At 70.3% G+C, this 57164-nt stretch carries 52 protein-coding genes, 2 tRNA genes and 4 pseudogenes (1 of these 58 running past the window's edge); 40 read left to right on the top strand and 18 right to left on the bottom strand.

Annotation, left to right across the window (positions count from 1 at the left end):
• Positions 1-66: the final stretch of an N-6 DNA methylase gene (locus tag GEV28_RS04465; protein ID WP_291408843.1), read on the top strand. It extends 729 nt beyond the left edge of the window; 66 of the gene's 795 nt are visible here — the last part of the coding sequence; the start codon falls outside the window, past its left edge; the stop codon is at positions 64-66.
• Between the two features lie 159 nt (positions 67-225).
• On the opposite strand, the gene GEV28_RS04460 is transcribed toward GEV28_RS04465, so the two are convergent.
• The 3 genes from GEV28_RS04460 to GEV28_RS04450 form a co-directional block, all read right to left on the bottom strand.
• Positions 226-1197: a bifunctional lysozyme/C40 family peptidase gene (locus GEV28_RS04460; protein ID WP_291408841.1), complete on the bottom strand. Its 972-nt coding sequence runs from the start codon at positions 1195-1197 to the stop codon at positions 226-228.
• Between the two features lie 7 nt (positions 1198-1204).
• On the bottom strand, positions 1205-2239 hold the full coding sequence (locus GEV28_RS04455) for a replication-relaxation family protein (protein WP_291408839.1): 1035 nt from the start codon (positions 2237-2239) through the stop codon (positions 1205-1207).
• Positions 2240-2306: 67 nt separating this feature from the next.
• Positions 2307-4820, bottom strand: a complete 2514-nt coding sequence (locus GEV28_RS04450; RefSeq protein ID WP_291408838.1) for a DUF87 domain-containing protein — start codon at positions 4818-4820, stop codon at positions 2307-2309.
• A 154-nt stretch (positions 4821-4974) separates the two neighbouring features.
• Here GEV28_RS04450 and GEV28_RS04445 point away from each other — a divergent pair, with 154 nt between their 5' ends.
• Positions 4975-6093 carry a DUF3644 domain-containing protein gene (locus GEV28_RS04445; RefSeq protein WP_291408835.1) on the top strand — a complete coding sequence of 373 codons (1119 nt, stop codon included), beginning with the start codon at positions 4975-4977 and terminating at the stop codon, positions 6091-6093.
• 50 nt (positions 6094-6143) lie between these two features.
• On the opposite strand, the gene GEV28_RS04440 is transcribed toward GEV28_RS04445, so the two are convergent.
• The 5 genes from GEV28_RS04440 to GEV28_RS04420 form a co-directional block, all read right to left on the bottom strand.
• The gene (locus GEV28_RS04440) at positions 6144-7988 is read right to left on the bottom strand and encodes a conjugal transfer protein TraC (RefSeq protein ID WP_291408833.1); all 1845 of its coding nucleotides are present in this window, start codon (positions 7986-7988) and stop codon (positions 6144-6146) included.
• Positions 7985-9121 carry a PrgI family protein gene (locus tag GEV28_RS04435; protein WP_291408831.1) on the bottom strand — a complete coding sequence of 379 codons (1137 nt, stop codon included), beginning with the start codon at positions 9119-9121 and terminating at the stop codon, positions 7985-7987. Before GEV28_RS04435 ends, GEV28_RS04440 begins: the two co-directional genes overlap by 4 nt.
• A complete protein-coding gene (locus GEV28_RS04430; protein WP_291408829.1) occupies positions 9118-11217 on the bottom strand; it encodes a hypothetical protein in 2100 nt (699 codons plus the stop codon). The genes GEV28_RS04435 and GEV28_RS04430 overlap by 4 nt, the downstream gene beginning before the upstream one ends.
• Before the next feature lie 3 nt (positions 11218-11220).
• Complete coding sequence (locus tag GEV28_RS04425; RefSeq protein WP_367115026.1) at positions 11221-11631, bottom strand: pilin; 411 nt, start codon at positions 11629-11631, stop codon at positions 11221-11223.
• 110 nt (positions 11632-11741) lie between these two features.
• On the bottom strand, positions 11742-12761 hold the full coding sequence (locus GEV28_RS04420; protein WP_291408827.1) for a hypothetical protein: 1020 nt from the start codon (positions 12759-12761) through the stop codon (positions 11742-11744).
• Between the two features lie 542 nt (positions 12762-13303).
• Between GEV28_RS04420 and GEV28_RS04415 the strand changes: the two genes are divergently transcribed.
• From GEV28_RS04415 to xerC, 13 genes and pseudogenes are all read left to right on the top strand, one after another.
• Complete coding sequence (locus GEV28_RS04415) at positions 13304-14296, top strand: hypothetical protein (RefSeq protein ID WP_291408825.1); 993 nt, start codon at positions 13304-13306, stop codon at positions 14294-14296.
• Positions 14289-14531, top strand: a pseudogene (locus GEV28_RS42130) (site-specific DNA-methyltransferase); the annotation flags it as partial. The gene GEV28_RS04415 and the pseudogene GEV28_RS42130, both read left to right, overlap by 8 nt.
• Before the next feature lie 787 nt (positions 14532-15318).
• Positions 15319-16134 carry a recombinase family protein gene (locus GEV28_RS04405; RefSeq protein ID WP_291408823.1) on the top strand — a complete coding sequence of 272 codons (816 nt, stop codon included), beginning with the start codon at positions 15319-15321 and terminating at the stop codon, positions 16132-16134.
• Positions 16131-16637, top strand: a pseudogene (locus GEV28_RS04400) (DNA cytosine methyltransferase); the annotation flags it as partial. The gene GEV28_RS04405 and the pseudogene GEV28_RS04400, both read left to right, overlap by 4 nt.
• Positions 16638-16923: 286 nt before the next feature.
• Complete coding sequence (locus tag GEV28_RS04395) at positions 16924-17289, top strand: hypothetical protein (protein WP_291408821.1); 366 nt, start codon at positions 16924-16926, stop codon at positions 17287-17289.
• Between the two features lie 182 nt (positions 17290-17471).
• The gene (locus GEV28_RS04390) at positions 17472-17654 is read left to right on the top strand and encodes a hypothetical protein (RefSeq protein WP_291408920.1); all 183 of its coding nucleotides are present in this window, start codon (positions 17472-17474) and stop codon (positions 17652-17654) included.
• A gap of 62 nt (positions 17655-17716) precedes the next feature.
• Positions 17717-18574 (top strand): hypothetical protein, encoded by an 858-nt coding sequence (locus tag GEV28_RS04385; protein ID WP_291408819.1) that lies wholly within the window; start codon positions 17717-17719, stop codon positions 18572-18574.
• Complete coding sequence (locus GEV28_RS04380) at positions 18571-19155, top strand: VUT family protein (RefSeq protein ID WP_291408817.1); 585 nt, start codon at positions 18571-18573, stop codon at positions 19153-19155. Before GEV28_RS04385 ends, GEV28_RS04380 begins: the two co-directional genes overlap by 4 nt.
• Positions 19152-19916: a hypothetical protein gene (locus GEV28_RS04375; RefSeq protein WP_291408815.1), complete on the top strand. Its 765-nt coding sequence runs from the start codon at positions 19152-19154 to the stop codon at positions 19914-19916. Before GEV28_RS04380 ends, GEV28_RS04375 begins: the two co-directional genes overlap by 4 nt.
• The gene (locus GEV28_RS04370) at positions 19858-21156 is read left to right on the top strand and encodes a site-specific DNA-methyltransferase (protein WP_367115028.1); all 1299 of its coding nucleotides are present in this window, start codon (positions 19858-19860) and stop codon (positions 21154-21156) included. The genes GEV28_RS04375 and GEV28_RS04370 overlap by 59 nt, the downstream gene beginning before the upstream one ends.
• 143 nt (positions 21157-21299) lie before the next feature.
• Positions 21300-22118: a site-specific DNA-methyltransferase gene (locus GEV28_RS04365; protein ID WP_291408814.1), complete on the top strand. Its 819-nt coding sequence runs from the start codon at positions 21300-21302 to the stop codon at positions 22116-22118.
• Entirely contained in the window at positions 22118-22357 is a 240-nt protein-coding gene (locus GEV28_RS04360; protein ID WP_291408812.1) for a helix-turn-helix domain-containing protein, read from the top strand. Before GEV28_RS04365 ends, GEV28_RS04360 begins: the two co-directional genes overlap by 1 nt.
• Before the next feature lie 81 nt (positions 22358-22438).
• Positions 22439-23767, top strand: a pseudogene (xerC, locus tag GEV28_RS04355) (tyrosine recombinase XerC); the annotation flags it as partial.
• A 239-nt stretch (positions 23768-24006) separates the two neighbouring features.
• On the opposite strand, the gene GEV28_RS04350 reads toward xerC, so the two are convergent.
• A tRNA-Lys gene (locus GEV28_RS04350) sits at positions 24007-24082 on the bottom strand.
• 242 nt (positions 24083-24324) lie between these two features.
• Here GEV28_RS04350 and GEV28_RS04345 point away from each other — a divergent pair.
• Complete coding sequence (locus tag GEV28_RS04345) at positions 24325-25476, top strand: Ig-like domain-containing protein (RefSeq protein ID WP_291408810.1); 1152 nt, start codon at positions 24325-24327, stop codon at positions 25474-25476.
• Between the two features lie 261 nt (positions 25477-25737).
• Here GEV28_RS04345 and GEV28_RS04340 read toward each other — a convergent pair.
• Together GEV28_RS04340 and orn are read right to left on the bottom strand one after the other, a co-directional pair.
• Positions 25738-25810 (bottom strand) — tRNA-His (locus GEV28_RS04340).
• 64 nt (positions 25811-25874) lie between these two features.
• The gene (gene orn, locus GEV28_RS04335; RefSeq protein ID WP_291408808.1) at positions 25875-26492 is read right to left on the bottom strand and encodes an oligoribonuclease; all 618 of its coding nucleotides are present in this window, start codon (positions 26490-26492) and stop codon (positions 25875-25877) included.
• Positions 26493-26584: 92 nt separating this feature from the next.
• On the opposite strand from orn, the gene GEV28_RS04330 reads away from it, so the two are divergent.
• The gene (locus GEV28_RS04330; RefSeq protein ID WP_291408806.1) at positions 26585-28063 is read left to right on the top strand and encodes a glutamate-cysteine ligase family protein; all 1479 of its coding nucleotides are present in this window, start codon (positions 26585-26587) and stop codon (positions 28061-28063) included.
• A gap of 2 nt (positions 28064-28065) precedes the next feature.
• Here the strand turns inward: GEV28_RS04330 and GEV28_RS04325 are convergent, their stop codons facing one another.
• Positions 28066-28263, bottom strand: a complete 198-nt coding sequence (locus GEV28_RS04325; RefSeq protein ID WP_291408804.1) for a hypothetical protein — start codon at positions 28261-28263, stop codon at positions 28066-28068.
• 120 nt (positions 28264-28383) lie between these two features.
• Between GEV28_RS04325 and GEV28_RS04320 the strand changes: the two are divergent.
• From GEV28_RS04320 to GEV28_RS04305, 4 genes and pseudogenes are all read left to right on the top strand, one after another.
• Positions 28384-29158: pseudogene (locus GEV28_RS04320) on the top strand (oxidoreductase C-terminal domain-containing protein).
• A 17-nt stretch (positions 29159-29175) separates the two neighbouring features.
• Positions 29176-30207, top strand: coding sequence for a tetratricopeptide repeat protein (locus GEV28_RS04315; protein ID WP_291408802.1), 1032 nt, complete (start codon positions 29176-29178; stop codon positions 30205-30207).
• 87 nt (positions 30208-30294) lie between these two features.
• A complete protein-coding gene (locus tag GEV28_RS04310; protein WP_291408800.1) occupies positions 30295-30696 on the top strand; it encodes a hypothetical protein in 402 nt (133 codons plus the stop codon).
• Positions 30697-30727: 31 nt separating this feature from the next.
• Complete coding sequence (locus tag GEV28_RS04305; RefSeq protein ID WP_291408798.1) at positions 30728-31888, top strand: lactate 2-monooxygenase; 1161 nt, start codon at positions 30728-30730, stop codon at positions 31886-31888.
• A 24-nt stretch (positions 31889-31912) separates the two neighbouring features.
• Here the strand turns inward: GEV28_RS04305 and GEV28_RS04300 are convergent, their stop codons facing one another.
• On the bottom strand, positions 31913-33589 hold the full coding sequence (locus GEV28_RS04300; protein ID WP_291408914.1) for a bifunctional 3'-5' exonuclease/DNA polymerase: 1677 nt from the start codon (positions 33587-33589) through the stop codon (positions 31913-31915).
• 140 nt (positions 33590-33729) lie between these two features.
• On the opposite strand from GEV28_RS04300, the gene GEV28_RS04295 reads away from it, so the two are divergent.
• The 8 genes from GEV28_RS04295 to GEV28_RS04260 all read left to right on the top strand — a co-directional run bounded on the left by GEV28_RS04295 (position 33730) and on the right by GEV28_RS04260 (position 41953).
• Positions 33730-35316: an acyl-CoA synthetase gene (locus GEV28_RS04295; protein WP_291408912.1), complete on the top strand. Its 1587-nt coding sequence runs from the start codon at positions 33730-33732 to the stop codon at positions 35314-35316.
• Between the two features lie 372 nt (positions 35317-35688).
• Positions 35689-36876 (top strand): S8 family peptidase, encoded by a 1188-nt coding sequence (locus GEV28_RS04290; protein ID WP_291408796.1) that lies wholly within the window; start codon positions 35689-35691, stop codon positions 36874-36876.
• An 80-nt stretch (positions 36877-36956) separates the two neighbouring features.
• Entirely contained in the window at positions 36957-38177 is a 1221-nt protein-coding gene (locus GEV28_RS04285) for an acyl-CoA dehydrogenase family protein (protein ID WP_291408794.1), read from the top strand.
• Positions 38174-38971 carry an SDR family oxidoreductase gene (locus tag GEV28_RS04280; protein ID WP_291408792.1) on the top strand — a complete coding sequence of 266 codons (798 nt, stop codon included), beginning with the start codon at positions 38174-38176 and terminating at the stop codon, positions 38969-38971. Before GEV28_RS04285 ends, GEV28_RS04280 begins: the two co-directional genes overlap by 4 nt.
• On the top strand, positions 38968-40023 hold the full coding sequence (locus tag GEV28_RS04275) for a phosphotransferase family protein (protein ID WP_291408790.1): 1056 nt from the start codon (positions 38968-38970) through the stop codon (positions 40021-40023). The genes GEV28_RS04280 and GEV28_RS04275 overlap by 4 nt, the downstream gene beginning before the upstream one ends.
• A gap of 17 nt (positions 40024-40040) precedes the next feature.
• Positions 40041-40706 carry a histidine phosphatase family protein gene (locus GEV28_RS04270; protein WP_291408788.1) on the top strand — a complete coding sequence of 222 codons (666 nt, stop codon included), beginning with the start codon at positions 40041-40043 and terminating at the stop codon, positions 40704-40706.
• A gap of 22 nt (positions 40707-40728) precedes the next feature.
• Complete coding sequence (locus tag GEV28_RS04265; RefSeq protein ID WP_291408786.1) at positions 40729-40875, top strand: hypothetical protein; 147 nt, start codon at positions 40729-40731, stop codon at positions 40873-40875.
• A 94-nt stretch (positions 40876-40969) separates the two neighbouring features.
• A complete protein-coding gene (locus GEV28_RS04260; protein ID WP_291408784.1) occupies positions 40970-41953 on the top strand; it encodes an SMP-30/gluconolactonase/LRE family protein in 984 nt (327 codons plus the stop codon).
• 70 nt (positions 41954-42023) lie between these two features.
• On the opposite strand, the gene GEV28_RS04255 is transcribed toward GEV28_RS04260, so the two are convergent.
• Positions 42024-42533 carry a hypothetical protein gene (locus tag GEV28_RS04255; RefSeq protein WP_291408782.1) on the bottom strand — a complete coding sequence of 170 codons (510 nt, stop codon included), beginning with the start codon at positions 42531-42533 and terminating at the stop codon, positions 42024-42026.
• Positions 42534-43022: 489 nt separating this feature from the next.
• On the opposite strand from GEV28_RS04255, the gene GEV28_RS04250 reads away from it, so the two are divergent.
• From GEV28_RS04250 to GEV28_RS04230, 5 genes are all read left to right on the top strand, one after another.
• Positions 43023-44336 carry an ABC transporter substrate-binding protein gene (locus GEV28_RS04250; protein WP_291408780.1) on the top strand — a complete coding sequence of 438 codons (1314 nt, stop codon included), beginning with the start codon at positions 43023-43025 and terminating at the stop codon, positions 44334-44336.
• Between the two features lie 76 nt (positions 44337-44412).
• Positions 44413-45402 (top strand): carbohydrate ABC transporter permease, encoded by a 990-nt coding sequence (locus tag GEV28_RS04245; RefSeq protein ID WP_291408778.1) that lies wholly within the window; start codon positions 44413-44415, stop codon positions 45400-45402.
• Complete coding sequence (locus tag GEV28_RS04240) at positions 45399-46244, top strand: carbohydrate ABC transporter permease (RefSeq protein WP_291408776.1); 846 nt, start codon at positions 45399-45401, stop codon at positions 46242-46244. The genes GEV28_RS04245 and GEV28_RS04240 overlap by 4 nt, the downstream gene beginning before the upstream one ends.
• Positions 46241-48829 carry a hypothetical protein gene (locus GEV28_RS04235; protein ID WP_291408774.1) on the top strand — a complete coding sequence of 863 codons (2589 nt, stop codon included), beginning with the start codon at positions 46241-46243 and terminating at the stop codon, positions 48827-48829. The genes GEV28_RS04240 and GEV28_RS04235 overlap by 4 nt, the downstream gene beginning before the upstream one ends.
• A 58-nt stretch (positions 48830-48887) precedes the next feature.
• A complete protein-coding gene (locus GEV28_RS04230) occupies positions 48888-49994 on the top strand; it encodes a hypothetical protein (RefSeq protein ID WP_291408772.1) in 1107 nt (368 codons plus the stop codon).
• 118 nt (positions 49995-50112) lie between these two features.
• On the opposite strand, the gene GEV28_RS04225 is transcribed toward GEV28_RS04230, so the two are convergent.
• Positions 50113-50376, bottom strand: coding sequence for a hypothetical protein (locus GEV28_RS04225; protein ID WP_291408770.1), 264 nt, complete (start codon positions 50374-50376; stop codon positions 50113-50115).
• 47 nt (positions 50377-50423) lie between these two features.
• On the opposite strand from GEV28_RS04225, the gene GEV28_RS04220 reads away from it, so the two are divergent.
• The 3 genes from GEV28_RS04220 to GEV28_RS04210 are packed head-to-tail and all read left to right on the top strand — an operon-like array spanning position 50424 to position 51949.
• Positions 50424-50555, top strand: a complete 132-nt coding sequence (locus tag GEV28_RS04220) for a hypothetical protein (protein ID WP_291408768.1) — start codon at positions 50424-50426, stop codon at positions 50553-50555.
• Complete coding sequence (locus GEV28_RS04215; RefSeq protein WP_291408766.1) at positions 50552-51088, top strand: DUF6879 family protein; 537 nt, start codon at positions 50552-50554, stop codon at positions 51086-51088. Before GEV28_RS04220 ends, GEV28_RS04215 begins: the two co-directional genes overlap by 4 nt.
• A gap of 15 nt (positions 51089-51103) precedes the next feature.
• Positions 51104-51949: a helix-turn-helix transcriptional regulator gene (locus tag GEV28_RS04210; RefSeq protein WP_291408763.1), complete on the top strand. Its 846-nt coding sequence runs from the start codon at positions 51104-51106 to the stop codon at positions 51947-51949.
• Between the two features lie 124 nt (positions 51950-52073).
• Here the strand turns inward: GEV28_RS04210 and GEV28_RS04205 are convergent, their stop codons facing one another.
• From GEV28_RS04205 to GEV28_RS04195, 3 genes are read right to left on the bottom strand one after another with little or no spacing between them, the layout of a single operon-like run.
• Positions 52074-52859, bottom strand: coding sequence for a hypothetical protein (locus GEV28_RS04205; RefSeq protein ID WP_291408761.1), 786 nt, complete (start codon positions 52857-52859; stop codon positions 52074-52076).
• Between the two features lie 57 nt (positions 52860-52916).
• Positions 52917-53696 (bottom strand): ABC transporter permease, encoded by a 780-nt coding sequence (locus GEV28_RS04200; protein ID WP_291408759.1) that lies wholly within the window; start codon positions 53694-53696, stop codon positions 52917-52919.
• Positions 53689-54651: an ATP-binding cassette domain-containing protein gene (locus GEV28_RS04195; protein ID WP_291408757.1), complete on the bottom strand. Its 963-nt coding sequence runs from the start codon at positions 54649-54651 to the stop codon at positions 53689-53691. The genes GEV28_RS04200 and GEV28_RS04195 overlap by 8 nt, the downstream gene beginning before the upstream one ends.
• Positions 54652-54793: 142 nt before the next feature.
• Between GEV28_RS04195 and GEV28_RS04190 the strand changes: the two genes are divergently transcribed.
• Genes GEV28_RS04190 through GEV28_RS04180 form a run of 3 tightly spaced genes read left to right on the top strand, consistent with a single transcriptional unit; the run spans position 54794 to position 56891 of the window.
• Positions 54794-55540, top strand: a complete 747-nt coding sequence (locus GEV28_RS04190) for a TetR/AcrR family transcriptional regulator (protein ID WP_291408755.1) — start codon at positions 54794-54796, stop codon at positions 55538-55540.
• 57 nt (positions 55541-55597) lie between these two features.
• A complete protein-coding gene (locus GEV28_RS04185; protein WP_291408753.1) occupies positions 55598-56257 on the top strand; it encodes a DUF998 domain-containing protein in 660 nt (219 codons plus the stop codon).
• A gap of 10 nt (positions 56258-56267) precedes the next feature.
• Entirely contained in the window at positions 56268-56891 is a 624-nt protein-coding gene (locus GEV28_RS04180; RefSeq protein ID WP_291408751.1) for a LysE family translocator, read from the top strand.
• Positions 56892-57164 lie beyond the last annotated feature (273 nt).

Below are 57164 nucleotides of genomic sequence, written 5' to 3'. Positions count from 1 at the left end.
GATGAACTGCGACGACTGGCAACGGACATCGAGCGCGACAAGCGAATGATCGCCCTACTCATGTAGAGACCATCGGACGCACCAGCCGCCCGGTCGCGTGATCACTGCCTGTCGCTCGATCGCACGGGTACGCTGGAGCGGTGTCGCGCTTGCCAGTGACCTGCAGGCAGACGGAGCGCAACACTGCGGCTGCGCCTAGACGAACCTGCTGACTAAGGTATTTTCTTACGCGGCAACGGATCCAGCCGGGCGCGTAGCCCCGGCATAGGCGTCTCCGGAGTATCGGTACGGGCGGCGGCCCACGGTCTGGCCAAAGTCCGGTGCGTCCACCATCAAACCTCCACCAATGTAGAGACCCACGTGTTGGATCTTGGTGTTGGGGTTGCCATAGAAGACGAGATCTCCGGGCAGCAGGGGTTGGCCGTCCGGAACATGCGGGCCAGCGTGGTATTGCGTGTGTGCGGTGCGGGGCAGGGTGATTCCGGCGGCGCCGTAGGCGGCTTTGGTGAGGCCGGAGCAGTCGAAGCCCGCGTGCCCGGACTCGGGACCGTTGCCGCCCCATACATAGGGCAATCCTCGCTGACCGCAGGCGTAGTTGATCGCGGTCATGGCGGCGGTGTTGGTGGCCTGGATGGCGTTGCAGTCGCCGGTGCCGACGGTAGCGGTGTCGGCGTATTGTTTCGCTTGGGCGAGAACCTCGTTGACGTACCAGTCGGCGTGGTTGTAGGCGAAGATCGCGGCGCGTAGGTCGCCTCGGCGGGCGCCGTTGTCGCAAAGGTTGTAGGCGGCGGCGTGGATGGCGTCGTGCGGGTTGTACCGCGACGGTGGACTCGCGCCGCCGGCTGGGATCGTGTGTCTGGCGATCACGCCGTCAAATGTTGGCTTAAGGAACTGCATGGGACCACCGGCCCCGTACGCGTTTTCGGTGCCGTCGGCCACTCCGACGAGAGTGCTTCGGCCGTGGTTGCTCTCGATCTTTCCGATCGCGGCGAGGATCGACCAGTCCAGGCCGGGGCACACGCCTGCGGCCTCGCTGTAGAAGGCGAGGTAGTCGGCCGGGATGTCAGCCGGCGCGGCGGCGCTGGGCTGGCTGTTGTTGCCGCCGAAGATGGCTTGGACGACGGCCGTGGCGCCGCCACCGACGAGCAGGATGATCACGGTGGCGAACGCTGCTCCGGTGGCGGCGATCTTGCTCATAGAGGAGTCACCTCCTGCGGTAGGCGGGTTCGGGTGGTGGCATCGGGTGCGGCGGTGCCAGGTCGGGCCGTTCGTCGACGGCCTGGCGGGTGCGGTTGACATTGGCTGGGTGGGGTGCCGGTGTGGACAGACCGGGCCACAACGCGGGTAGGTCGGCCAGTCGAGTGCGTCCGGCTGTGTCGGCGTCGCCGACCCGTCGCCATCGCGGCAGGGCCATGTCCAGCGGATCGGCGCTGGTGGTGGCGTTGGTGGTCGCGACGGGGACCCGGCGAGGATGGTCGAGTGCGCGCTGAGCGTCGGCGAGCGCTCGCCGTGCCGTCGCCTCTCGCTCGGTGGTGGGCAGCCACACCAAGACGGGGGTGGTGATGCCGGTGGTGGTGGCGAGTCGTTCGTAGCGGGTGAGTTTCGCGGCGAGCCGGGAGAGTTGCTCGGTGCCGAAGTCGAACTCGACGAACCATTCGACCTCGCGGCCTGCTTCGCGCCAGCGGCCGTAGCCGTCGGGGGTGATGATGTCGCCCCAGTGCCGGCCGCAGCGGGCGGCTGACCACCACGCGGTGAGTTCCCCGGTGGCGCCGGGTTGGCGGGCGCGGCGAATGAGCGCGGTGAGCAGTCCGTTGCAGCCGACGGTGTGTGCGAGTTGGAGTGAGTACGCGCGACCGATTTCGCGGTCACGGTTGTAGTTCAAGGCGCCCGGTTCGATGCCGTCCTCGTGGGCCAGCAGGGTCGCCCCCGCGGTGTCCAGGACGTAGTGCATGGGGTGCGAGCCGCTGTCCCGGTGCGGTTGGAACCGGTGGAGAACACCCCACTTGTGCAGGTTGAGCAGCCGGAGGTTCGCCGCGCGCCGGGTGGGAAACGCGAGGTCGACGATCTGGTGGGTGGTGAACACCTTGTGCTCGAACAGCATGCGTACCAGCCACCGGTCCCGTGGGGTGAGGTGGCCGGCGAGCCAGGCGTGATGCTCGGCCGAGTTGCGCACGCGAGGCGTGTCGCGCTCGGGACGGTGGCCGCGCAGGGCGCGTTGTGGCGTGGGATTGGTGATCATGACGTGACAGCCCCTCCAGTAGCCAGGCACAGCGGGCCGCGGCGGATGAGCGGGTTGGGCGGGCGAGTCAGGCGGCGCGGCGCGGGTCGAGCGCGGTTCGCCGGTCGGCCTCGCCTCGATCGGTGTCGGACGCGGTCCGTGGCTGGGTGTTGACCTTGGCGAGCTGGCGGATCTGCTTGGCGCGCCCTGGGATGGCGGGCGACAGTTTCTGGGTGACGGCGGTGAACGGCGACGCTTCCTCGCTGTCGAGCACCAGGCGTGCCGCGATGTGGAACCGGCCGAGGTTGGCGAGGTCGTGCTCGGAGAGCCGCGGCGCGGTGTGGCGGGACAGGTCCCGCGCGTCCTCGGGCGACGCGGTGAAGATGATCTTTGATCGTGCGTTGGTGGAGATCCCTTCCTCCAGCTCGCGGGGAAGCTGGCGTAGGTACTGGTGTGCGAGGGTCATCGACATCCGGTATCCGCGAGCTTCGGCGAGCATGTCTTCCATCGGGTAGGCCAGGTTCAGGAAGTTGTGGCACTCGTCGATGTAGAGCCCGGCGTCGCGGCGCTTGCGCTGCGGTATCCGGGCACGGCGGGTCGCCGCCTGCCACGTCCGGGCGACCACAATGGACCCCATCAACCGGGCCGTGTCCATCCCGAGTGCGTCTTTCCCGAGACGTACCAAGCAGATCCCACCGTCGAGCACGTCGTCCATCTCGACCGTGGACTCGCCGCCGGCGAGAGCAGCCCGGACGAAAGGGCGTAGCAGCAGCCCGCGGAGCTTGTTCATCAGTGGCGCCACGACCTGGGCTCTGCTGGCTTCGGACAACTCGTCGTACCAGGTCCAAAACCCGAGCAGGATGCTGTCGGAGATCTGGTCGAGAGCGCGGTGCCGGAACGCGGGCACCGTGAGCAGCTTGGGCAGGTCGACCAGTGTTGGTGTGCCGGGCATCTCCCGCAGGGTGAGGAGTCCGGAGCGCAGGATGTCCTCGGTGCGGGGCCCCCAGCTGGACGAGTAGACGTGAGAAAAGATGGATACCAAGTTGTCGACGGTGCGGGCGGTGTCGGCGCCTTCCAACGGGTTGAGCACGGGTGGGCGGGAGCGGCTGTCGGCGTCGAAGAGCACGACCTTCTCGCCGAGCCGGGACGGCAGCCGCATCAGGATGTCGGTGACGAGGTCGCCCTTGGGGTCCACCACGACCAGTCCGCGGCCGGCGTCGGCATCGTCGAGGATCATCCGGGCCATCAACTCGGACTTGCCGGATCCGGTGGCGCCGAGGATGTGCAGGTGGTGGCGGGCGTCGGCCACCCGCAGTCCGACCGGGCGGGGGTGACCGGAATCGGTGATCCCGATCGGCTTGACCCCGGCCCCATCGGTGGCGATACCGGGCGGTGGTGGGACGGCCTTGGCGCCGGCTCGTTGCAGACCGGGGATCGCCTCGTCGGTGGGCACGTGCGCGAGCGCCGCCAACTCGGCGATCGAGAGCAGGTCACCAGCGGCGAGGCGCCGCTGGGCCACCGCCCGCACCGGGTGACGCAGCCGGACACGGCGGTAGTAGTTGTGCTCGCTGAACGCGGCGAACGCCGAGGCGATCGCGTGGCCGCGTCCGCGCAGGTGTTCGCGCACCGGCGCCCTCTCCGAGCCGGTGATGTCGTTGGGAACGAGGGTGGCGACGGCGTAGCGGATGCGTGTCTCGTACTGGGGACCGCGCTGCTTGGCGACGATCACCCGGTCCTGCGCCGAGTTCTCCAATGAGGTCTGGTGATCGGTCACCGGTTTCGCGGTGGTGCTGGGTCGCCGCGAGCCGCTGTGTGGGGTGATGAGATCCAGCAGCCGCCCAGCCATTCGGACCGAGTTGCCCGTACGGACTCGGCGGGCGGCGCGGCGGGCTGTGCGGACACGGGCACCGGTGACCGGGCGGGCCAGGATCTGCACCACGGCTCGCTCGTGGTGGGCGAGCCCGACCGGTGCGCCCAGCAGTGCCCGGATCGGGTCGGTGGGGAAGTCCGAGCGGATGGGCAGGGTCTCGCTGCGGGCGAGCCGCAACTCCCCGCCCGCGGCCTCGACGGACTTGCCCGGCGGAGTGGTGAGCGGGATCGGCGGCTTGGCTGGAGTGGTGCGGGTGTGTGCACCGGGCCAAGCCGCTTCGATCGCTCGCTCGGCCATGCCCGGTGGCACGATTCCCGGTAGCCACAACCGCAGCGCGACCCCGCTGTGGGTGAACACGTATTCCCACACGATGTGCGGCTGCCCGTGTACCCGCCGTTTCCAGCCGGGCCGCAACAGCCCGACCAGGTTGGAGTACAAAGCCGCGGCGCCGTCGGGGTCCACCGTGGGCGGGGCGAGCACAGTCACCATGCGGGCATCGGTGGCCATCCGGTCGTGACAACGCCGCCGCCACCACCGGCGCTCGACGACACCCATTGTCGCCGCGAGGGCGAGCGCGGGACCCAGGGTCGGCCCCCAGGCGACGGCGAACTCGCGCAACGCGACGAGGACCGCGTGCATCGCGCCACCGGGGTCGCGGAGATAGTCCTGTACCGGCGAGGCCAACGCCGGGATGCGGGCGGTGAGGGCTCCGGGAAATGGAGCGGCAACCATCGAGACTCCCTTCGAGTGAAGGTCAGCAATCACCGTCAACCACCCCGGCATCGGCCAGATCGAGTGGAGCATCCGCTGACCCGCGCTCGAAATTTGCTGGACACGCGACTCCGAGAGGCCGATGATCGTGATTTCGCGACCAACGGAGGGCACGGTGAAGCTCAAGCAGGAGAGCCGGGTACTCAAGCAGAAGGCTCTGGACTCCCTGGTCACTTCCATCGAAGCCTTCAATGCCCCTCGCGAGCAAGGTCGCGTTACACGCGTGCTGATGAACCTGCAACACGCCTTCGAGATGCTGCTCAAAGCGGCACTCGTACAGACCGGCGAGAAGAACATCTTCGATAAGCAGACCGGCCGATCGATCGGCTTCGACAGGTGCCTCGGCCTCGCTGCGGCCAACACCATCATCAAGCTCGCCGATGCCGATGCCGATGCCGACGCCGGCACGCTCCGCGCAATCGACGCCATGCGCGACGACGAGCAGCACTGGTTCAACGTCGTGTCCGAGCAAGTGCTCTACCTGCACTCCCGAGCAGGCGTCACCCTCTTCGACGACCTGCTGCAGAGTGTCTTCACCGAAAATCTCGCGACCCACCTGCCCTATCGGGTTCTGCCGTTGTCGGTCGACCCACCCCGAGACCTCGCGCTCATCCTGGACGACGAATACAGCCAGATCGCCTCCCTGCTGCAACCCGGTCGACGTGCCGGCCACGAAGCACGCGCCCGCATCCGCACACTCCTCGCGCTGGAAGCCCACGTCGAGCCGGATACCAGAGTGTCCAATAAGGACGTTCTTCGAGTCGAACGAGGAATTCGAAACGGAGCCCCACGCGAACAGGTATTCCCGCGGCTGGACGAAGTGTCGACTGCCATCCATGGAACCGGAATCACCCTGACCGTTCACTTCACGAAGAAGCAAGGTGCCCCGGTGCAGTTCGTAGCAGACGACTCGGTACCGGCTGCGGCTGTCCGCGAAGTCGATCTGCAGCGCAAGTACCACCGGTCCCCGACGGCGCTCGCCGAGGCGCTCGGTCTGACGCTTCCGCAGAGCAAAGCCTTGCGTGATCATCTCGGGATCGACGCTGACGAGACCTGCAGCCATGAGTTCGTCTTCGGCAAGCAACGGTACTGGCGCTACTCGGACAACGCCTTCAGAACGATGCGGGATGCCCTTGAGGCCCTCGGCGTTCATGCCATTTGGGATGCACACAAACCGTCCGGGAGGTCCGTGGCGAGGCCTCCGTGCCCCCTTCCCGGATGCAAGGCAGGGTGACGCCGCTTCCCGCGTTGTCGGAGTTCGTGAACTTACGGCAGCAGTCATAGTCATGGAAGCTCCACCCACCCGGAGTTGTTTTCGGAATCCGGCAAAGTTGCCAGAAACTTCGGGTCTGTTGTGATGAGCGCGTTTTCTTGTGGGGATGCCAGTGATTGAAAAGCTACCCGCTGGGTTCCCGTGCTTAGGAGGCCTTGTCCCTTGTCGGCGGAGATCAGGAATTGTTTCTCGCCTTCGGACAGGTTGAATGTCGCCACGATTTCGTCGATCGCCTGCGGCGCTTGTCGAAGGAGAATCTGGGTTGCGGCGTTGGCGATGATCGCTTTGCCCAACTCGGTGCCGAGCACGTCCCCGACATCTTGGGTGGCGATGGTCAAACCGGCCCATTGTTTGCGGCTGGCCTTGGCCATCCGGTGGAGGAATTTGGCGCCGGTGGGGTCGGCCATGAGCAGCCACGCTTCGTCGACGGTGATCAGGCGTGGGCGCCGGATCGCTGGGTTGGACACCCGCCGCCACACCGTGTCCAGGGTCAGCAACGTCCCGATGGGTTTCAGCTCATCGGGTAGGTCGCGGAGGCTGAACACCGTCAGGTGCCCTTCCGGGCGGGTGGTGGTCGGCCCGGAGAACATCGTGGAGAACGCGCCCCGGACGTAGGGATGCAGCCGTGCGCCGAGGTCGACGGCGGTCGGGTTGTCGGTGTCAGTGAGGACGGTGGCGAGATCGCCCAGCAGTGGTGCCGGGCGGTTCCAGGTGCGCGGGTCGCTGGTGATGCCCGCTTGCTGGTAGGTCGCCATGATCGCCCGGTCCAGCATGGCCCGCTGTTGCGCGGACAGGTCGGCGCCGAGCAGGACCCCGATTACCGTGTGCAGGAACAAGGCTCGACGAGTCACGGCGTCTTTGGGCGCGGTGCGCCGGCCGTCCGGTCGCAGCGAGATCGGCAGGTCGAACGGGTTGACCCGCACGTCCTCGCCCCCGAGGTGGATGTAGGTTCCGCCGATGGCCTCGCACAGGCGCCGGTACTCGTCCTCGGGGTCGATGATCGCGACTTCGATCCCGCGATACAGCGACCGCAGGGTTTCGAGTTTGACCAGGTAGCTCTTGCCCGCGCCCGAGCGGCCGAGGATCACGCTGTTGTAGTTGTCGGCGGCGAACCTGTCCCAGTGCACGAGCCCCTGGCTGCCGACGTTGAACCCGTAGAGCACCCCGCTGGGCGCGGCCACGCTGGTCGGATCGGCCGGGGGCAGGTCCGGGGAGGTGAACGGAAACGCCGCGGCCAACGCACTGGTGTCGAAGGTGCGGCGCATCCCGATCAGATCGAGCGCCAGCGGCAGGGTGGATACCCAGCCCTGCAGCGACCGGTAGGTGGTCGGCTGGGCGTTGAGCATCAGCGACGCGGCCAGCGACCGCACCGCGGCGACCTCGTTCGCGAGAGCGTCCTCGCTGACTGCGTGCACGGTCAGATACAAGCCCACCCGGTACAACTTGCCTTCGCCGCGAGCCACGCGGGCCGACAGGTCGTAGGCGTCCTCGGTGGCGGCCTCGACCATCGGGTCGAGCAGCCGGCCTTTCTCGCTGGTGTGCCGGCGCCCGGATTCCAGTTTGGACAGCTGGCGTTTGAGCCGGTTCGCTGCGGTGACCGGGTCGATCGGCTCCGCATGCAGGCTGACGTCGACGCGGCCGGGATAGGACAGCAGGGGTTGCAGCCATCCCGGATGGACCTCGCGTGGGTAGCCGGTGATCGCGAACGACGAGACCCACTCGCCGCCGACTTCCAGGTGTCGTGGTGCCACCGAGAGCGAGTCCGGGGTGAACGCGCTGGCCCGTCCCAACGGAGCCGCGCTGGAGGCACGCGGTCGTGTCGTTCCGCGCCGGTTGCGGCTGATCTTGCCGGTCATAGGTCACTCCCGTCCCAGTCGTCGACCTCGCTCGGTGCCGGGCGTGCCGTGGTCATCGGCCCGTCGTCGTTGGTGTCCGGTGCGGCTGTCGTGATGACCTCGTCCGCGCCGGCCAACCCGGCGCTCGGCGGGATCAGCGAGTCGGGGTTACAGGCGGCGGCGAGCACGGCGGTGGCCTGCCCGGCATCCAGCGGGGTGACGGTGAGCCCGGCCGGCGAGAGCAGTTCGGTGGCCTCGCCCACGCGCCGCACCAACCGGGTTTCCGCCGCGCGCCGCGCACTCTCGCTCACTCCGGTCGTGCGGGCCCGCGCCCGCCGGGCGCGGAACGCGGCCAGCGGTGAGCCGCCGCCGAGCCCATCGGTCGGCCCGGCGGCCCGCAGGGGTTCGCGCAGCACCACCAGCACCTGACGGCGCAGAAGGTCGGTCGCTTGGCGGAGCTGGTCGAGGTAGTCGGCGTGCTCGCGGGCCGCCGCCTCCAACATCGGGTGCGGCAGCCCTGGCGCGGCCTCCCGCAGTTCGGCGATCTGCCCGGACAGGTCCAGCCGTTCGGCGCGAATCAGCACCTGCACTGGCGCGGTCAAACTGTGCAGATATCGCCCGAAGCTGGCGACCAGCGCCTGCTGCTCGCCCGGTGTCCGCAGGGCGAAGTTCACCGTCGAGGCGACAGCGACCACCGCGACACCATCAGGGCCGAGATCGACAACACCGGCGTCGGTCACTCCCTCGGCAGGCAGCCGCAGGGCCGCCGGGAAGATCCCGGACTCGCGCTCAGCTGATGTCGCGTCCCGGTCGCTGTTGGCGACCTGGCTGGTCAGCCACTCCGGTGCCGGGCGCACCCCTTCGGGGGCGGCGACGCGGTGGCGGGGTTGCAGCCGCTGTCGGATCGCGGCCAGCAGCAGCCGGTCCAGCGACACGCCGTCGCGTTGGCCCAAGGCCAGCACGGCGGTGGCAACCCCGATAGGCACCGCGACGATGAGAAACACCGGTGTGGGCAGGACGGCGCGGGTGAGTGTCCAGCCGCCGTAGAGCACGATCCCGGTCACCGCCAGGATCGCGAGCTGGCGCGCGGTGAGATTGGCCAGGACGCGATCTTCGCGGTCGACGTCAGCGGGAATCCTTACCGGCTGGCTCATGTCCTCTCGCCCCTTCGGGTGGGTGTGGGTGCGCGGAACGCGACCGGCGGCACGGACGGGGTCCGTGGGCGGGCGTCGCCGACGCGCGGCTCGGGGTGGGTCTGCCGGAACGCTGGTGTAGTGGGAGGCGGCGAAGACGCTGTGGCCGGGCGCGACAGCTGGGCCGGTTCGGATGTGGCCGGCTGGAACCGTAGCGGCGGCGGGACGGAGGCCACCTGGATAGGTCGCGCTGGTGGCTGTGCCGGTGCCTGCGTTGACGCGCGGCGCGGTGCACTGGGCGTCTGGAACCGGGGTGCCGCCGCAGGGTGCCCGCCGCGGCGGGATGCCATGGGCGGCGTGGTCGTGTCGGTCGGCGCGGAGCTGAATTCGGGTACGGCTGGTCCCTGGGTCGCCGGGCTGATGGCGGGGTCGTGGGTGGTGGCCTGCGCTCCGGGTTGCAGGAACCGCGGTGCCTGAGACGGCAACCGTGATCGGCGGGCGGCGCGGACGCGTTCGGCGTCGTACCGCTCCCGCAGCCGCCTGTTGACCGCCTCGGGGGTGGGCGCGATGCGTGGCTGGGCAGGCAGCGGCGGATCGGCTGGTGTTCCGCCTCTGCCGCCACCGGAGCTCGTGGCGGCTGTGGCCGTGCCGGCCTTGCCGAAGGCGCCGGACTTGCCGGCGATCATGCCGAATGTCTTCGCCGCGATGTAGGCGCGGGCCAGGCCGCCGAGCAGGGAGCGGCCGTTGCTGACCTTGACCGCGGACAGCAGCCAGAACGGGATCTTGAACAGGATGAAGAACAATGCGATCGCGGACACCACCGTCCCGAGCGCGGACAGGGTGGAGCCGAACAGGTGGACCCCGCCGGACAGGAACGTGCGTACGGCGGTGATCAGCACCAGCGATTGGGCGACCTGAATCGCCAGTGTCGCGGCCAGCGCTTTCCACCACCAGCGGGCCAGCGGGTCGGTGTGCGGTAGGCAGTGACACATCAGGAACAGTGGGCCGGAGATGATCAGGATCAGGGTGATGACGACCCGGATCACGTAGACGATCAGCAGCCCGATACCGACCACGACGAGCACCAGGCCCATCAGGATGATGAACAGCCCACCCGAGGTTGCCCCCGCGACCGCCTCGCTTAGACCTGACCCGAGCGAGGGAGCGTTCACCCCGTCTCCGAGCACGGCTTGGGACAGCGCGTTGGCGATGCGAATGAACTTGTCGGCGAAGAACAGCGACAGCATCGAGGCCAGGAACCCGATCGGGATCCGCGGCCCGATCTCCTTGATCGAATAGCGGGTCTGGATGCTCTCGTGGGTCATCACCACGATGCCGCCGACCAGGATCAGCAGCCCGTAGGAGGCGAGCACGAGCTGCCATGAGTTGTTCCACAACTCGCCGATCCCGGGCAGTTGATCGAGCGTGGGTGTGGACAGCGCGGTGTGGCTGAGCAGTTCGAGGATCGGTGAGAGCGCGGCGTCGACCAGGCTCTTGAACAACGCGTTGATCGCGTTGGTGATACATCCGCCGATGTCGGTGAACCCGCAATCAGCCTCGCCGGAGTCACCTTCTGGCTGTCCCGGTTCCTCGCCCGTGTCCGGTGAGGGCGTGGTCGGCTGCGGGATGCAGTCCTCACCGGTACACGGCGTGGTGGGAGTCGGCGCGCCTGAGGGCTGGCAGGGCTGCATCGGCAGGGTTGGGTCACACGGCGGCAGTGGCTCCGGCTGCTCTGTCGGCAGCGGTGGCAGCGTCGTCGGGACGGGCTCGGTCGTGGTGACTGGCGTGCAGATCGTCCCCGGAATGCAGTCGTTGTCCACCGGGGGAAACGGCGGTAGCGGTGGAGTCGGGGCGGGCTGGGCGGCAGCCGATCCGGCACCGGGAGATGCGACGCTGGGGGACGCGGCGGCGCTGATCGAGAGTGCGGCGCCGAGGAGCACCGTCAGGCCCAGCGCCAGCATCCAGCCCATGCGCCAACGCCGTCGCCCCGTCGACGGCCGGCCGTCTCCGGCATCCGTGACCGGGGAGAGCATCACCCGATCCGCGGTGGCGGCGGTCTCGACCGAGCCGCTGGATCGGCGATGCGGGCGGACCGTGGGCGGGGTGCTGGTGGCCATCGCTCAGGCCCCGACAATCCCTTTGAGGATCTCCACGACCAGCGGCGCGAGCGCCGCCAGTCCGTAACCCCACCCCGCCGACTTGAACGCCTGCTTGGCCTTCTCCACCTCGCCGGGGTCGCCGCTGGCCATCAGGTACCGGACGCCGCCGATGGTGAGGAACACCGTCGCCAGGCCAGCCAAGATCCCAATCAACCAGTTGCGGATGTTGGTGAAGACACCAGAAACGCTCTGAGCCTGCGCGAGCACCACGGTCTCGGCCAGCGCTGAATCGGCCGCCACCAGACTCAGCAGCAGCGCCCCGAGCACGGTGATGGCGAACGGCCGACCCAGACGTAGGGACCTCCGGGCCGCCATCGGCCGGGCAGCCTTCCGATGAATCGCCGGGATGGAGCGAGTCGGCTCGATGGCCACCGCGGCCTCCGTGGCTGGGCGAGGCATGCGCCGGCCGGAGGTCCGGCGCACCGGGGATCGGTTATGCGAGACCGTCGCGGGTGGAATGTGGTTGGGGTGGGTGTGCGGTGTCACGCGCATCGGCGCACCTCCGAAATCGGCTGGCCCTCGGCGGTACGCGGAGAGTTGGGTGGGGTCTCCCCGCACCCCAAGAGGCCGGATTTCGGGTCGTTTTTCGACACCAGGCGTGACGATTTCTTCGAGTCGGCCGGGCGGCCGTTGCGACGACGACCGCTCACAGCCCGTGATATTTCTGGTGGCTCGTCGGACGGTGGGTCGGTGGTGCCGGCAGCGATGGCGGTCAGCGCGGCATCGGCGACCGGGTCGTCGGAGTCGGGCTCGGACGCCTGTTCGCGCAGCCAGGACACGAGTCGGTCCTCGGCCCGGTCGCGCGCCTTGAACGCGGTCTTCGGGGCCGCGCCGTGGGCGTGGGCCCATTCGGTCACCGACGTCTCGCCCAGCCGCGTGGCCGAGATCAACTCAGCTTCGGTTGGGGTGAGAATCCGCTCGTCGACTGCCCGCGCGAGGACGAGGTCGGGGTGGCCGTGGGGCGGGCGAGGGGCGGTGGATCGGTAGCCTGATCCGGCCGGCGCCGGGGCATCGAGGGACTCCTCCAGAGCGGCCTGTCCGGCGCGGCGCGCGGCGTAGTGCAACCGGACCACGATGCCGGGATCGGCCAGATCCACCGTGGTCAGCGCCTCCAGGAACCCGGCCAACACGGCGGCGTGAACGTCGGCTCGATCCCCCCGAAACCGGGCGGCCAGCCACCGGGAACTGGAGGCCAGCGAGGGCAGCGCCATCCCGACGCACGCCACCGTCCACGCCCCACCCCGCGCGCGGGACCGCAGCACCAGGTGCGCCCAGACGTCATCACGCGTGCGGGGCGGGCACCGCTTGCTCATCAGCCGGTCCCGCAGTTCGTCCAGCGGCACCCGCCGCCGCGGCAAGCCGGTGAACCGCGCGCCGTGGACAGCCATCGGCTTCGGCCCGGTCACCAGCCATTGGAAGGCATCCCGCGCTGTATCCAACGGCAACCATTCATGCCCCTCACGATTCCGCTCGCCAGGTGCGGAAACGAAGTCGTCATTCATGAGAACCGGCTCCTGTTTGGGTCGTGTGGAATGGACCCCGTCAGGACGCCAGAACATCGACAAGAAAAGAACAAGAAAAGAACAATGATGATCTTTTGCTGAGGTGATTCGAGCTACTAAACCCGCGGACTGGAAGGATTCAGGTCGATCGACTTCGAGGCGCGGTCGGCGACGCACACGGGCGACTCTTAGTAGCTGCTTGAGCAGCGGGTTTAAGAGCTTCTTAGTGACGTCTTAGTAGGGGCCAAGCGCCGCCGAGGGCGGGATGGCGGCAGATCGCCGGCGTCGCCCCGCTAGAGATCTTGAACCTCGTCGCCGTGGGATGCGGTCACCGGCTGGTGCCGGACTGTGGATGTGATTCAGGCGCGGTGACCAGCGGGGAAATAATGAGGCCACCTGGGTGGGCGCCATAGACGTCAGAGTCACCGTTTAACCGACGCGCGTGAAGAATTCGCCGGAAATCTGCGCTTGGTGTCGAAAAACGGCCCTGAAACCCGCCTCTTGGGGTGACTTGGCAGACCACGCCGCGAGGAAGGCCACCGATGACGCCGACACCCCATGGCGACTGCGCCCGCCACCACCGGCACCACCACCGCCGCCCACTCCGCCACGACTCCATCGCCCCGGCGCGGACGGTCCACGGCCGGCACGGCGCCGTCACCCCCACACCCGCACGCCGACGCGCGTTCTCGCCCCGCCCGGCCACGCTGTGGCCCTTCGCCGGTGCCGAACCACTGCCCGGCACGGCGCGGCTGGCGGGGTGGCTCGGACGCGTGATCGTCACCCTCGTCACCGGGTACACCCGCCCCGGAGACCGTGTCCTTCTGCTCGCTCCACCCGCGCCCCCGCGCGGGCTGACGGTCGGCTCCGCGGCGCCCGGTGGGGCACGTGAGGCTGACCCCTACGCCGGACTGACCGAGGCGGTCTGGACGGTCATCCGACTCGGCCGCGGCGCCGACACCGCGACCGCGGCACCCACCCCGGACTACCGATGCGACCCCGCCGACTCGACCGGCCGAGACGAGACCGAGTCGGGGTCGCGACCCCGACCCAGTCGGCTCGGCCTGCGCACGCCGACCGACCGTCATCGCGAGTCCGAGTCCCGCCCCGGTCGCGCCGCCCACCGACCCGACGACCGGTTCGATCTGATCATCACCGCGGTCCATCCGCACACCGCCGACTGGCTCGCCCACACCGACTGGGACACCGCGCTGACCCCCACCGGAACCCTCGCGACTATCACTCGTAGTGACATTCGAGGTGATCGTCTACTCGATCCGCTCTCGGCCATCGTGGGTGCTGTCCGTAGTCAACGGAGGGGATGGCTCGACCACATCGCCGTCCTCACCGACCCCCTGCCCGCCGGGCCGGCCGGTTCGTCGCTCGCAACCACGTCCGTCGCCGAGCCGCCGCTCCCGCGCGCGGTGCACCACGACCTTCTGCTGTTCGGTCCCGTGCCTTCCGCCACGCCCGCGCCCACTGGCGGGCACGCCGGAACGGTCGCCGCCGAACGAGGGGAGACCTCGGATGAATGACCACCCCACCCGTCCGCCCTCCCGGCCGGTGGGGGACCAGTCGTCTGCCCCAGCGTGGGCCCCATCGCTGGCCTCGGTGTGGCCCACCGGCACCCGTGGCCTGGACGCCCAGTTGGCCGACCGCGGCTACCACCACGCCACCGTCACCGACTCTGCGCTGATGGCTCCGGCCATCGCCGAGCACGCCATCACACTGTTCACCCGACGCGGCGACATCGTGCTCGACCCGGACTGCGGCGCCGGAACCACCATCGTGGAAGCCCTGCGCGCGGGGCGCCACGCCATCGGACTGACCGCGCGGCGGCGGTGGTGGCGCCTGGCCCGCGCCAACGTCACCGCCACCAAAACGGTGGGCGCGCCCACCGACGGCATGGTCCTCATCCTCGACCGTCGCCCCGGCACCGTGGCCGCCGCCCAGACCGCCGGGCTCACCGGCCGCGTCGATCTCCTGCTGACCACCCTGCGACCGACCAGCCCCAGCAGCGACCCGGCAGGTGACCCGACCGCCGGGCTCGACCGCCTCCGGGCACTGCTGGCCGAGTGCCGTCCGCTGATCCGCCCCGGCGGGCACGTCGTGATCACCCTCGCGCCGCGGCGCCACCCCACGCGGCACGACCTCCTCGACCTGCCCAGCCAGCTCCTCACCCTCGGCAGCGCCGCCGGACTCGCCCCGATCACCCGGTGCCTCGCGCTCACCGCCGGGGCCCGCGGACCGCGCGTGCTCACCCACGCCACCCTCGCCCAACGCCCGCACCGCCACCCGCATCGAACACGCCACCGGCCACCCCTGTGCGCTGTCGGCGCACCACACAGCGCTCGTGTTCCGCGCCGATCCCGAGGCCGCCGATCCGGCACTCACACAGCCAATCCCGCCGCTGCCCGCGCTGCCTCGCCGCCACCACCGAACCCGCGCATCGCGATCCGCTCTGGCCGCCGCATAAACCGCGCTCCCACTCACCCATACCCACTGCCGACGCCGGAGTCCTCGCGACGTCACCTCACCCGACAGGGAGACATCCGTCATGTCCACTCGAAGCTGCTGCCGACCGCGTTGGCGGCGCCTCTGGCACCGATGGTTCGGCCACCCCACCACCCGGCCCACCCACCCCGATCCAGCCGCCACGGACGCAGAACCAGCCGCAGCGTCAACCACGTCACCGCACGCGACGGCTCCCACGCACGGCGAACTTCGGGCCTCGACGGCCGACCAGATCCGGTCGCGAATCATCGCCGGCTACCACGCACACACCACCCGCCAAGCCCGCGAGCGGATCATCGCCCTGGTCCGCTCCGGCCACCACATCGGCGGAGCGCCCTACGGCTACCGGGCCGTCCACAGCCACCACCGATCCGGCGCCGCCGGGACCCGGCTGCAACCCGACCCGCGCACCGCGCCGGCAGTCCGGGCCGTCTACTCCTGGCGGCTCGGCGAGCACCTGTCGTTGCCCGCGATCGTCGACCGGCTGACCGCCGACCCCGACCACTGCCCACCCCCGACCGACCCCGCCACCGGCGGACCTCGCCGGTGGACCGTCGGCATTGTCCACACCATCCTGAGCAACCCCGTCTACACCGGCCGCACCGTCTGGGGCCGCACCCGACACGGCCGCCCCGTGCCACCCGAGCACTGGATCACCTCCGGTCCGGGCGCCCACCGGGCCCTCATCGACGCCCGGACATTCGCCCACGCCGCGGCCACCCTCGCGAAGCACACCCCCGCAGCGCGCGGCGGCGTCATCCAACGCGACCTCATCGGCACGCAGCGCGAGGACGGCTGGGCGCGACATGCCGGACACCCGAGAGGTGGATCGGGCGTGCCGGAGAGCGGGGCGGCATGAGCACCCGACCACGCCGCACCACGCGCGGCACGAGGCGACCCGTCGCCACCGCCGCCGCGACGGGGCCGGTCGTGGGTTCGGTGTGCACCGGCTACGGCGGACTCGACCTCGGTGTCCTCGCCGCGCTCGGCGGCGGCCGCGTCGCCTGGTGCGCCGACCCCGACCCGCACATCACCGCCATCCTCGCCGTCCGGATGCCCGGCGTGCCGAACCTCGGCGACATCCGCGCCATCGACTGGACCGCCGTGGAACCCGTGGACATGCTCACCGCCGGGTTTCCCTGTCAGGACATCTCCGCCGCCGGACGCCGGCTGGGTATCGAGAAAGGCGCACGCAGTGGCCTGTGGACCGACATCGTGGCGGCCCTTCGCCTACTACGACCCGCACTCGTCGTGGTGGAGAACGTCGCCGCGCTTCGCTGGAAGGGTGGAGGTCTCCACCGTGTACTCGGCGACCTGGCCGAAGTGGGGTATGACGCGCTCTGGCGTAGCGTCCGCGCCGCCGACGTCGGCGCCGCGCACCGCAGGGAGAGGGTATTCCTGCTCGCGTGGCCCCGCCAGCGCGTCCAGCATTCCGGATACGGGGACGTTGCCCACGCCGACCGCACACGACGGAAGTTCCAACGGCCTCAGCGCGACGAGCCGGCAGGGTGGCCGGTCGTTGCTGGACCGGCTGCGTCTGCTCCCAACACCCACCGCGATCAACCCCAACGACAGCGAGAACCCCACCCACTGGTTGGCGCGCCGCGACCGACACCGGGTCAGGGCGATCAACGGGAACGGGATGGGCATGCCTCTCTCGATCGCGGTGCGGCTGCTGCCCACACCAACCGCCTCCGATGCGAAGAACTGCACCCATCGCACCCAGCGGGGCGGACCGTCCCTGCCCGACCAGGCACGGCTGCTGCCAACACCACGAGCGTCGGACACCGGAACAGTGGGACGCAGGGCGGGTGCGGGGTTTCGACCGCCGCTGTCGCAGCAGGTCCTCCCGCTGGTGGCCACCCTGCCGAACTCGGAGGCGTTGTTGCCGACGCCGCGAGCAACGGACGGGACGAAGGGCTGCCCGGCGCAGCGGGGCTCCAAGGGCGACCTGATGCTGCCGTCGGCGGTGATCCGCCTGGTGGCCGACCCCGCCGGAAACGTCACCTCATAGCCGTCGAGGACCCACCGGGCGGCGGGGCTCCCGCTCCAGCCGATGATCAGGCCGTGGACTGGGGTGCCTACTCGGACGCCATCCATCGGTGGGAGCGCGTGACTGGGCGTCGTACGCCGTTCCCCACCCAGTCAGGTCGGCACGGCCGCCCCGTTCTCGCTCCGCGGTTCGTGGAGCACCTGATGGGGCTCCCGCCAGGCTTCGTGACCGATCTTCCCCTGCCCCGCACCGCCCAGCTACGAGCGCTGGGCAACGGCGTGGTCCCGCAGCAGGCGGCCTACGCAGTGTCGCTGCTGCTGGCCGACCTCGCCGCGCTCACCTCCGCCGAACTGTCCAGCGACGGGCGGGAGGCGAACGCGGCATGACCAGCCGAACCCCTACTTCTGATTCTCGCCCAGCCTTGCGACTGCTCTCGCTTGGAGCCGGCGTGCAAAGCACCTGCGTGTTGTTGCTGGCCTGCGATGGCGTGATTCCGCGATTCGACTATGCGCTGTTTGCCGACACCGGGTGGGAGCCACGCAAGGTCTACGAGAATCTCGCCCGGCTGCGCGTCCATGCCGAGCAAGCTGGTATTCCGGTGCGCACGGTCTCGGCAGGCAATATCCGCACCGACGCGCTCGACCCAGAACACCGATTCGTGTCGATGCCGTTGCATGTTCTGAACGCGGACGGCTCCCGAGGGCTCGCGCGCAGACAATGTACGAGCGAATATAAAGTTATCCCGCTGAAGAAGGCGGCACGCCACCTTCTCGGCTGTCCGCATCCCGGTCGGATTCCACGCGGAGTGTACGTCGAGCAGGCTATCGGAATCAGCACCGATGAGTTCACGCGCGCGAAAGACTCGGGTGTGAAATATCTGCGCAACGTGTTCCCGCTCATCGAACTCGGCTGGGACCGCGCCGCCTGTGCGGAGTACCTCGCCGAACGCGGTTTCGGGAACACGGTGCGATCCGCGTGTGTGGGTTGCCCGTTTCACGGAAACGCCGGCTGGCGCTGGATCCGCGACAACGATCCCGACGGCTGGCGTGAGGCGGTCGAGTTCGACAAGGCCATCCGCCACGGCTACCCGCGCGCCACCGAACAAGGCCAGAAACTACGCGGGCAGTACTTCCTGCACCGCTCCTGCCAGCCACTCGACCAGGTCGACCTCGACCCGCCCGCCGCCGCGACCAAGCGGCATCTGCGGCTCGTCGCCGCCGACCCGGCGGAGGACGCCGACCCGGACGGCTGCTCGCCGTGGTCGTGCCGCTCCGGCGCGCCGGTCACCGCGGAGCGCGCGGCATGACGACGCGAACCCGGCGCGCCCGGAGCGCGGAACCACATGACCATGCCGAGCACGCCGCGGTGGCGGCTCACCAGGTCACCGGGACGGGTCTTGCCGTGGTGGCCGCTTACATCGGCACGGTCGTCGCCGCGAACTGGGCGTCTACCCACTGGACCGCCCTGCTCATCGGGTCGCTGGTCGTGCCCGCGGGGACGCTGTGGGCGGGAGCGACGTTCACCCTGCGGGACCTGCTGCACGACGCCCTCGGCGCCCGCGGCGTGGCCGCCGCGATCACGGTCGGGGCCGCGCTGTCCTGGCTGCTCGCGACCCCGCAGATCGCCACCGCCAGCGTGGTCGCGTTCACGGTGTCCGAACTCCTCGACTCGGCCGTCTACGCCCGGCTCCGCGCCCGGTCACGGCTGCGCGCGGTGGTGGGCTCGAACATCATCGGGCTGTTGGTCGACAGCGTGCTGTTCGTGCCGCTGGCGTTCGGGTCCTTCACCGCGGTGCCCGGCCAGATCGTTGGCAAGACGGTCGCGACCGTGCTCACGGTCGCGACGCTCCAGGCCGGTGGGCAACGTCGTCGGGCGGTGGCGCGATGAGGTTCTATCTCGGCACCCACCAACCCGCCTGGCTCGCCAGAGACCTGGGTGTCCCGCTGCTGGTCTCCCACCGAAGGCTGGCCGGACGCCGGAGCCTTCCCCGCGCCACCGGACCATGGGCCTGCGACTCAGGTGGCTTCACCGAACTGTCCCTTCACGGGCGGTGGCGCACCGACGAACGCGCCTACGTCACTGCGGTCCGCCGCTACGCGACCGAGATCGGCCACCTCGCCTGGGCCGCGCCGATGGACCACATGACCGAACAGCACGTCCTGGCCCGCACCGGCGCAACCGTGCGCACCCACCAACACCGCACCGTCACCAACTACCTCCGGTTGCGTGAGCTCGCACCCGACCTGCCGATCATCCCCGTGCTTCAAGGCCAGACGGTCGCGGATTACCACCGCTGCGCCGACATCTACGAACGGCTCGGCGTCGACCTGGCGGCACTGCCGCTGGTCGGGGTGGGCAGCGTGTGCCGGCGTCAGCACACCGCTGATGTTGAGCAGATCATGCGCTCCCTGGCCGCGCGTGGCCTGCGGCTGCACGGGTTCGGTGTCAAGATCACCGGGCTGGCTCGCTATGCCGAGACCATGTCCAGTGCGGATTCCGCGTCGTGGAGTCGTCAGGGCCGTTACGTGCCCGGCTGCTCACCCAGCCACCGCAGCGAATCCAACTGCCTGCGCTTCGCCCTCGCCTGGCATGACCGGCTGGGGCGCTCACTCAAGACAGTGGACGCGGCTGTCGACGTGGCGGCGTGACCGCAACCCGGACCGCTATCTCAACCCTCAGCAGAAGTCGGGAGGTTGCTCGATGCCCGAGCGCTACTACCAGGACGACACCGTCACCCTCTACACCGGAGACGCCACCGGCACCGTCGCCGGTTTGCCGGACGACTCGGTGCAGTCTGTGGTGACCTCGCCACCGTACTGGGGCCTGCGGGACTACAACACCGCCCGATGGGTCGGTGGCGATCCGGACTGCCCACACCTCACGAGTGCTCTGGCGTCGGCCGCGCACCGCGACGGAGTTCCACGGCGGTGCCATCGCTGCGGCGCGTATCGCGAGGATCAGCAACATGGTGTGGAGTCCACTCCGGACGGTTACGTCGACCGGCTCCGCAGTGTGTTCGCCGAGCTGCGCCGTGTGCTGGTCGATACCGGAACCGTGTGGTTGAACCTCGGCGATTCCTATTCCGCCGATCCGCCCGGCCGCACCCGCGATCCGATGCGCGCCAGCACCCTGTCCGGCAGGAGCGCTGCGGCGCCGTTGCGGGAGTCGGTGCGCCGCGCCGGGGTGGTGCGTACCCGTGTGGTTCCCCGCAAGAACCTCATCGGGATGCCGTGGCGGGTGGCGTTCGCGCTCCAGCGGGATGGCTGGATTCTGCGGAACGCGATTGTCTGGCACAAGCCCAACGCGATGCCGGAATCCGTGCGGGACCGGTTGTCGAACCGCTACGAGACGATCTTTCTGCTCACCAAACAGCAGCGCTACTACTTCGACCTGGACGCGGTCAGGGAACCCCTCGCGCGTCCCGAAGCCCTCACCGAGGGCACCGTCATCGGCGGGTCCAACAAGGGGCGCCACGCCGGAATCGGCGCCACCGCGCGTCGCCGGGGACATACTGTCTACGGCAAGTTCTCCACCACCGAGCCTTTCACCTCGCGCTCACCCGGTGACGCGATGCGCCCGACCGGGATGCGGCACAGCGCCGGCCACCCGCGGGGCAAGAATCCCGGCGACGTGTGGCCGCTTGCCACCCGGCCGCTGCGCGAGGCGCACTTCGCCGCGTTTCCGATCGACATCCCGCTGCGGTGCATCGCCGCTGGGTGTCCCGCGGGCGGGGTTGTGCTCGACCCGTTCAGTGGCGCCGCGACCACCGGTATGGCCGCCCGCCAGCTTGGCCGCTCCTACATCGGGATCGATCTCAACAGCGAGTTCCACGACATCGGCCTGCGCCGACTCGGACTCGCCTCCGACCCGGGGCGGAGGGCGGCGTGACCGGGCAGCTGATCACTCATGCCGGCATGACATCGCCGGGGCTGGGGTCACGGGGTGCCGGGGCTGGCGGCCGCGGTGAACCGCCACGGGCGGGGCCACGCGACGAGACCGTAACGGCACATGCGTGGTGGCGTGGTCCCGGCGTGACGCTGTGTCTGGGGGACGCGCGTGAGGTGCTGTCCGGGCTGCCGGCGGCGTCGGTGGATTGCGTGGTGACCTCGCCGCCGTACTGGGGTCTGCGGGACTACCAGGTGGACGGCCAGTACGGCACCGAGCAGACGGTCGAGGCCTATGTCGAGTCGTTGGCGGGGGTGTTCGAGGAGGTCGCTCGGGCGCTCACGCCGACGGGCACGGTGTGGTTGAACCTGGCCGACACGTTCGGCGGGTCGTGGGGCAACTACATCGCTCCCGGCTCGACCGCGTCCACCGCCGGCCGCCGCGCGGGGTGGCGTCAGGGGGCGCACCGGCCGCCGCAGACCCGCAGCCGCCGCAAGGATCTGCAGGGTGTGCCATGGCGGGTCGCGTTCGCTCTGGTCGAGCGGGGGTGGCGGTTGCGGGAGGCGATCGTGTGGGTGAAACCCAACGCCCGCCCGGAAAGTGTGCGGGACCGGCTGAGCCAACGCCACGAGATGCTGTTTCTGCTGACCCGTTCCGACGAGTCTTGGTTCACGTGCGGACAGGGCGCCTCCGATGGTGGTGTGTGGCGGATCGCGAGTCCACGCTCGAGTTCAGGCCATGCCGCGGTGGGGCCGGTGGAGTTGGCGCGTCGGTGTGTCGCGTTGGGTGCTCGGCCGGGTGGGACGGTGCTGGATCCGTTCTCCGGGGCGGGAACGACGGGCGTGGCAGCCCGAATGCTGGGACACCCGTTCATCGGTGTCGACATCGACCCGAACTGCCACCGGATCGCGGCCCGCCGCATCACCGAACTCCCGCACCGGCCGACTGGTGGAGGCGGTGTGTGATGGTCGAGCCGGAACTGCGCTCGGGGATGACGTTGGATGAACTTACCGCGCTGCCGACGGTTCTGGATCTGGTGACCGCGGCGCGAGCGCTGGGGATCGGCCGCACGACGGCCTACGAGTTGGCGCGTCGCGACAGGTTCCCGTGTCCGCTGATCCGGGTCGGTGGCGGGTATCGGGTGCCGACCGCGGGGTTGCTGCGGGTGCTGGGATTGTCCGGATCTCGGGAACCTGTCGGGTGAGTAGACGCGCTCGGGCTTCCCCGAGACCTACCCGCGGCGCGAGCATGACTGTCATGAACGTGACTGACTACTCAACGCCACATGCTGTGGGGGTGGGATGAGATGGCGGAGGGATCGGTATTTCGGCGCTGTTCCTGCGTCGACGACTCGGGCAAGCCTCTCGGCTTGGCCTGCTCGAAACGCAACCGCACCGGCCACGGCCAGTGGTGCTACCGCATCGAACTCCCACCCGACGCGGCCGGCAAGCGGCGGCCCCGCCGCCGGAGCGGATTCGAGTCGGCCACCAAGGCGCAGGCCGAGTTGGACCGGGTACGTGAGTTGCTCGCGGTACCCGAGGAGGAGGATCTCGAGGCGCTGCGCAAGGTGGGTGACCTGGTCGCCGACACGATCAGCGCCAAGAAGACCATGCCTGAGGTCGAGACGGTGCGGCGCCTGCTGCGGGCCAACGTGCCAGGTTTGACGCACCCGACACTGGCCCAGTGGTTGACCGGGTGGTTGCCGACGAAGAAGAACCTCGCGCGCAACACGTACCGCTCCTACGAGTCCCACATCCGCCTCTATCTCGTGCCCTATCTGGGCGCCGTACGGCTGGACAAGCTGCGGGTCGCGCACGTGGCCGACATGTTCGACCAGATCGTCGAACACAACGACGAAATCGCCGCTGCCCGCGATAGCGACGACGGCGAGTGGCGGAAGGCGGTCAAGTACCAGCGCCCGGTCGGTGCCATGTCGATGCAGCGCATCCGGGAGACCCTGCGTAAGGCGCTCAACGACGCGATCCGCGAGGAGCTGATCACCTTCAACCCTGCGAAGTGGGTGGACATGCCGCCCGCGGCACGGCCAAAGGCGATCATCTGGACCCCGGAACGGGTCGAGCACTGGCAGCGCACCGGACAAGTGCCGGCGAAGGTGATGGTGTGGACCCCGGAGCACACCGGACGGTTCCTCGACCACGCCGTGCACGACCGGCTGTATCCGTTGTTCCACCTGGTCGCGCATCGTGGACTGCGGCGGGGTGAGGCGTGCGGGCTGCGGTGGGTGGATACCCACCTTGAGGCGGGCTCGATCGACGTGCTCAACCAGATCGTGCAGTACGGCTGGGAGACCGGTCAGGCCCCACCCAAGACCGACGCCTCAGCCGCCACCGTCGCCCTGGACGCCGACACCGTCGCTGTGCTCACCGAGCACCAAACCCGCCAGCGCGCCGAACGCGCGAAGGTGGGGGAGGCGTGGGTGGAGTCGGGGCTGGTGTTCACCGCGCCCGACGGCAGCTCGCTGCACCCGGCGGAGGTCACCGACCGCTTCCAGCACCTGACCCGCCAGGCGGGGTTGCCGCCGATCCGGCTGCACGACCTCCGGCACGGCGCCGCGACGCTCGCGTTGGCGGCCGGGGTGGAGATGAAGGTCGTCCAGGCGATGCTGCGGCACTCCTCGATCACCGTGACCAGCGATCTGTACACCGACGTACTACCCGAGGTGGCCCGCGCGGCAGCGGAGAGGACCGTGTTGATCATCCCTCGGGCGTCGGCGCGTCGTCTCGGGCGCGTCTCGGGCGCGGTTGAGACCACAGTGGACACTCAAAACGATTTCGAACGACGCTCAGAAACCACAGAACCGCAGGTCAGCGGCAATGCTGACCTGCGGTCTGGTGGTACGCCGCCAGGGACTCGAACCCCGAACCCGCTGGTTAAGAGCCAGCTGCTCTGCCAGTTGAGCTAGCGGCGCGTGCGGAGGATGTCTCCCACGCGACGTCGCAAACGGTAGCACGGGCTCTCGGCCGTCCCGAAATCGGATTCCCACGACGACTTGCACGTTCGTGTTCAGCCGGTCGGGGGCGTCCGGCACACTATGGAATGATCTGCGCGGGTGTCAGAGCGGATCGGGACGGGGTTGTGATGGCGGCATGGGCTGGGGGTTCGCGTCGGCGGCGGGCGGTCTTGGCTGGGGTGCTCGGCGTCGTTGTGGTCATGGTCACTTCGTGCACGAGTAGTCCTGCCGCGGAACCGCGGGACCGGCCGGGCAAGGAGGACGACCGGACGTCGACCAAGCCGACTCCACCACCCACTCCGGTGAAGCTGTCGATCTCCCCGGGCAACAAGGCCGTCGACGTGCCGCCGGGCGACCCGATCACGGTCGCGGCGGTCGGTGGCAAGCTCACCCGGGTCGTGCTCACCAACGAGGCGGGCGAGCAGGTCAAGGGCCAGCTGTCCCCGGACGCCACCACCTGGCAGGTAGCCGAGCCGCTCGGCTACGACAAGACCTACACCGCCAAGGCGACGGGCGAGGGCACCGACGGCAAGCCGGCGTCGCTCACCTCCACGTTCACCACGGTGCAGCCGCGGCTGCGGGCCGACCTGTCGATGAACCCGCTCGACGGGCAGAAGGTGGGCGTCGGCCAGCCGCTGGCCTTCTACTTCGACGTGGACATCACCGACAAGGCCGCCGCGCAGCGGGCGATCCAGATCACCTCCACCCCGGCGGTCGAGGGCGCGTTCTACTGGTTCAGCGACAGCGAGGTCCACTGGCGGCCCAAGCAGTACTGGCCGGCGGGCACCAAGATCTCGATCAAGGCGTCGATCTACGGCAAGAACTTCGGCGAGGGCGTGTTCGGCAACGACGACCGGGTCGCCGGCGTCACGGTCGGCGACGCGGTCGTGGCGGTGGCCGACGGCGGCACCCACCAGATGATCGTCAAGGTCAACGGCAAGGTGGCCCGCACCATCCCGATCGCGATGGGTAAGCCCGGGCACGAGACGCCGTTCGGCACCTACGTCGTGATGAGCGAGCACACCGACTACACGATGGACTCGGGCACCTACGGCGTCCCGGCCGACTCGCCGCTGGGCTACCGCACCCATGTGGACGTGGCCAGCCGCATGTCGAACAGCGGGATCTTCTACCACTCGGCCCCGTGGTCGGTGGGCGATCAGGGCCATCGCAACGTGAGCCACGGCTGCATCAACATGTCCACCGAGAACGCCGCGTGGATGCAGAGCATCTCCAACAAGGGCGACGTGGTCGTGGTCCAGCACAGCGGCGGCCCGCGCCTGGAGTCCTGGGACGGTCTGGGCGACTGGCAGATCCCATGGCCCGAGTGGACCAAAGGCGGCCACCGCTAACCCACGCTCACCCCGGACCGGAGGACTAGCGAGTCCGGACCGTAGAACTCGCGGGTCCGAACCGGAGGACTAGCGAGTCCGGACCGGGTGACTCGCGAGCGAGGCGAAGCGAGGCGAGCTGGTGGATGCGAAGCGGAACCAGGCCGGGTCGAGAGGAGCTCGCACCGTGGGGGTCTGGGGGCTCGGCCCCCAGAGTCGATGACGAAACCCGCAGAGAGGGAAGGCGGCCCAGGAGGGCCACCGAACACACCTCTCCCAAAGGGTGAGTGACGGGACTTGAACCCGCGACATCCTGGACCACAACCAGGTGCTCTACCAGCTGAGCTACACCCACCATTGCCACGCCGAAGGCGCGGCGGACATATCGTAACGTGCCGTTGGAGGGGCTCGGTACTCGGTTACGGTTCCGGCGGCCGGTCGGCCCCCAGCACGGCGTCCGCGACGGTTTTGGCCTGCTCGCTGCTGGGCCCGGGGGCCGGCACGAACGCGGTGCCGCGGTAGTAGATGAGCTCCCGGATCGACTCGCGGATGTCCGCGAGGGCGCGGTGCGCCAGGCCCTTGTCCGGCTGCGCGTAGTAGATCCGCGGGTACCAGCGCCGGCACAGCTCCTTGATCGACGACACGTCGACCATCCGGTAGTGCAGGTGCGCGTCCAGTGCCGGCATGTCGCGGGCGATGAAGCCACGGTCGGTGGCGATGGAGTTGCCGCACAGCGGCGCGGTGCGCGCGTCGGGGATGTGCCGGCGCACGTAGTCGAGCACCTGCTTCTCCGCCTCGGCGAGTGTGACGGTCGAGGCTCGCACCTGGTCGGTGAGCCCGGAGTTCGCGTGCATGTCCCGTACGACGTCGGGCATCGCGTCGAGGACCGAGTCCTCCGCGTGGATCACCACGTCGACGCCGTCGTCGAGGATGTTCAGCTCGGAGTCGGTGACGAGGACGGCGATCTCGATGAGGGCGTCCTTGCCCAGGTCGAGCCCCGTCATCTCGCAGTCGATCCACACCAGGTTGTCCGTCACCCGAGGCAGCTTAGCCCGGTACCCTGTTTGGATCTCGGAGCTTGCGGGTACCGGCACCGAGCGCACGCTGTTCCGGACCGGAGGCGAGGCCGATGGGCAAGGATGTCGAGCGGACCGAGTTCACCCGCGCGGACCGGCAGCGGTTCCGGCAGAAGGTCCGCCAGTGCCTCGACGTGTTCGCGCAGATGCTGGCCGAGTCCCGGTTCGACACCGACCGCCCGATGTCGGGTCTCGAGGTCGAGCTGAACCTGGTCGACGAGGCGGGCGACCCGGCGATGCGCAACGCCGACGTGCTCGACGCGATCGCCGATCCTGCGTTCCAGACCGAGCTGGGCCGGTTCAACATCGAGATCAACCTGCCACCCTACGAGCTCGGCCCGGACGGGCTGACCAGGTTCGAGGACGGCATGCGGGCGAGCCTCAACGCCGCCGAGCACAAGGCCAACTCGGTCGACTCGCACATCGTGATGATCGGCATCCTGCCGACGCTGCACGACCAGCACATGAGCGCAGACACGCTGTCCGCGAACCAGCGCTACAAGCTCCTCGACGAGCAGATCTTCGCTGCGCGGGGCGAGGATCTCGAGATCAACATCTCCGGTCGGGAGCGGCTCGTCACCCAGGCCGACACGATCGCGCCGGAGAGCGCCTGCACGAGCGTGCAGTACCACCTGCAGGTCGCCCCGGAGACGTTCGCGCAGTTCTGGAACGCGAGCCAGGTGATCGCCGGCGTGCAGGTGGCGCTCGGAGCGAACTCCCCGTACCTGTACGGCAAGCAGCTGTGGGCGGAGAGCCGGATCGCGCTGTTCGAGCAGGCCACGGACACCCGGCCGGACGAGCTGAAGGCCCAGGGCGTGCGGCCGCGGGTGTGGTTCGGCGACCGGTGGATCACCTCGATCTTCGACCTGTTCGAGGAGAACGTCCGCTACTACCCGGCGCTGCTGCCGCTGTGCGACGACGAGGACCCGGCCGAGGTGCTGGCCCGCGGCGAGACCCCGCAGCTGAGCGAGCTGCGCCTGCACAACGGGACGATCTACCGCTGGAACCGGCCGATCTACGACGTGGTGGACGGCCGGCCGCACCTGCGGGTGGAGAACCGGGTGCTGCCGGCGGGGCCGACCGTGGTGGACGTGATGGCCAACGCCGCGCTCTACTTCGGGCTGGTCCGCGCCCTGGCCGACCAAGAGCGTCCACTGTGGAGCCAGATGTCGTTCTCGGCGGCGGAGGAGAACTTCCACTCGGCGGCCAGGGACGGCATCGGCTCGCGGGTGTACTGGCCGGGGATCGGGGAGGTCCCGGTGACCGAGCTGGTGCTGCGTAGGCTGTTGCCCCTGGCACACGACGGGCTGGACACGTGGGGGGTGACCGCGGCGGACCGGGACCGGCTGCTCGGCGTCATCGAGCAGCGCTGCATCAGCGGGCGCAACGGGTCGACCTGGCAGGTGGACACGGTGCACGCGCTGGAGCAGACCACGTCGGTGAACCGCGAGCAGGCGCTGCGCGAGATGACCCGCCGCTACGCCGCCCACATGCACACCAACGAGCCGGTGCATTCCTGGCCGGGGGTGTGATGCTATTCGTCCTTGGACGCGTCCAGAACTGCGTCGCGCAGCGCGGCCCGCAGCCGGCCGACGTCGAGGGGCGCCAGCACGGCCGTCTCGCCCGGCGGCGCCACGAGCACCACACGTCCCTGCCGGACGAACACCGTGAGGTCGCGCCGCCGGCCGGCCACGTCGCGACACACGATCTGCCATTCCTTGTGGTTGCCCACTTTCCTGTCCTCCGGCCGTTGCGGGTGCTGCCTCGCCTGCTGGCGACGTTCACCACAATGACGTCGGTAGGTCACGAGCGTGACGTTGTTTCGTCAATTTCTCGAAAGGCTTGACCCGCTATGGCCGACCGTCGTCGCATCGTGATCGTCGGGACCGGGCTCGCCGGTGCCACGGCCGCGGGTGCGTTGCGGGGCAAGGGTTACTCCGGACAGGTGCTGCTGTTGGGCCAGGAGGCGCATCGCCCTTACGAGCTGCCCGCGCTGTCCAAGGGGACCTCGCGGGCCTGCGGACGCTCCGCACGCTGGACGACTCGCGGGCATTGCGTGCGGAGGTCACCGAGGGCCGCCGGGTGGTGATCGTCGGCGCCGGGTGGATCGGCTGCGTCACCTGGAAGCTGGGCGTCGGGGTGGCCGCCTTCGCCGGTACCGGCCAGGTCAGCGGCGTGCGGCTGGCCGACGGCACCGAGCTGCCGGCGGACGTCGTGCTGGTCGCGGTCGGCGCGGCGCCGCGGGCGACATCCCCGCGCACTTCCACCCGCGCCACGGCCACCGGGTACGCGTCGAGCACTGGGCGTACGCGAAGGACCAGGGTGCGCACGTGGCCGGCAACCTGGCCGGCGGGTCGGAGCCGTACCCGGCGAGCCCGTACTTCTTCTCCGACCAATACGACCTCGGCATGGAGTTCCGCGGGCTCGCCGACCCGTTCGCCGACGAGCTGGTGGTCCGCGGTGACCTCGACGGCCGGGAGTTCACCGCGTTCTGGCTGCGGGACGGCGCGGTGCGGGCGGCGATGAACGTGAACCTGTGGGACGACGGCGACGCGCTCGTGGACGGCCAGGTCCGAGTGGACAAGGCGAAGCTCGCCGACGGGGACCTGGCGAGCCTCGTCGGGTAGGGCCGGTGGGAGGGCGGATGGCGGAGCAGATCGGCTCGATCGACACGGTGCTGGTCCGTGCCGCTCACCTGACCGCGGAGGGCCGGCCGGAGTCGGCGATCGCGATGCTGCGGCCCGCGCTGGAGCTGTTCCCCGAGCACTCCGCGGCGTGGTGCCGGCTGGCCGCCGCGCAGCTGGACGCGGGCGAGCCGGGCGAGTCGCTGGCGGCGGCGAAGCGGGCGATGGCGCTGGGCGAACGGTCCTGGGCGCACCGGCTGGCGAGCCTCGCGCTGGTCGAGCTGGGCCGGTACGGCGAGGCGGTGGTGTCCGCGCGGGAGGCGGTGCGTCGGGACGCCGCGGACTGGCGCTGCCACGTGACGCTGGCCGAGGCACTCACGCACGACGCGCCCGCGGCCGCGGTCAAAGCCGCGCGGGCGGCGGTCGCGCTCGCGCCGGACCAGCCGCGGGTCCACGAGGTGCTCGGCGACGCGACGGTCGCGACGCACGACTGGCCGGCGGCCGAGAGCGCGTACCGGGCGGCACTGCGGCTGGACCCCGCCAACGACGACATCGTGGCGAAGATCGACCGGCTGGTCCGGCGGCACCCGGAGCACCCGGAGCGGCGCGGGCGTCCGGTGCGGACCCGCGCGGCGCCGCGGTTCGGCCGGATCGAGCGGGTGTGCCTGTTCCTGGCGGTGCGCCGGGCCTCGGTGTGGCAGGCGGTCGGCACGGTCGTGTTGCTGGTGGCCGGGTTGCCGTCGCCGAGCGGGCTGCTGGTGTGGTTCGGGCTGGGCGTGGTGGTGTTCGTCGGGACACTGTCCTGGCGCGGCTGGCTGGGCCTGCCCCCGGCGGCGCGGGTGCCTTTGCCTGAATTGTCCAAGCGGGAGCCGTTGATCGCCGGGTCGGCGGTGTTGCTCGGGGTGTCCGTGCTGTTGCTCATCGTGTGGAATGTGTTGCTGGCATTGGGATCCGCGCCCGGCCTGGTACTCGTGGGGTCGGTCGGGTGCGCGGCGGTCGCAGTTGCGAACAGTTGGTACGGACTCTGGCGGGTCTGGGCCGGCAGTCGCTAACGTGCTCGCACCGCGGACAGGGAACCGGTTCGGGCTCGCGTGCGTCGTTTGCGGTACCAGCTATCCACGTGTGTCAAGGGGGCGATCGTGTATCGGTTAGGCGCAGTTCTCGCCATCTTCGGTTTCGGTTCCGCGTTGCTGCACTTCACCTCGGTGCAGTTCAAGCTCCTGATGTGGTCGGAGCCCATGCAGCCCGGCCTCGGCCTCGCCATCGGCGGCGTCGGCGCGGTGGTGCTGCTCGTCAAGGTGTTGGTGACCAAGGAGGAGCCGGAGCAGCCCGCGCCGGCCGGCCCCCCGCAGTACGGCCAGCCGCCGCAGGCGTTCGGCCAGCCGCCGGCGGGCCCGCAGCAGTTCGGCCCGCCGCCACAGGGTTTCGCACCGCAGGGCCCGCAGGGGCCGCCGCAAGGTTTCCCGCCGCGCCCGGCCCCGCAGGGTGCGCCGCAGCAGTTCGGTCCGCAGGGCGGGCCGCCGCACGGACCCCGGGGCTGACCGCGGCCCTCGATCGCGAGAGACTCGCGACATGACGATGTTCGGCAGCTACCAGAACGAGATCTACCTGCAAGGACTCGGCGACCAGGTGCCGATGTTCACCACGGACGGCACCGGGCTCGAGGATGCCGCGCGGGGGAAGCTCGAGTCGGGGCCGTTCGGGTATGTCGCCGGTGGGGCCGGGTCGGGGGCGACGGTCCGGGCCAACCGGGAGGCGTTCGACCGGTGGCGGATCGTCCCGCGGATGCTGTCGGACGCGACCAGGCGGGATCTCTCCACCACCGTGCTCGGCACGAGCATGCCGGCGCCGGTGCTGCTCGCGCCGGTCGGCGTGCAGTCGATCGTGCATCCGGAGGGGGAGCTGGCCACCGCGCGGGCCGCGGCGGAGCTGGGCGTGCCGATGATCCTCTCGACCGCGTCGTCGTACCCGCTCGAGGAGGTCGCGGAGTCCAATGGGGACGGTCCGCGGTGGTTCCAGCTTTACTGGCCCAACGACAACGACGTGACGATCAGCATCCTGTCGCGCGCGAAGGCGGCCGGGTTCACCACGCTCGTGCTGACGCTGGACGCGTGGACGCTGGCCTGGCGCACCACCGATCTCGACCAGGCGTACCTGCCGTTCGTCCGCGGCATCGGCACCGCGATCCCGTTCTCCGACCCGGCGTTCCGCGCGGGCCTGGAGAAGTCGCCTGAGGAGGACCAGCCCGCCGCGATCCTGCACTGGATCCCGATGTTCACCGGCACCGACAAGCGCTGGGACCAGCTGCCGTTCCTGCGCGAGCACTGGGACGGCCCGATCGTCCTCAAGGGCATCCAGCACGTCGACGACGCGCGCCGGGCGGGCGACGCCGGGATGGACGGCATCGTCGTCTCCAACCACGGCGGCCGGCAGGTCGACGGGGCGGTCGCGTCGCTGGACGTGCTGCCGGAGATCGCCGCCGCCGTCGGGGACCGCATGTCGGTGCTGTTCGACTCCGGGATCCGCACGGGCGCCGACATCGTCAAGGCGCTGGCCCTCGGGGCGCACGCCGTGCTCATCGGGCGGCCATTCGTGTACGGGTTGGCGCTGGGAGGCCAGGACGGCGTGCGGCACGCCGTGCGCAGCCTGCTGGCCGACCTGGACCTGACCCTGGGCCTGTCCGGCCACCGCACACCGGCCGAGCTGACCGGCGACACCCTGCGCCGCGCCTGAGGGGGTGGCCTTCGCGGGTTTGAGCTACTTCGCGTCGGCGTAGCAGTCGACCACGGCCGCCTGCAACGGGAAGCGCACCGGGGTGTCGGGGAAGACCAGGTGGCTCGCCTCGTCGGCAGACGCCGACACCTCGGTGGCGACCTCGGCCGCGATGGGTTCGGGGCAATGGACCAGGACCTCGTCGTGCTGGAAGAAGACCAGCTGGGCCTCCGTGCCGGCAAGGCGGCGGCGCAGCGTGGCCAGCACGGTGAGCGCCCAGTCCGCGGCGCTCGCCTGGACCACGAAGTTGCGGGTGAAGCGGCCCCAGTTGCGGGCCGCCTCGCGCGAGCGCTGTTCCGTACCGGGATCGGCCGACCCCATCAGCGCGCGCCAGGACTCGCTCGGCGGCGGGCTGGTGCGGCCCAGGCGCGAGCGCACCATCCGGCCCTCCTCGCCGGCGCGGGCCGCCTGCTCCACGTAGTCCACCGCCTGCGGGAAGCGCTTCCGCAGCTGCGCCAGCAACGGCCCGGCACCCCCGGCCGTGCCGCCGTACATCGCCGACAGCATGGCCCGCTTCGCGTGGTCGCGGTTGCCGTCGAAGGTGTCCGCGGCGATCGTGGTGTACAGGTCCGTGGCCGCCGAGACCTCCGCGAACCGGTTGTCCCCGGACAGCGCGCCGAGCACCCGGGGCTCCAGCTGGGAGGCGTCGGCCACCACGAGCTTCCAACCCGGGTCGGCGCGGACGGCCGTGCGCAGGGCACGCGGCAGCTGCAGCGCGGCCCCGCCCCGGGTGGCCCAGCGGCCGGACACCACACCGCCCACCACGTACTCCGGGCGGAACCGGCCGCCGTGCACCCAGGAATCCAGCCACGACCAGCCGTTGGCGACCCACAGGCGCGCGAGCTCCTTGTACCGCAGCAGCGGCTCCACCGCGGGATGGTCGACCTCCTTCAACACGTGCGCGCGGCTGGACGGCACGTCGATGCCCGCCCGGGCGAAGGCACGGACCACGCTGGCCGGGTTGTCCGGGTTGACCTGGCGCGACTCCGGTGCGCCGACGAGCCCGAACGCCCCGGTGATCTCCTCGGCCAGCCCGGCGAGCACCTTCGGGCGGGCGCCGGACGTGGGCCGTGGCCCCAACATCTCGGCGAGCAGTGCTAGGTGCACGTCCGTCCGCCACGGCAGGCCGTGGTGGCGCATCTCGGCGGCCGCCAGCGCACCGGCTGACTCGGCCGCGACCAGGAGCCGTAATCGCTCGGGCTGGGGCGTCTCGTCGATCTGCCGCTGCTGGTGGGTGTGCACCGCGACGGCCGCGTCCAGCGGATCGGCGCCGGCCGGCAGCGGCCCGCGGTCGGCCTCGAACAGCGCGGGCTGCTCGGTGCGCGACACCGGCGGCGGGTCGTCGGGCTCGGGCAGGTCGTGCATGCGGGCCCATGCGGCGGCGAGGTTGCGCGGCCGGCCGGGCAGGCCCGCGAACGCCAGCAGGATGCCCTCGGTGAGGTAGAGATCGTGACAGCGGGACAACCGCACGCCGGCCTCGAGCAGGTCGGGATACAGCGCCTCGGCCGACGGCAGCACCCAGCGCGGCGCGCGTGCGGCCTCGGTGGCCGCCATCCACCCAGCCAGGTCGTCGACCTTCTCGGGCGCGCCGGGGTCGGCACCGTCCGGGAGCACCCGCACCCGACCGGCGCCGTCGTCCTCCGGCACCACCACGACCTGCATGTCCAGCATTCTGCGCCCGGCCACCGACAGTTCCGCGGTGGACCGTTAGTTAACCAGCAAGTAGGTTCGGGTCGGGGCACGCGACAAGGAGGTCCGGCTTGTTGGCTCGGGTGAGGGAAGCCGCCGCGCAGGTGCCGACCATGGTGCGCGGTCTCGACGTGATCCGCCGGTCCGGCCTCGTGCCGCTGGCCCGCCCGGACCGGGCCCTGCGCGCGCTGTTCATCCTGCGCCAGCTCGGCCCGATCGCGGGCGCCGCGCAGGTCGCCGCCAACCGGGACCACCGGGCCATCGGCCTCGTCGACGACCTCGGCCCGCTCACCTACCACCAGCTCGACACCCGCTCCAACGCGCTCGCCAGAGCCTTCGCAGCCAAGGGCCTCACCGCCGACTCGGTCATCGCGCTGCTCGCGCGTGACCACCGCGGGGCGGTCGACACGATGGTCGCCGCCGGCAAGCTCGGCGCCAGGCTGCTGCTGCTGAACACCGGCTTCGCCAAGCCCCAGCTCATCGACGTCGCCAAGCGCGAGAAGGTCTCCGCGCTCGTCTACGACGAGGAGTTCACCGACCTCGTCGACGCGCTCGACGACGACCTGCCCCGCTTCCTCGCCTGGGTGCCGGAAGGCTCGAAGCCCGCGCACCCGACCCTGGACGAGCTGATCACCAGCAGCGACGACCGTCCGGTCGCCGTTCCTCGCGAGCCCGGCGGCCTGGTGCTGCTCACCAGCGGCACCACCGGCACCCCGAAGGGCGCGCCGCGCACGGTGAAGTCGCCACTGGCCGCCGCCCAGTTCCTCGACCGCATCCCGCTGCGGGTCGGCGAGTGCACGATGCTCGCCGCGCCGCTGTTCCACGGCACCGGCCTGTCCCAGTTCCTGCTGTCCTTCGCGCTCGGCTCGACGGTCGTGCTGCGCCGCAGGTTCGACCCCGAGCAGACGCTGGGCGCGGTCCAGGACAACCGGGCCACCGCGCTCGTGCTCGTGCCGACGATGCTGCGGCGCATCCTCGACCTGGGCCCGGAGGTGCTCGAGCGCTACGACACCTCGTCGCTGCGGATCGTCTTCTGCGCGGGCTCGTCGCTGCCGCCCGAGCTCGGCAACCGGGCCACCGAGGCGTTCGGCGAGGTCGTGCACAACCTGTACGGCTCCACCGAGGTCGCGGTCGCCACGGTCGCGACACCGCAGGACTGGCGCGAGGCACCGGGCACGGTCGGCCGCGCGCCGGTCGGGTGCCGGGTCGCGCTCTACGACGCCGACGGCAGGCGGGTCACCGCGCCGGGCGAGGTCGGCCGGGTCTTCGTCGGCAGCATCCTGTCCTTCGAGGGCTACACCGACGGGCGGCACAAGGACGTGATCGACGGCTTGCTCTCCACCGGCGACGTCGGCCACTTCGACGAGGACGGGCGGCTGTTCATCGACGGCCGGGACGACGACATGATCGTCTCGGGTGGGGAGAACGTGTTCCCCGGCGAGATCGAGAACCTGCTGCTCGAGCACGGCGGTGTGGTGGAGGCCGCGGTGGTCGGGGTGCCAGACGACGAGTTCGGCCAGCGGCTCAAGGCCTACCTCGTGCCCCGATCGGGCGCCACGCTCGACGCCGACGAGATCCGCGCGTATGTGCGGGCGAACCTGGCCCGGTTCAAGGTGCCGCGCGACGTGGTGTTCCTCGACGAGCTGCCACGCAACGCCACCGGAAAGCTATTGCGGGACAAACTGGCCGAATTGGGCTGACATCCGTATCACGTCGACGAATTCCGCGCAAGCTTCAATGGTCGGGAATTGGTGTCGATAATTGCTGATTTCGCGATGTGGGAGCATGGGTCGGCATGTTCGAGCCGGCGTGACCGGGTCCGCACTCAGCGTTGTTTCCGCTGGTAGAAGTGCCGCGAGCGACCTGTGTGGATGGTCGGCGGGCTGCGCCGAACGGCCCAGCGTGACTACGCCGTTCGGGCCCGTAGTGGCAAGTGGCAAGCATTGCTCGAATTTGTTTCCGGCTGTTGCATAACTGGTGGGCAGCGGCGTGTGGATATTCACGGGGCACTAATTGCTACGCCGCTGTGCACATTGGTCGGGGACAGAAAGGGTCAATTTGTCATGACGCGCATGAGTCGGGGCCGGCTGTTGGCCGGCGCGGGGTTCGCGGCAGCGGTGGCGGTCGTCACCGCGGTCGTCGCGATGCCCGCACAGGCGCAAGAAGGCCAGATCCGGCTGGCGGACACCGCGAACGCGGTGCCCGACAGCTACATCGTGGTGCTCAAGGACGGCGCCACGACCGCCAAGAGTGCGGTATCGGCGCAGGCGGACGGCCTCGCCACGCGGTACGGCGCCCAGGTGGGCCACAAGTACACGACCGCACTGCACGGCTTCTCGATCTCCGCCACGGAGGCGCAGGCCAAGCAACTCGCGGCCGACAGCTCGGTCGCCTACGTGCAGCAGAGCCAGAAGTTCCACGTGACGGACACCCAGCCCAACCCGCCGTCGTGGGGGCTGGACCGCATCGACCAGCGCGACCTGCCGCTGGACAGCTCCTACACCTACGCCGGCAAGGGCGACGGCGTGAACGTCTACGTCATCGACACCGGCGTCATGATGGACCACCCGACCTTCGAGGGCCGGGCGACCGGTGGCTACGACGCCATCGACGGCGACAACGACCCGCAGGACGGCTACGGCCACGGCACCCACGTGGCCGGCACCATCGCGGGCGCCGAGTACGGCGTCGCCAAGGGCGCGAACATCGTCGCGGTCCGCGTGCTCGACGACAGCGGCTCCGGCACGACCGAGCAGGTCGTGGCCGGCATCGACTGGGTCGCGCAGAACCACAGCGGCCCGTCGGTGGCCAACATGAGCCTGGGCGGCGGCGCGGACGACGTGCTGGACGAGGCCACCCGCGGCGCGATCTCCTCCGGCGTCACCTTCGCCATCGCGGCCGGCAACTCCTCCGCGGACGCGTCCGGCTTCTCGCCGGCCCGCGTCACCGAGGCGATCACCGTCGCGGCGTCGGACGACGCCGACGGCCAGGCCTACTTCTCCAACTTCGGCTCGGTCGTCGACATCTACGCCCCGGGCGTGGACATCACCTCGGCCTGGAACGACGGTGCCACCAACACGATCAGCGGCACGTCGATGGCGACGCCGCACGTGGCCGGTGCCGCCGCGCTGTTCCTGTCGGCCAACCCGACGGCCACCCCGGACGACGTGGCGGCGGGCCTGACCGCGGCCGCCACCCCGGACAAGGTCACCAACCCGAGCGCGGGCACGCCGAACCTGCTGCTCTACACGGGCGCGTGAGTTGACCAACGGCTGAAAACGCCGCTTCCTGGTGGTTCCACCGACCCGGAAGCGGCGTTTTCCGCCTATGGTGCTGAGCTGTGGACTTCTCGCACTCGGCCAAGGCGGCCGACTACCTGCGGCGTGTCAGCGACTTCATCCGTGCGGAGATCGAGCCGGTCGAGGCCGACTACCACCGCACCCTGCGGGCCAGCAAGGACCCGTGGGTCGTCCTCCCCGTGGTCGACGAGCTCAAGGCCAAGGCTCGCGGGCAGGGGCTGTGGAACCTCTTCCTGCCGTCGGAGGCACATGGCGGCGCCGGGCTGTCCAACGCCGAGTACGCGCCGCTCGCCGAGCAGATGGGCCGCTCGGCACTCGCGCCGGAGATCTTCAACTGCAACGCGCCGGACACCGGCAACGCCGAGGTGCTGGTGCAGTACGGCAGCGAGGAGCAGCAGAAGCGGTGGCTCGCGCGGTTGCTGCGCGGGGAGATCCGCTCCGCCTTCTGCATGACCGAGCCGGGGGTCGCCTCCTCCGACGCCACCAACATGGCCGCCACCGCGACCGTCGACGGCGACGAGATCGTCCTGAACGGCCGGAAGTGGTGGAGCTCCGGCGTCGGCCACCCCAACTGCGGCTTCGTGATCTTCATGGGGCTCACCGACCCGGAGGCACAGCGCCACCAGCGGCACTCGATGGTCCTGGTCCCGCTCGACACGGACGGCGTCAAGGTGGAGCGGATGCTGTCGGTGTTCGGCCACCACGACGAGCCCTACGGCCACGGCGAGGTCACCTTCACCGACGTGCGGCTGCCGCTGTCCGCGGTGATCGCCGGGCCGGGCCGCGGCTTCGAGATCGCCCAGGGCCGGCTCGGGCCGGGGCGCATCCACCACTGCATGCGCCTGATCGGCCTCGCCGAGCGGGCGCTGGAGCTGGCCTGCGCGCGGTCGACCGAGCGGGTCGCGTTCGGCAAGCCGCTCGCCAACCTCGGCGGCAACCGGGAGCGGATCGCCAAGGCACGCATCGCCATCAACCAGGCGCGGCTGCTCGTCCTGCACACCGCGTGGCTCCTGGACACCGAGGGCCTTGCCGGCGCGCGCAGCGAGGTGTCGCAGATCAAGGTCGCGGTGCCGGCCATGGCCCTCGATGTGATCGACATGGCCATCCAGCTGCACGGCGGCGCCGGCGTGTCCGAGGACTTCCCGCTGGCCGCCGCCTACGCGGGTGCCCGGTCGCTGCGGCTCGCAGACGGTCCCGACGAGGTGCATCTCAACCTCGTGGCCCGCTTCGAGCTCGCCCCCTACGTCCAGGAGTCCAGGTGAGGGTGCTCGTCACCGGCGCGGGGTCCGGGCTGGGCAAGGCGATCGCGACGCGCTACGCGGGCGGCGGCGCCCAGGTGTTGGTGTCCGATGTGGACGCGGGCGCCGCGGAGGCGGTCGCCAAGGAGCTGGGCCAGGTTCCGCTCACTCTCGACGTCACCACCGACGAGGGCTGGCAGGCCGCGCTCGACAGGTGCCGGGAGGACTGGGGCGGGCTCGACGTGCTCGTCAACAACGCCGGCGTGGGCGCGGGCGGGCGGTTCGAGCGGATCAGCATCGAGGACTGGGACTGGATCTGGGAGATCAACCTCAAGGGCGTGGTGCGCGGCTGCCGCACGTTCGTGCCGCTGTTCAAGGAGCAGCACGCCGGGCACATCGTGAACGTCGCCTCGCTCGCCGGGATCATGAACCTGCCCGCGATGAGCTCCTACAACGTCACCAAGGCGGGGGTGATCTCGCTGTCCGAGACGCTGCGCTACGAGCTCGAGCCCTACGGCGTGCTCACCACGGTGGTCTGCCCGGCGTACTTCCGCACCAACCTCGGCGACCGGCTGCGCAGCCCCGACCCCGGGCTCGCGGTGCTGATGGACAAGCTGATGCGCTCGTCGAAGGTCACCGCGGAGGACGTCGCCAAGCAGGTGGTCGATGCGGTGGCCCGCAAGCGTTTCCTGGTGCTGACCCACCCGGACGGACGGCGCTCCGCGCGGATGAAGCGGCTCCAGCCCCGGCTCGTCGACGGCCAGGTGCGCACGTACTGGTCACGACTTCGGTCCAGCTTGGAACGGGAGGGTTCATGACGACCCTGCGGGACCAGCCGGGGGAGCTGCGCGCGGAGGACGCGTTCGACACCGACGCGGTCCTCGCGTGGCTCAGGTCCTCGATGGACGGAGTGGGCGAGCTGCGCGAGGTGCGGCAGTATCCCGGCGGCGCGTCGAACCTCACCTACCTGCTGCGCTTCGCGGACCGCGAGCTGATCCTGCGCCGCCCGCCGGCCGGGCAGAAGGCCAAGTCCGCGCACGACATGCGGCGCGAGTTCCGCGTGCAGCGGCAGCTGCGGCCGGTCTACCCGTACGTGCCGAACGTGCTGGCACTGTGCACCGACCCGTCGGTGCTCGGCTCGGACTTCTACGTGATGGAGCGGATCGAGGGCATCATCCTGCGTGGCGACCTGCCCGACGGCATCTCACTGTCCGAAACGGACGCGCGCGCGCTCGCGCTGCGGGTGTTCGACCGGCTGATCGAGCTGCACCAGGTCGACGCCGAGGCCGCGGGCCTCGCCGACCTCGGCAAGGGCGCGGGCTACGTCGAGCGGCAGGTGGCCGGCTGGACCGACCGCTACCGCAAGGCCCGTACCCCGGACGTGCCGGACGCCGAGGAGGTCATGGCGTGGCTGGCTGCCAACCAGCCAGGCGACGTGCAGATCTGCGTGATACACAACGACTTCCGCTTCGACAACGTCGTGCTGGACGCGCCGGGCACGCTCGAGGTCACCGGCGTGCTCGACTGGGAGATGGCCACGCTCGGCGACCCGCTGATGGACCTCGCCGGCAGCGTCGCGTACTGGATCCAGGCCGACGACGACGAGGTGGCGCAGCTGCTGCGCCGGCAGCCGTCGCACCTGCCGGGCATGCCGACCAGGCGCGAGCTCGTCGACCACTACTGCGAGCGGATGGGCCTGTCCGCGGACAACTGGACGTTCTACGAGGTGTTCGGCCAGTTCCGGCTCGCGGTGATCATGCAGCAGATCTACTACCGGTTCCAAAAAGGACAGACGCACAACCCGGCGTTCCAGCACTTCGGCCGGTTCATCGAGTACCTCGACGCCCGCTGCCGCACGGCGATGGCGTGACGTGAGGGCCGGCTGACATGGGCGCGGTCTACCTGCTGCGGCACGGCCAGGCCTCGTTCGGCACCGCCGACTACGACGTGCTCTCGCCCACCGGCGAGCTCCAGTCGAAGGTTCTCGGCGACGAGCTGCGCCGCCGCGAGGTGCCGGTGCACGCGGTGTGGGCCGGGACGCTGCGCCGCCAGCTCGCCACCGCCGCGGCGTGCCTGCCCGCGGCCGGGCTCGACCTGCCGGTGCGCCAGGACCCGCGGTGGAACGAGTACGACCACCTCGGGCTCGTGCCGCAGGGTCAGGCGGCGGACCCGTCGGACCGGGCCGCCTCGGCCCGGCGGTTCCAGGAGCTGCTGGACGAGGCGCTGCGGGGGTGGCTCGAGGGCGGTTCGACCGCCGGGGTCAGCGGCACCTGGGCGGAGTTCGCCGGCGGCACGGTGGCCGCGGTCGACGAGGTGTTCGACGACCTGCCGCGGGGTGGGAGCGCGCTGGTGTTCACCTCGGCCGGGGTGATCAGCGCGGTGTGCGCGCGGCTGCTGAACACGCCGCCGTCGGGCTACCTGGCGCTCAACCGGACGATGGCCAACGCCGGCATCACCAAGCTCGTGCGCGGCCGGTCCGGGGTGAGCCTGCTGTCGTTCAACGAGCTCGGCCATTTCGAGGGCGACCGCCGCGAACTGCTCAGCTACCGGTGACCGGACAGGTAGGGTGCGGCCGGTGCGGTCCCCGCGGACCGAGGACCCGGTGCGGACAGGCGAGTACCCGGTGCTCGGCCGGCTCGGTCACGGTGTTTCCGGGGTTTTCCGGGTGTTCCCGGTCGGGCACGAGCGGCGCGGGGCCCGCGCGCCTCCGCGAGACGCGTGAGCTGCGGGCCGCACTCGGCCGGTACGGCCGGGCCGTCTGCGACCCGAGCCCGTGAACCTCGGCACGCGCGGCCGAATCCTGGTAGGCAGTGGGTATGCGTCGTCCCCGAATCGAGCCGGTCGTGTGGCAGCCGCCCAAGGTGGCGGGCAGACCCACCAAGGGCACGCTGCCGCCGCTGACCGTGGTGCAGGTCAACGGGTTCGGCACCGAGGACGTCCTCGTCGACAAGGGCAACGTGTTCACCGGCGTCGACGACGGGCGGATCCTGCGGCTCACCCAGGACGGGCGGCGGCTCGACACCATCGCCGACACCGGCGGGCGGCCGTTGGGCATCGAGGCCTACCCCGACGGGCGGCTGCTCGTGTGCGACTCGGACCGTGGCCTGCTGCTGGTCGAGCGGGTCAGCGGCGACCTCGAGGTGCTCGTCGAGAGCGGGCCTGACCTGCGGGTCTGCAACAACGCCGCGGTCGCCGCGGACGGCACCGTCTACTTCACCGACTCCACCAGCCGCTTCGACCTGCGGTACTGGAAGGCCGACCTGCTCGAGCACCGCGGCACCGGCAGGCTGCTGCGCCGCGACCCGGACGGCTCGGTCGAGACCCTGCTCGAGGGCCTGCACTTCGCCAACGGCGTCGCGCTCGCCACCGACGAGTCGGCCGTGGTCGTGGCGCAGACCGGCCTGTACCAGCTGGACAAGGTCCACCTGACCGGTGACCGGCAAGGCCGGCGCGAGGTGCTCGTCGCCGGGCTGCCCGGCTTCCCGGACAACATCGCCACCGGCTCCGACGGCCTCATCTGGATCGCCATGGCGAGCCCGCGGGTGCTCGCGCTCGACATCTCCAGCCGGCTGCACCCGGCTTTGCGCAAGGCCGTCTGGGCGCTGCCCGACGCGTTGCAGCCCAAGGAGAAGCGGGTGGTCTGGGCCCGCGCGGTCGACTTCGCGACGGGCGAGACGGTGCACGACTTCCACGGCACGAGCCCCGACTTCCACATGGTCACGGGTGTGCGCGAGGTGGCCGGCACGGTCTACCTGGGCAGCCTCGACGAGCGCGCCATCGCCCGCTTCGACATGCCCTGAACGACGCGTACGGGACGTTCAACGTCCCGTGCGCGTCGTTCAGGGCATCGGACCGCGCCGCACGTGACGGCTAGGCCAGCTCCTGCCAGGCCGCGTCGACCAGGTCGGCCACTGCGGGGGCGTCCTGGAGCAGGTCGCCGCTCACGTGGCTGACCTGGACCGTCAGGTCGTCGTCGGTGCGCAGGCAGGTCGTCACGTAGCTCTGGCTCGGGTCGTTGCGGATCAGGCAGGACACCTCGTCGAACTCGCGGAGCTCCTCGGTCGGGCGCTCCATGCCGAGGTCCTTCGGGTCGGAGTAGGGCACGTACGGCGGCGACGGGACCGGCGCCCGCGCGACCTCCAGCATGAACGTGTTCTCGGCCTCCTGGTCGGTGTAGGACTGAACGAACGCGCCCGCGCCGTCGTGAGCCGCGGCGAGTCGCTCCGAGCTGCGCCGGTCCCAGTCCTCGCGGCGCCCGGCGATCTCCCGGCCGTTGTCGTTGTCGGCGAAAACGTCGGCGTTGCCGTACTTCACGTAATCGGAAAGCCGGTCCGGCGCGGAAATCGGCGAGGACGATGCACCATCGTTGCCGAATAGCAACCAAGCGCCACCTACCAGCACGCCACCGACGACCAAACCCACGATTCCGGCGATTGAGCGCGGTCCCACGCCTGTTCGGCGGTGCCGGAACCGGTGGCGGAAAGCCACGAGGGGGTGTCGGAATGAGGTCGGGGTTGTTGCCTGTGGGCTGTTCGGTGGCCACCAGGCCTCCCTTCGGTCGGATGCGGTCGGGTCGGGCTTGACGTCAAGGCTCGGGCTGGTCCAGACTCGTCCGCCATTAACCGATCAAGTGGCAGATTGTGCCGTCGGTTAGGCAGTCGCATCGAATGCTGGGTCCGATGTGGACCGGCGTAGGGAGTCGAGGATGACTCAACGGTGGACCCGCGCGGGGGCGGAAGTTCGCCCGGCCGTGGCCCGATCCGTGGTGTCCTCATGCGCCCATTCAGGTAGCCCTTGACTGTGCACTTGTTCCACGTGGCAGGAAATAGCAAGGTGCGGTGCAGTCACGGATCGACAGGAGTAACAGAAATGAGTGCTGGAGCAAGGGCGCGCACTGCCGCCTTGCTTGCCGTAGCGGCCGTTGTACTGGCCGGGTGCGGTGACGACGGCGGGAGCGGCGACACCGGCGGCGGTGGTGGCGGGGCCGCGCCGGCGCTGGAGGGTCGCGGACCGATCACGTTCGCGACCGGCAAGGACACGTCGGGCAACATGCAGAAGCTGATCGACCAGTGGAACACCGAGCACCCCGACGAGAAGGTGACGATCACCGAGCTGCCGGAGGCCGCTGACGAGCAGCGGAACCGCATGATCCAGAACGCCCAGGTCGAGTCCGACGAGTTCAGCGTGCTGAACCTCGACGTCATCTGGACCGCCGAGTTCGCCGCGAACCGGTGGGTCGTCGAGCTGCCGCAGGACGAGTTCAAGCTGGACGATTTCCTGCAGCCGGCCGTGGACACGGCGTTGTACCGCGACAAGCTGTACGCGGTGCCGATCTACTCCGACGGCGGCATGCTGTTCTACCGCAAGGACCTCCTGACCAAGGCGGGCGTCGCCGAGCCGCCCAAGACCTGGGGCGAGATGAAGGCGGCCTGCGACAAGGTCAAGGCCCTTCCCGAGGCCAAGAGCATGGGCTGCTACGCGGGCCAGTTCGACAAGTACGAGGGCCTCACGGTGAACTTCTCCGAGGCCGTGCAGTCCGCGGGCGGCACCATCGTCGACGACAGCGGCAAGCCGACGGTGAACTCGCCGGAGGCCAAGGAGGGTCTCGACTTCCTGGTGAACGGCCTGGACTCGGGTGAGTTCCCGCAGGCCGCGATCACCTACAAGGAGGAGGAGGGCCGCCGCGCGTTCCAGGACGGCCAGCTGATCTTCCACCGCCAGTGGCCCTACCAGTGGGCGCTGGCCAACGCCACCGACGGCTCGTCGACGGTGGCCGGCAAGTTCGACGTGGCCCCGCTGCCCGGCAAGGACGGCCCTGGGGTGTCCACGCTGGGCGGGCACAACTTCGCCATCTCGGCGTTCGCCCCGAACAAGGCGACCGCGCTGGACTTCATCAAGTTCTTCTCGAGCGAGGAGGCGCAGAAGTCCAACCTGGTCGCCACCTCGCAGGCGCCGACCCTGTCGGCGCTGTACGACGAGGCGGACCTGAAGGAGAAGTTCCCGTACCTGCCGACGCTGAAGGCATCGATCGACAACGCGATGCCGCGGCCGAAGGTCGTCAAGTACGGCGACGTCACGGCGGCCATGCAGGAGGCCGCGTACGGCGCGATGACCGGTGTGAAGCCGGTCGATCAGGCGCTGTCGGACCTCCAGACCAAGCTCGAAGAGCTGACCGCGGAATAACGGCGAGGTGTTCGGCCGGGCGGCGCGAAACGCCGCCCGGCCGGACCTCCCCCCGACCACATAACGGGAGATCGTCGTGACCGCGCCTGCCCTAGCGCCCGCCGCCGGCGGGAACGCAACCACCAGCCCACAGCGCCACGGGCGCCTCGCCCTGGGGCTGCTCTCGCCCACCTTCGTCGTGCTGGCGCTGGTGATCGTCTACCCACTCGTATCCGCCATCCGCGAGTCGCTCTACCGCAAGGAGGGGGGCCTCGACGAGAGCGGGTTCGTCGTCGAGGGCGACAAGTTCGTCGGCATCGACAACTACTCGGCGGTGTTCTCAGGCGAGGTCGCCGACCGGTTCTGGAACGCCTTCTTCAACACCACGTTCTTCACCGTGGTCGGGGTGGCGATCGAGGTCGTGCTCGGCGTGGCGATGGCGCTGGTGATGCACCACGCGCTGCGCGGAAGAGGCATGGTGCGCGCCAGCATCCTGGTGCCGTGGGCGGTGCCGACCGCGATGTCCGCGCTGCTGTGGCAGTGGATCTTCCAGGCGGACGGCATCGCGAACGAGATTCTGAACACCCAGATCCTCTGGACCACCGACGGCTTCCAGGCCAAGATCGCGGTGCTGATCGCGGACACCTGGAAGACCGCGCCGTTCGTCGGGCTACTCGTGCTGGCCGGTCTGCAGATGATCCCCAACGACGTCTACGAGGCGGCCAGGGTGGACGGTGCCAGCACCTGGCGCACGTTCTGGCGGATCACGCTGCCGCTGGTGAAGCCGGCCCTGCTGGTCGCGATGCTGTTCCGGGTCATGGACGTGCTGCGCATCTTCGACCTGCCCTACGTCCTCATCGGACCACGCAAGCAGTCGGTGGAGACCCTGTCCATGTTGGCCTTCGAGGACGCGAACCAGGTGCGCTACGGGCCTGCCGCGGCCTACGCGACGATCCTGTTCCTCTACGTCGCGATCGTCGCCTACACGTTCGTCAAGATCCTCGGCGCTGACCTCATCGGCGAGGCGAGAGTGCGGGACAAGGACGCCAAGAAGCGCAGGGCCAAGGCACAGGCGGTGGAGGCGTGAGCACGAACGGAAACGCGCCCGCCGGCCGGCGCTGGCTGCTGAACCTCGGCATCCTGGTCATCGTCCTCTACTGTCTCGCGCCCTTCTACTGGATGGTGGTGTCGGCGTTCCGCCGGCCCAACGACCAGGGTGAGAACTCCTTCTTCCCGAGCCCGCTCTCGACGGAGAACTTCGAGGCCGTGTTCGGGCCGGACGTCGGCTTCTGGCGGTCGCTGCTCAACAGCGTCGTGGTGGCCGGCGTGACCACCGTCGCCACCCTGATCATCGGCACCTTCGCGGCGTACACGCTGGCCCGGCTGAACTTCCGGTTCAAGAACGTCGCCGCGGGGATCATCATCGCGACCTCGATGTTCCCCGGCATCTCGCTGGTCGTGCCGCTGCTCAAGCTGTTCACCGAGATCGGCTGGATCGACACCTACCAGGCGATGATCGTGCCCAGCCTCTCGTTCGCGCTGCCGCTCGCGGTGTGGACGCTCGCCACCTTCTTCCGGCAGATGCCGAAGGAGCTGGAGGAGGCGGCCATGGTGGACGGGCTGACCCGCGGCCAGGCGTTCCGCCGGGTGATCCTCCCGCTGGCCGCGCCGGGCATGTTCACCACCGCGATCATCACGTTCATCGCGGCCTGGAACGAGTTCATCTTCGCCCTGTCCATGGTCAACGACAAGGAGATGAAGACCGCGACGGTCGCGATCTCGCAGTTCACCGGTATCTCCGGGTTCGACAGTCCGTTCGGGACCAAGATGGCGGCCGGTGTGATCGTGACCGTGCCGCTGGTCATCGTGGTCCTGATCTTCCAGCGCCGGATCATCGCCGGCCTGACTGCTGGAGGCGTGAAGTCATGAGGAGCAAAGCCGTCTTAGTCCTGGCCGCGCTGGCCACCACCGCGCTGAACGTCCCGGTCGCCGCGGCGGCGCCGGCAGGAGGCGCGGACTCCTTCGCGGGAGGTGCGCTGGCCGGCCGAAGACTGGTGGAGCTGTCGGAGACCACGCGCCTGGCCGACCGCCGGGCACTGGTCACCGGTGACCGGGCGATCGCCATGGGCGACGAGACCGGGTTGTTCCCGGCCTCCGGCTGGCACATCCGGGGTGAGATGGGCGGCATCTGGACGCCGCCGGTGAAGCTGCTCGACGGCATCTGGTTCGCCGTCGACGACTCCTGGCTCGGCGCGGACGTGGCCGCCACCCGCTACACCGCGGGCTGGGGCTACCACCGGTTCGACTACGCCGACCAGGACGGCCTGCGGGTCGACCGGATCGACTTCGCGCCGGACGGCGTGCGGGCCAACGTCATCGGCGTCACCCTGCGCAGCGACTCGCGGCGCACCGTGCGGCTCGGGATGGACGCGCACTCCGAGCTGATGCCGAACTACCCGTGGGGCTGGACGACACCCAGCGCGGCCGACGTGAACCTGCCGGACACCGGCGGCTACGCGAACGGCACGCTGACCTTCCGCGAGCAGGGCACCTCGCCCGGCACCGGCGCGCACGACTACGCCGCGGTGGTCGGCTCCTCGGCCCGGCCGAGCGGCCACGAGCTCGGCCCGGACCACCGCGGTCCGCAGGACCCGGCCGTGGTCTGCCCGGCAGAGGGCACCGCTCCCGCGCACTGCGACGACTCTGCCTTCGGCAAGGGCACCGGCGGCCGGCTGAACTACGACGTGTCGCTCAAGCCCGGCCGGTCGACCACCCTGTGGTTCACCGTGGCCGGCTCGGACCAGGGCCCGGTCGCGGCGCGGGCCGAGTTCGCCAAGGCGACGAAGAACCCGGTCGGCCTGCTGCGGTCCAAGGTGGACGGGCGGCTGGCGACGGCTGGGCACACGAAGGTCGACCTGCCGGGCGACCGGCTGCTGCAGCAGAGCGTCGAGTGGAGCAAGCAGAACCTCGCCGACTCCGTGCAGGAGTCGCACGGCCTGCGGCTGCGGGACGTCGACGAGGGCCGGGCCTACCCGGCGCCCGCCGGCACCCTGGCCGAGGCCCGCTGGTTCGGCGCCGGTTTCCCGGACTATCCCTGGATGTTCGGCACCGACGGCGAGTACACGGCGTTCGCCGCGGTGGCCGCGGGCCAGTTCGAGCCGATCAAGGCGCACCTGCGCGGGCTGCGTGACGTCAGCGAGATCGTCAACGCGGGCAGCGGGAAGCTCGTGCACGAGGTCGTGCACACCGGCGATGTCTACTTCGGAGCCAACGACGACGCGGGCAACACCGACGAGACGGTGAAGTTCCCGAGCGCCGTGGCGCTGGTGTGGCGCTGGACCGGCGACGACCGGTTCCGCGACGACCTGTACGACTTCACCGTCCGCAACCTGCGGTACGTGGACGAGAACCTGGACGCGGACGGCGACGGCTGGCTCGAGGGCCTCGGCAACGTCGAGCGGCCCGGCATGGGTGAGGAGAAGCTGGACAGTACCGCGTACTTCGTGCGTGGCCTGCTCGACCTCGCGGACATGGCGGCCAGCAAGGGTGACGGCGCCACGGAGACGTGGGCCCGGGACCGGGCGGCCGACATCCAGTCGGAGTTCGAGGCGACGTGGTGGGCAGGCGGTGACGCCAACGCCTATGCCGAGTCGATCGACGACCCGACCGACCCGGCCAACGACAACGCCCCGGTCTTCCAGCGGCACTGGACCGGTGTGACCCCGATGGAGATCGAGCTGCCCGGCGGCGCCCCACTCGCCTCGCCGGACCACGGGACCACGGCGTTGGCCCAGCGGGAGAAGGACTGCTACACCGGTGAGTTCGGGCTCTACCACACCGGAAGCGGCCCGACCTCGGCGCCGGAGGGCAACCCCGGCCCGTCCTGCGACAGCGTGGTGTCCACGGTGAAGAGCGAGCGCGCGACGTTCACGCTGAACACCGGTGTGATGGCGGTGGCCGAGGGCAACTTCGGCCGGCTCGGTCCACAGCGGACCTACACCACCGGCAACGCCAGGGTCCAGCTGGACCCGAGCGTGTGGGAGACACCGGGCGCGATGCCGGAGATCGTGCCGTCGCCGGACAACGTGGCCAACATCGAGCGGCCGTTCTACGACCGGTCGATGTCGCTGCAGGCCTGGGGCGCCTACGGGATCCTGTGGCCGGTGGTGCACCAGCACCTCGGCGTGTCGCCGGATCTCGGCAACGGCCGGCTCTCGGTGGTCCCGCAGCTGCCCGACGGGCAGACCCGGATCAGCGGGTCGGACATCCAGGTCGGCAAGGGCTCGGTGGACGTCGAGGTGAAGCTGCACGGCACCAAGCTCCGCACCGATGTGTCGCTGCACCGGGTTCGCGCGGACCTGACCGTGGGCGCGGTCCTGCCGGCGGGCGCGGAACCGACCCGGGTGACCTTCGACGGCCGGGCGGTCGACTACGACGTCGTGCGGACCACGCGCGGCACGGAGGTCCGGGCGGACGTGGCCAAGGACGGTGCACTGGAGGTGTCCTTCCGCTAACGCCCAGGCGAACCAGCACGCCACGAAGCCGGCCGGGTGAGACCATCGGGCCGGCTTCGTGCTGTCGTCGGAGGTGGTCGTGGTGCGCAGGGTCGTGCTCGTCGTCGCTGGTCTGGTGCTCGCCGGTTGCTCGCCCACGGTGGGTGGCGCCGGGATGCCGCTGCCCGGCCACCCGGTCGACGTGGAGTCGCTGCGGGTCACCGGCACCCAGCCGGTCGCGGCGGAAGGCGCGATGCGGCTCTCGCCCGACGGCACCCGGCTGCTGCACCTCGGCGACATGTGCGTCACGGCGCTGGACGGTTCCCAGCGCAAGTGCGTCGACCGCGACAAGGCGCACCCGGACATCCAGCGGGCCGAGTGGTCCCCGGACGGCAAGCACCTGGTGTTCACCGACGACTTCTGGCGGCTGCTGCTGGAGCCGGACGTGTGGGTGTTCGACATCGAGTCCGGCGAGCTGCGCAACCTCACCGACGACGGCGTGGACAAGTACGACCTGTTCGAGCCGGACCCGGACGCGAAGGTCGACGTCCTGCCGTCCTGGTCCCCGGACGGCGGCACGATCCGCTTCGCCCGCGGTGGTGCCGCGAAGGATGACCGGATGCACCTGATGACCGTGGCCGCGGACGGCGGCGACGTGCACATCCTGCGCGAGGTCGACTGCGCGACCCCGCAGCTGGTGGCGCTGGCATGGACGACCGGCCGGGTGGCGTGGGCGTGCGGCAACCAGGGCCCGGAGGTGATGGCGGCGAGCATCACCGGCGGTGACCCCGACACGCTGATGGCCGGCAAGGAGGGCGAGGACCGGATGCTGCTCTCGTTCTCGCCGGACGGCGAGTCGCTCCTGGTCGACTCGATGGCCTCGTACAGCGCGTACGACCAGACAGGCGGCGGAATGGCCAGGGTGGTCCCGGCCGGCGGCGGCGACCCGGTCCGGGTGGCCGACGGCAAGGTCGGCTACCCGACCTGGGCTCCGGACGGCGACGCCATCGCGTACGTGGAGATGCCCGGCAAGCTGAAGGTCGTCGCCGAACCGGGCGGCGAGCCGAGGGAGCTGCGCAGCGCCGACCGCTTCGCCGCGTCTGACGGCATGCGGCTGAGCTGGGCCCCGGGAAAGATCCTTGTCTACGAGGACGGGGACACGACGTTCCTGACCCTGGAGGAGTAGCACCTGGCAGTACCAGATGTGGCCAGGTCGACCGGTCACGTCCGGGGCCGTAATGCCCTGGCTCGACGTGTTCGGGCCGGTCCGTCCGGTTACGTCCATCGTCGTAGCAGCAGCCGAACTATCGAGCGCCCGAGTCCCCGACGTCGTCCAAGACGGTCAAGACCTGCCGGCGGCACGCCTTGACCGCACCGCCGAGGGCGTCGGCGAGCGCCGACCAGTCCTCCGGTTCGCGCGCCATGACGCGCCGGTAGTGCTCGACGATCGCGCGGGCCAGCGCGCCCAGCTCGACGACCAGGTCGACCTGCTCGGGGGTCGGCGCGGTGCTGTCCACGCGCTCGACGTAATGCGCGACCGAGCGCAGCAGGTCATCAGGCGGGAACATCGCGAACTCCCAGGGCGAGACAGTCAGCTCTGAGCAACATATGAACAGTGATAGCAACGGTCACGCAACGGTGCGTCGGCGCGTTCGCACAGCTCGGTCGCTCACCGACCTGCCTCGGCGACGGGACCGTCGTCGAGATTCCCGCCGCCCTGCTGCGGTTCGCGGACCCCATCGAGTGACGACGACGTGGAACAGGGTCGAGCCCGACCAGGTCGACGCGCTGCTCGACGCCGCGAGGGGCGCGATGTGGCGGTGGGAGTGCCGAGGCGACTACTCCACCATCGACGCGACCCTGTTGAGCCGCTGGCGCGACGGCCTTGGACGTGACCCCGAGGACGACCGTCCCTGGGTGGAGTACGTCCAGGGACTGCGTCGGCGAGGCGTTCGGTTCGGACGCGCTCGGCTGCTGACCGAGCCCCTCACCGAGTACCTGCGCATGCAGCTCGACTTCACCCACATGAACGTCGAGGCCGGCGCGGACGTCCGCTGGGTCACCCCGTCGGACGCGGCCGACGTGGGCATGCCGACCTACGACTACTACCTCGTGGACGACAATGTTGTTGCCGTCCTCGACTTCGACGCCGCCGGCCGGTTCGTCGGTGCCCGCGTGAGCGTCGCACCGGAGGTGGTCAACCGTCACGTCGCGTGGCGTGATCTGATCTGGCCACGCGCGGTACCGCACCAGCGGTACCTCCTGACCTACCAGAAATAGCACGCGGAAGGCCCCTTGACCGATCTGGACCAGCGGCGGATCGCACTCGCCGACGAACTGGCCGTCATGCTGCGCGCCGCCGGCATGTCCGGCCGCCAGCTCGCGCAGGCGGCGAGGTGGCAGCCCAGCAAGGTGTCGCGGATCCTCACCGGCAAGCAGGGCATCACGGACGCCGACATCGTCACGTGGTGCGACCTCACCGGCACGGCGGCAGTCGAGGCTGATCGACTGCGCGGCGTCCTACGGTCGATTCGAGCCGACGAGGCACGCTGGTCCCGTCAGGCCGCCGCGGGTCACCGTGCCGTCCAGGAGGACATGGCGTCCCTGGAGCAGCGTGCCAGCTCGATCCGTCAGTTCGACCTCGTCCTCGTCCCTGGACTCCTACAGACGGCCGAGTACGCCGCCGCCGTGTTCCGGTCGCTCGCCGACGTCCGCAACACCCCGCACGACACCGATCAGGCGGTGCACGTCCGCATGCTGCGCCAGTCCGTGCTCTACGACTCCACGAAGACGATCGAGCTGCTCACCTCGGAGTTCGCGCTACGGCACCCGATCGGCGACCGGGCAGTCATGGCCGCGCAGCTCGATCGGTTGATCGCGCTGGACGGTCTCCGGTCGGTGCGCCTCGGCATCGTCCCGATGAACACGGTACTGCCCGTCCCGGCGCTGCACGGCTTCTGCGTCCTCGACGACGACCAGGTACTCGTCGAGACGCTGCACAACGACGCGTCTACCGGTGACCCGACCGACGTCGCGCTCTACGGCCGCATCGCGGACGCGCTCTGGTCGGTCGCCGCGACCGGTGCGGAGGCACGGCACATCATCCAACGGGCCGCGCAGGACCTCCGCGCGCTGAGCTGATCTGCGCACGCAGATGGCTCCCAACCGGACGTCCCGGCCGGGAGCCATCGTCGCTTACCAGCAGACCGTGCCGCCGGCCTCCTCGAATCGACGGCGTGCGGCCGCGTCGTATCCGGCGCACGGGTCAGCGAACCGGCACGGCGCCGTCGGGGACCAGCTCGGCGTCGACATCGAAGGTCGCCAGGTAGTACTCGGCCGCGTCGCAGTTCGTGCCCTCGCCACCGGTCAGGTCCGCGGTGATCCGCCCGTCGCCCAGCAGGAGCACCGCGGCCGTGTCCGCGCAGCCCGCCAGGACGAACGCGAAGCCGCGGCTGCCCGCCGGCACCGGCCGGTCCAGCGCCGGACCGGGATCGGCGCCCGCGGCGGCGAGGCGGTCGCGAAGGGCGGCGGTGTCGCCGAGCTCGGCCGCGGCCGGGTCGAGCCGGACCGTGCCGAGCGGCACGAAGTCGGTCAGCCGGCCAGGACCGGCGGCGTCGGCGGGCAGGTCCCCGCCGATCGTGCGGACGCCGCGCACCTGCCGGGCCGGCACGGCGAGGTAGGCGACCGGGCCGACCGCCCGCACGCACTCCTCGTGGTCGGCGCCGCCGACGAACCGCACCTGGAGATCGGTACCGGTCCGCCACACCTGCACCGTCTCGGGTGCCCGGCAGCCGGTCGAGTCGGTGGCCGCCAGGTAGGTGGTGTCCGGCTCCGCGGTGACCTCAGGAGCCTCGGCGTCCGGGTCGGCACCGCCGTACCAGCTCAGGAACGCCCCGAGATGGATCGGAGCGTCGCTGAGCGCCGCCACCCGCCGTGGCGCCCAGCCACCCGGGTCGAACGACAGCACCTCGGCCGAGAGCTGTTCAGCTCTCGGCCGAGGTTGGCCCGATGTTCCGCCGCCGCACCCCGCGAGCAGGGCGAAGAGGGCCATGACGAGCCACATCCGTCTCATGTCGCGTGGACGTGGCCCGAGCCGGGTCGGTTCCCGTCAGGAGATCCGCCTGCGGAACAGGAAGCCCGAGGCCGCCACCGCGACCACCAGGATCCCGCCGCACCACGCGGCGGCCAGCCAGGCGGAGTCGCCGATCGGCGTCCCCAGCAGCAAACCCCGCATCGACTCGATCACCGGCGTGAACGGCTGGTGCTCGGCGAACCCGTGGATCCACGACGGCATCGTGTCGATCGGCACGAACGCGCTGCTCGGGTAGGGCATGAACATCACGAAGAACGTGAACCCGCCGGCCGCCTCGGCCGACCGGGTGATCAGCCCGACCGCCGCGGACACCCACGAGAACGCGAGCACGAACAGCAGCAGGACCCCGACCGCGGCCAGGTAGTCGAGCGGGTCGGCCTGCGGCCGGAACCCGATGAGGAACGCCACCGCCAGCACCAGCACCGTGGACAGCAGGTTGCGGCTGATGCTCGCCACCACGTGCCCGGCCAGCACGGCGGCGCCGCCGATGTCCATGGACCGGAAGCGGTCCATGATGCCGCCGTTCATGTCCTGGGTGACGGCGACCGCGGTGAGCGAGGAGCCGAACCCCGCGCACAGCAGGATCACGCCGGGCACCACATAGGTCACGTACTCGGTGCCGGTCTCGATGGCGCCGCCGAACAGGTACACGAACAGCAGCATCAGCATGACCGGCAGGAACAGCGCGGTGAACAACGCGTCCATGTTGCGGAGGGACAGCCGGAGTGAGCGGGCCATCATGACGCGCGCGTCGCCGCCGAACGAGGCGGGGCGGGCGAGAACGAGCTCAGACATCGGCGGTCTCCTTCGCGGGCTCGGTCGGGTGCCCGGTCAGGGCGAGGAAGACGTCGTCGAGGGTGGCGCTGTGCACGGTGAACCGCGCGACCGTGCGGCGGTGCGGGTCGAGCTCGTCGAGCAGCGCGCGCACGTGGCCGGCGCTCCCGTCGGTGGCCACGGACACCGCGAGCCGGTCGTCGACCGGCTGGACGGCTCGCGGTCCGAGCGCGCGCACCAGCTCGCCGAACGCGGGCCGGTCGGCCGCGGTCAGGTCCAGCCGGTGCCCGGCCACCTGCGCCTTGAGCTCCGCGGAGGTGCCTTCGGCGACGATCTTGCCGCCGTCGACCACGGCGACCCGGTCGGCGAGCCTGTCGGCCTCCTCCAGGTACTGGGTGGTCAGGAAGATCGTGACGCCGGCGCGGGTGAGGTCGGTGACCACCTCCCACACCGCCTGCCGGCTGCGTGGGTCCAGGCCGGTGGTCGGCTCGTCCAGGAAGATCACCGCGGGTCGCACGATGAGGCTCGCGGCCAGGTCGAGCCGCCGGCGCATGCCGCCGGAGTAGGTGCTGACCCTGCGGTCGGCGGCGTCGGTCAGGTCGAACTGCTCGAGCAGCTCGTTCGCCCTGGCCCGCGCCCGCGCCTTGGGCAGCCGGCACAGCCGCGACATCATCCGCAGGTTCTCCGCCCCGGTCTGCAGCTCGTCGATCGCGGTGTCCTGGCCGGTCAGGCTGATGCTGCGGCGGACGTGCGCGCGCTGCTCGACGATGTCGAACCCGGCCACGCGGGCCGTGCCGGCGTCCGGGCGCAGCAGCGTGGACAGGATGCGCACCATGGTGGTCTTGCCGGCGCCGTTGGGGCCGAGCAGCGAGAACACGCTGCCACGTTGCACCCGGATGTCGACGCCGAGAAGCACCCGCACCTCGCCGTAGGATTTCTCGAGGCCAGTAGCCTCGATGGCTGGCTCGTCGGGCATGGGGATTCCCTCTCCTCAGGATGTTCGGGGGACCAGCTCGTGAACCACAGCGCGCACTGCGTATGACGTAAACTTTAATGCGTAAGGCGTAAACAGTGCATCGGGGTTTTTCCCTGATGCCGGCTCGGGGTAGGAACCAGGGATGAGTGAGAGCGGCACCGGCCTCCCGGCCAGCTTCGAGCTGGCCTGGGGCGTGCGGGCGCGGCCGACCAAGGGGCCGAAGGCGGCCCTGAGCCTCGAGCGGGTCGTGGCCGCAGGGGTCACGGTCGCCGCCGCCGAGGGGATCGGCGCGGTGTCGATGAGCCGGGTCGCGAAGGAGCTCGGCACGTCGGCGATGGCGCTCTACCGGTACGTCTCGGCCAAGGACGAGCTGCTCGCGCTGATGGTCGACGCCGCGCTCGGCCCGATGCCGCAGGTCGCGGGCGACGACGGCTGGCGTCCCGGGTTGGAGCGGTGGTCGTGGGCCGAGCTCGCCGCGTACCGCCGGCACCTGTGGGTGCTCCAGGTGCCGATCAGCGGGCCGCCGGTCACGCCCAACACGATCACGTTCCTCGAGCAGGGGCTGCGCTGCCTGGCGGGCACCCCGCTGCATCCGGGCGAGAAGATGTCGGTGATCCTGACCCTCACCAGCTACACCCGCAGCTGGGCGATGCTGAGCGCGCAGATCGACGCGGCACTGTCCTCCGGTGACCCGACGGCCATCGGGATCCTCGCCAACTACGGCAAGATCCTCGGCGCGCTCACCGACCCCGCGGAGTTCCCGGCGCTGCGCGAGGTGCTCGACGCCGAGGTGTTCGAGCCGGCGGAGGAGCTGCCCGACGAGGACTTCGTGTTCGGGCTCGCGCGGCTGCTGGACGGGATCGCGGTGCTGATCGACGGCCGCGGCTGACTTCGTCCGGTTTGTCTTCTTACCTTTCTCTCACCTTCGCTCGTTAATGTCGAACGCATGTCCTCGGGAAGAGCGGTGGCGCTGGCGAGCCTCGGCTCGCTGGTCGCCGGGGTGGTGCTGATGCTGGCGCTGCACGTGCTGCCGCCGACCAACGAGATCAGCCCGGTCCGGCGCACGCTCAGCCAGTACGCGCTGGGGCCGAACAAGTGGATCTTCGACGTGGCCGTGCTGCTCGTGGCCATCGGCTCGGTGCTGGCCTTCGGCGTCCTGGTAAGGCAGGGGGTCATCCGCCCGCTCTCCGGCTGCACCGCGCTGGGTGCACTGTGGACACTGAGCCTGCTGGTGATCGTCTGGTTCACCAAGACGGACTGGACGGTCGGGCCGAGCATGGGCGGGACGATCCACCGCTACGCCAGCGTGGTCGGGTTCGTCTCGCTGCCGCTCGCGGTGATCGTCGTCGCGCGGCGTGCGTTCCCGACGTCGGTGGGCTGGCGGCTCGCCGCGCAGGGGTTCGGGCTCGCGTCGCTCGGCTCGTTCGGGCTGATCCTCATCGGCGTCGTGCGGATGGCCGGCGGTGGCGGGCCGTGGTGGCTGTTCGTGCCGCTGGGCCTGGTGGAGCGGGCGATCACGGTCACCGCGGTCGCCGCGATCACCGTCGTCGTGCTCGGCGTGCTGGTGCGGGCAAAATCGGACGACGTGGTGGCGGTGCCCGCCTAGTCTCTCCATCGTGATGTCGACGAGCCACGTCCTCGCGTTCGCCGCCCTGTCGTTGGTCCTGATCGTGATCCCGGGGCCGAGCGTGCTGTTCACCATCGGTCGCGCGCTGACCGTCGGGCGCCGCGAGGCGCTGCTCACCGTCGTGGGCAACGCGACGGGCGCGTACTTGCAGGTGGTGGCCGTGGCGTTCGGCGTCGGGGTGATCGTGGAGCGGTCGGCCGCAGCGTTCACGGCGATCAAGCTGGCCGGCGCCGCGTACCTGGTCTACCTGGGCGTGCAGGCGATCCGGCACCGCCGCAAGGTCACCGAGGCGCTCGTCGAGTCGGCTCCGCGCATCGGCCCGGCCCGCGCGTTGCGTGCCGGTGTCGTGGTGGGCGTCACCAACCCGAAGACGATCGTGTTCCTGGTGGTCGTGCTGCCGCAGTTCACCGACGGCTCGCTGCAGATGCTGGTGCTGGGCACGCTGTTCCCGGTGATCGCCGTGCTGTGCGACAGCGTGTGGGCCTTCGTCGCGGGGACGGCCAGGACGTGGTTCGCGCGCTCCCCGCGCCGCCTGCGGATGATCGGCGGCACCGGCGGCCTGATGATGATCGGCCTCGGCGCGAGCCTCGCCCTGACCAACCGCAAGGACTGACGCTAGTGTCCCCCGCCGGGAGTCTGTTGCTTGAGTCGGCGAGTCCAGGTTTCTGCTGGCAAGGCGCCGGTTCGTCCTCGTACCGGTGCTGTTACTTGTCGGGCTCGGTGGCGTAGCGCCAGTTTGGGCGGTCCGGCAACGCCGCCAGCAGGAAGCTGGGCCGGCGAATCAGGTGACGAACTTCCGGCGGGGGACACTAGTCCCGGGCCGGGAGCTGGGCCCACGCCGAGGTGGCCAGGTCCCGGCCGATCGCGCAGGCGTCCTTGCCGGTCG

This window comes from Actinophytocola sp. (assembly GCF_009379765.1).
Classification (GTDB): domain Bacteria; phylum Actinomycetota; class Actinomycetes; order Mycobacteriales; family Pseudonocardiaceae; genus Actinophytocola.
The sequence above is the reverse complement of the archived record's forward strand: the minus strand, read 5'-3'. Positions and strand labels throughout refer to the sequence as shown.

Coding starts and splice junctions, on each gene's coding strand:
- GEV28_RS04460 (WP_291408841.1), bottom strand. CDS start 1,197: ATGAGCAAGATCGCCGCCACCGGAGCAGCGTTCGCCACCGTGATCATC.
- GEV28_RS04455 (WP_291408839.1), bottom strand. CDS start 2,239: ATGATCACCAATCCCACGCCACAACGCGCCCTGCGCGGCCACCGTCCC.
- GEV28_RS04450 (WP_291408838.1), bottom strand. CDS start 4,820: ATGGTTGCCGCTCCATTTCCCGGAGCCCTCACCGCCCGCATCCCGGCG.
- GEV28_RS04440 (WP_291408833.1), bottom strand. CDS start 7,988: ATGACCGGCAAGATCAGCCGCAACCGGCGCGGAACGACACGACCGCGT.
- GEV28_RS04435 (WP_291408831.1), bottom strand. CDS start 9,121: ATGAGCCAGCCGGTAAGGATTCCCGCTGACGTCGACCGCGAAGATCGC.
- GEV28_RS04430 (WP_291408829.1), bottom strand. CDS start 11,217: ATGGCCACCAGCACCCCGCCCACGGTCCGCCCGCATCGCCGATCCAGC.
- GEV28_RS04420 (WP_291408827.1), bottom strand. CDS start 12,761: ATGAATGACGACTTCGTTTCCGCACCTGGCGAGCGGAATCGTGAGGGG.
- GEV28_RS04415 (WP_291408825.1), top strand. CDS start 13,304: ATGACGCCGACACCCCATGGCGACTGCGCCCGCCACCACCGGCACCAC.
- GEV28_RS04405 (WP_291408823.1), top strand. CDS start 15,319: ATGTCCACTCGAAGCTGCTGCCGACCGCGTTGGCGGCGCCTCTGGCAC.
- GEV28_RS04395 (WP_291408821.1), top strand. CDS start 16,924: ATGCCTCTCTCGATCGCGGTGCGGCTGCTGCCCACACCAACCGCCTCC.
- GEV28_RS04390 (WP_291408920.1), top strand. CDS start 17,472: ATGGGGCTCCCGCCAGGCTTCGTGACCGATCTTCCCCTGCCCCGCACC.
- GEV28_RS04380 (WP_291408817.1), top strand. CDS start 18,571: ATGACGACGCGAACCCGGCGCGCCCGGAGCGCGGAACCACATGACCAT.
- GEV28_RS04375 (WP_291408815.1), top strand. CDS start 19,152: ATGAGGTTCTATCTCGGCACCCACCAACCCGCCTGGCTCGCCAGAGAC.
- GEV28_RS04370 (WP_367115028.1), top strand. CDS start 19,858: ATGACCGGCTGGGGCGCTCACTCAAGACAGTGGACGCGGCTGTCGACG.
- GEV28_RS04360 (WP_291408812.1), top strand. CDS start 22,118: ATGGTCGAGCCGGAACTGCGCTCGGGGATGACGTTGGATGAACTTACC.
- GEV28_RS04345 (WP_291408810.1), top strand. CDS start 24,325: ATGGTCACTTCGTGCACGAGTAGTCCTGCCGCGGAACCGCGGGACCGG.
- GEV28_RS04330 (WP_291408806.1), top strand. CDS start 26,585: ATGGGCAAGGATGTCGAGCGGACCGAGTTCACCCGCGCGGACCGGCAG.
- GEV28_RS04315 (WP_291408802.1), top strand. CDS start 29,176: ATGGCGGAGCAGATCGGCTCGATCGACACGGTGCTGGTCCGTGCCGCT.
- GEV28_RS04305 (WP_291408798.1), top strand. CDS start 30,728: ATGACGATGTTCGGCAGCTACCAGAACGAGATCTACCTGCAAGGACTC.
- GEV28_RS04300 (WP_291408914.1), bottom strand. CDS start 33,589: ATGCAGGTCGTGGTGGTGCCGGAGGACGACGGCGCCGGTCGGGTGCGG.
- GEV28_RS04295 (WP_291408912.1), top strand. CDS start 33,730: ATGGTGCGCGGTCTCGACGTGATCCGCCGGTCCGGCCTCGTGCCGCTG.
- GEV28_RS04290 (WP_291408796.1), top strand. CDS start 35,689: ATGAGTCGGGGCCGGCTGTTGGCCGGCGCGGGGTTCGCGGCAGCGGTG.
- GEV28_RS04275 (WP_291408790.1), top strand. CDS start 38,968: ATGACGACCCTGCGGGACCAGCCGGGGGAGCTGCGCGCGGAGGACGCG.
- GEV28_RS04270 (WP_291408788.1), top strand. CDS start 40,041: ATGGGCGCGGTCTACCTGCTGCGGCACGGCCAGGCCTCGTTCGGCACC.
- GEV28_RS04260 (WP_291408784.1), top strand. CDS start 40,970: ATGCGTCGTCCCCGAATCGAGCCGGTCGTGTGGCAGCCGCCCAAGGTG.
- GEV28_RS04250 (WP_291408780.1), top strand. CDS start 43,023: ATGAGTGCTGGAGCAAGGGCGCGCACTGCCGCCTTGCTTGCCGTAGCG.
- GEV28_RS04235 (WP_291408774.1), top strand. CDS start 46,241: ATGAGGAGCAAAGCCGTCTTAGTCCTGGCCGCGCTGGCCACCACCGCG.
- GEV28_RS04225 (WP_291408770.1), bottom strand. CDS start 50,376: ATGTTCCCGCCTGATGACCTGCTGCGCTCGGTCGCGCATTACGTCGAG.
- GEV28_RS04205 (WP_291408761.1), bottom strand. CDS start 52,859: ATGGCCCTCTTCGCCCTGCTCGCGGGGTGCGGCGGCGGAACATCGGGC.
- GEV28_RS04200 (WP_291408759.1), bottom strand. CDS start 53,696: ATGTCTGAGCTCGTTCTCGCCCGCCCCGCCTCGTTCGGCGGCGACGCG.
- GEV28_RS04195 (WP_291408757.1), bottom strand. CDS start 54,651: ATGCCCGACGAGCCAGCCATCGAGGCTACTGGCCTCGAGAAATCCTAC.
- GEV28_RS04190 (WP_291408755.1), top strand. CDS start 54,794: ATGAGTGAGAGCGGCACCGGCCTCCCGGCCAGCTTCGAGCTGGCCTGG.
- GEV28_RS04185 (WP_291408753.1), top strand. CDS start 55,598: ATGTCCTCGGGAAGAGCGGTGGCGCTGGCGAGCCTCGGCTCGCTGGTC.